This is a genomic window from Pseudonocardia sp. Ae331_Ps2, from assembly GCF_001932405.1.
In the GTDB taxonomy this organism is placed as follows: Bacteria; Actinomycetota; Actinomycetes; order Mycobacteriales; family Pseudonocardiaceae; genus Pseudonocardia.
In genome coordinates this window covers 5,972,042-6,025,791 of the sequence record NZ_MCIM01000001.1, presented here as the reverse complement: position 1 = coordinate 6,025,791, position 53,750 = coordinate 5,972,042, and the positions used below count along the sequence as shown (strand labels likewise).

The following is a 53,750-nucleotide window of genomic DNA, read 5'->3' as shown; positions in this document are numbered from 1 at the left end:
AGGTCGACCCCGGGGGTGAGGCCGAGCGCGCGGCACCGGTCGGTGGCGATCAGGGTGCCGTCGAGATTCACGTGGGTGTGCCCGGCTGTGCGGGCGGCGAGCAGGGCTCCGTGCAGGCCGGGTGCGGCCGCGGCGAGGACGTCGATGCCTTCGTGCAGGTAACGGTAGGCCGTTGCAGTGCTGATCGCGTTGTCACCGGCCAAACATCGGACCCGGGTAGCATCACAGAACCAGCGGATCACCAGCACTGCCTGGGCGAACGGGGTCAACGCCCGCCGCCGGGTGCCACGTCGACGGCGTTGAAGGACCAGGAGCCGCGCCAGATAGGCCACGGTGCGCTCCCCGATCGGGAGGACAGCGGTGTAGGTGACAGGATCAGACATGCAGGACCTCGGTGACGGTGTCGATCTGTGCTGGACCGAACCGATCTACCGGGGTCCTGCCCCGTTCCCGCTCATCTCACCACCCTCGGCGTGTCGCCACGACCTGCCACCCCGCTACTGAGAACACCTCACTAACCCGTGGAATGAACACCCCCGATCCGGGTGTGCCCTTTCCAGTTCGACGACGCACGGCGCGTCACGCATTCTTCGCCCGTTGTCCACCGGGCGAGAAGTCCGGTTGCTTTACGTGTTGGTTATCTGCTCTTGGAGGAGTTCCAGCCGGCCGGCGCCGTTGTCCGGCAGCAGTTCGGAGAGCCTCTCCTGCGGTTCGCCGGCCGTCGTCCGGTGAACGCGTCGTCCGGTGCGGCGGGCGTCGGACGACCGTTCGGCGCGACCGTGAAGAGCGTCTCCCGGTTCCGGTAAAGGAATGGTCAGGAATTGACCGGGAATGCGCGGGGGCGCCCGTCACCGGGCCCGGGCGCCCCCGCGGGGTCTCAGGCGTGGATGTCCGACGGGTGCGTGGCCAGCGGGGTCACCTGCATGGTCATGTAGGGGAACAGCGGCAGCCCCCAGAGGATCTCGTGGAGCTGCTCGTTGTCGCGCACCTCGAAGATCGACAGGTTGGCGTACTCGCCGACGCAGCGCCAGATGCTCACCCACTCACCCGAGCGCTGCCACTGCTGCGACCAGGCCTTCTCCCGTGCGAGCAGGTCGGCCTTCGCCTCGGCGTCCATGTCGGCGGGGAGGTCGACCTCCATCCGCACGGCGAAGCGGGCCATCAGGCGGGGTCCAGCGCGAAGTCGTAGGTGACCTCGTTGCCGGTGCCGTCGGCGGCCGGGCCGGGGCGCAGGATCAGCTCCGGCTTCACGGCCTGGGCGACGTCGTCGGCGACGTAGTCGCCGCCGTCGAAGTACAGCTGGGTGGTGACGAGCTGCTTGCCGGGCGCGGACACCTTGAGGTGCAGGTGCGCGGGGCGCCACGGGTGCCAGCCGGCCGCGGAGATGAACGCGCCGGTCGAGCCGTCGGTCGGGATCTGGTACGGCGCGGGCTGCATGGTGCGGAACGCGAAGTGCCCGTCGTCGCCGGTGTGGATGACCGCGCGCAGGTTCCACTCGGGGATGCCGGGGGCGAACTGGGAGTAGTAGCCCTCGTCGTCGGCGTGCCACAGGTCGACCGTCGCGCCGGCGATCGGGGCGCCGTCGAGGTCGGTGACGGTGCCCTGGAACAGCAGCGGGGTGCCCTTCTCGCCGGGCCGCATCGGCATCGCGGTCCCGGACTCGATGACCGGGGCACCCGGGACGTAGTAGGGGCCCTCGATGGTGCCGACGGCGCCGCGGCGGTCGGCGTTGGCGACCTCCTCCACGACGTGCTCGACGAACACGTCGAGGAACAGCGGCCACTCGCCGTCGGCGCCGACCTGGATCAGCCAGGCCTTGAGCGCGTCGTACTCGGCGTAGGTCACCTGGTGCTTGCGGATGACCTCGTGCAGGGCCTGCAGCGTGTCGGTGGCGATGGCGGACACCCGGGCCGGATCGGCGGCGGCGCCGGCGCGCTCCTTCTTCGCGAAGGTGGCGGTGGCGTTCGCGCCGGAGCCGGCGGCGGTGGCGGTCTCGGTCATGTCCTACTCCTGTGGTGGGGCGGGGTCGTTCGGTCTCGGCGTGCGGGTGGTCAGGTGTCGGTGCGGTAGTGGGCGAGCTTGTCGGGGTCGACGTCCACGCCGATCCCGGGCCCGCCGGGGACGCGCAGCTCGCCGCCGCTGATCCGCAGCGGCTCGGTGAGCAGGTCGTCGGTCATGTCGAGGAAGTTCGACAGCTCACCGGCGCGGGCGCTGGTCTGCCGGTGCGCCGCGCCGAAGACGACCGTGCAGGCCGTGCCGAGCTGCCCGTCGATCTGGTTGCCCATGACCACCTCGGTGCCGAGTCCCTCGCACAGGTGCAGCACCCGTTGCGAGCCGGTGAACCCGGTCCGCGCGGTCTTGATGCTGATCATGGTGGCGGCGCCGTCGAGCAGCTCGCGGGTCACCTCGCCGGGCCGGGTCGCGGACTCGTCGGCGACGGTCGGGACCGTGGTGCGAGCGGTGAGCCAGCGGCGTCCGAGCACCTGGTCGGCGGGCATGAGCTCCTCGGACAGGGTCAGGCCGAGGTCGGCCATCTCGTCCAGGGCCCGTGCGGCCTCGGACGCGGTCCAGCCGCGGTTGCCGTCGACGTAGAGCTCGACGTCGGGCCCCAGTGCCTCACGCAGCGCACGGCAGGCGCCGGTGTCGAGGGTGACGGGGCGGCGGCCGACCTTGACCTTGAAGGTGGTGACGCCGTGCTCGTCGCGCATCCGCAGGGCCTCGGCGACCATCACGTCGTCGGGGGCGAAGCCGACCATGTGCGAGACCCGCATCCGGTCGGTGTACCCGCCGAGCAGCTCGGAGACGCCGACACCGAGCCGGCGGCCGATGACGTCCCAGACGGCCATGTCGATCGCGGCCTTCGCGGTCGGGTTGCCGATCGTGCGGTCGAGGACGGCGTGGATCCGTTCCCGCTCGAAGACGCTCAGGCCCACGATCTCCGGGGCGAACACGGTGTCGACCACCGCGCGGATGGAGGCCTGGGTCTCTCCGTAGGTGTAGGGGCGGGGTGGGGCCTCGGCGACGCCGACGACGCCGTCCTCGGCGTGCACCCGGACCAGCACGTGGTCGGCGGTGTGCACCTCACCGGAGGCGAACCGCAGTGGTTTGCGGTAGGGCACGGCGAACGGGATCGCCTCGACGGCCACGATCTTCACTGCGGTCCTCCGGGGACGGTGGCAGGGCGGGGGTCCAGCTCGTGCGCGCGCTCGGCGAGCACGTCGAGCAGCCGGACGAGGGCGGGGGAGTCGTCGTCGGTGCGCCAGGCCAGGGCCAGGTCGACGCGCAGCTCGCGGTCCAGGTCGGCGTAGACGACGCCTTCGGTGCCCAGGGCGCGCACCGACTCGGGCAGCAGCGCGACCCCGGCACCGGCGGCGACGTGGGTGAGTAGGATCGGGGTGTCGCGGGCCTCGGTGCGGCGCCGCGGGAGGAAGCCGGAGTCCAGGCATCCCTGGGTGGCGACCGAGTCGACCACCGAGCCGGGGGCGCCGTAGGCGACGAAGTCGTCGCCCCGGAGCTCGGCCAGGGTGACCGTCCCCGCCCCGGCGAGCCGGTGGGTGGCGGGCAGCGCCGCGATCAGCCGCTCCTGGGCGATCGGGCGGACCGACATCTCCGGGCGCACCACCGGCGGACGCAGTACGGCCAGGTCGATGCGACGCTCGTCGAGCGCGTCCTCCTGGGCCGCGGTGAGCAGCCCGGGCAGGAACCGCAGCGAGACGCCCGGCATCCGGCGGGCGGCGACCCGGGCCAGCCGGGGCAGCAGCCGGTAGGCGGCGAGGTCGGTGGCACCGACCGTCACCACGCCCTCGGTGCCGGCGGCGACCTGCTCGACGCGGCGCCGCGCGTCCTCGACACCGGCCAGGATCCGCCGCGCGTCCTCCAGCAGCGACGCCCCCGCCGGCGTCAGGTCGACCCGGCGGGTGGTGCGCTCGAACAGGGTGGCGCCGACCTGGCTCTCGAGCTGGCGGATGGCCTGGGAGAGCGGGGACTGGGCCATGTGCAGCCGCTCGGCGGCGCGGCCGAAGTGCCGCGTCTCCGCGACCGCCACGAAGTAGCGGAGCTGCCGCAGATCCATGCCCGTCACCTCCCTCGGCCCGGCGCGTCGCCTCACGGTAGGCGTGCGACTCTGTAGACACAAAGACCGGACAGCGCCCGATTGAGAGCTTCGACAGCTGAATGATGGTCAGGCCGGGACGGGTCGGGTGTCGGCCCGCGCGTCGACGCCGTGGATCCAGGTGAGCCACGGGTCCAGCCCGGCCAGTCCCGCGTTGCGGGCGTCGGTCTCGGGGCCGTCGGGCAGGTGCAGCAGCCCGCTGGTGACCAGGGAGCTGCGCTGGATCGACCGGGTCCGTGCCCGGCGCAGCCGCTGGTAGCGGTCGAACGCCTCGGCGTGGTCGCCGTCGAGAGCGCCGGGGGCGGCGAGCAGGTCGGCGAGCACCGCGGCGTCCTCGATGGACTGGTTCGCGCCCTGGCCGTGGTGCGGCAGCATCGTGTGCACGGCGTCGCCGAGGAGGACGACGCGGCCGCGGGACCAGCGCGTCATCGGGGGCAGCGTGTAGAGCGGCCAGTGCGGGGACTGCGGCACCGCGGTCAGCATCTGCACCACGCCCGGCGCCCAGCCGGCGAAGGCCCGTTCCAGGGTCCCCGGGTCGGTCTCGGTCGGGCCGGCACCGCCGGTCCACGGCTCCGGTCCCTCCAGCACGGCGAAGAAGTTGATCTGCTCGGCGTGCGCGCCGATCGCGTAGTGCAGCACGTGCGCGTCCGGGCCCATCCAGAACTGGATCGCGCCGGGATCAGGCAGCAGCGGCGCGTCTGCGACGTCGACGATCCCGCGGAAGGCCGAGGTCCCGGTGTAGCGCGGTCGGGCATCGGGGTCGACGACCGACCGGACACGGGAGTGCACGCCGTCGGCGCCGACCACGACCGCGGCGCGCAGCTGCTCACCGGAGGCGAGGGTGACGGTGCCGTCCGGGTCGACCGCGGTGACCTCGCAGTCGAGGCGGACCATGCCCTCCGGGCAGGCACCGGCCAGGACACGCTGGAACTCCGCGCGGTGGATGCCCAGGTAGGGGGCGCCGAAGCGGCGCCGGTAGCTGCCGTCGATCCCGACCGGGAAGGCGGACACCCGCTCGTCGTCGCGCCAGCCGCGGTGGATGAGCTCGGTCGGTTGCGCCGCGACCTTCTCCAGCTCGCCCAGCAGACCCAGCTCGTCCAGCGGGCGCAGCCCGTTCGCCGACAGCGCCACGGCCGCACCGACCTCGCGCAGCTCGGCCGCGCGTTCGAGCACGGTGCCCCGGACGCCGCGGGCGTGCAGCGAGAGGGCCAGCGACAGGCCCCCGATCCCGGCACCGACGATCACCACTGATTCGTCCATGACTGTGATCCTGACACGGATACCGGGCCCTGATTCCTCTACGGATCGTCTCAGTCGGGACCGCTTTCGGCACGACCCCCTCGGCCCCTTCACCGGGGGTCCGGGGTCGGCCACGATCACTCGCCGAGGGGACCCGACCCCGTTCCGAACTCGACGAGGAGTGATCGATGTCCGAGACGTTCGTGCTGGTGACCGGCGCGTGGCACGGCGGCTGGGCCTGGCGCCCGGTCGCCGAGCGACTGCGTGCGGCAGGACACCGCGTGCTGACCCCCACCCTCCCCGGGCTCGCCGACGGCGACGACCCCACTGCCCTGCACCTGTCCGACACCGTCGACGCCGTGGTGGACCTGATCGAGTCCGCCGACCTGTCCGACGTGACGCTGGTCGGGCACAGCTGGGGCGGCTACGTGATCACCGGTGCGGCGCACCGGGTCGCGTCGCGGCTGCGGAAGCTCGTCTACTGGAGCGCGTTCGTCCCGGCCGCGGGCCGCTCGCTCTACGACGAGGTCCCGCCGGCCTACCGGGAGCTGTTCGACGCCCAGGCCGCGGCGTCGGGCAACAACACCGTCGCGCTCCCGCTGCCGGTGTGGCAGGAGGCCTTCATGAACGACGCGGGTGAGGAGGCGCAGAAGCTGGTGCACGAGCTGCTCGTGCCGCACCCGATGCAGTACTTCACCGAGACCGTGGAACCGCTCGACCCGGCGGCCCTGGGGGTGCCGGTGTCCTACGTGCTGTCCACCGACGACGTCGCGCTTCCACCCGGCGAGTACGGCTGGGACCGCTTCGCGGCCCGGCTCGGCGTCACGCCGGTGAGCGCGCCCGGCAGCCACGAAGGCTGCTTCACCGCCGCCGAGGGGCTCGCCGAGGCACTGCTGAAGGCCTGACCCCCGCGGCGCCTCGCGCACGGCGCCCCACGCGGGCGCCCTACACGAGGCGTGCGCACGAACGGCCCCTCGTACGAGACGTTCGTACGAGGGGCCGTTCGCGTGCGGCCGGGGTCAGCCGGTCGGGGACTCCTGCGCGCCGTCACCGGGCGCGGGGTCCTGGCCGAGCTGGTTCGGCGGGAACCGCAGCGGCGGGAGCCCCTGCAGCGGGGCCTGCGGGACGTTGCCCACCTCCGGCGGGAGCGGGGTGCCCTGCAGCGGGTTGCCCACCGGCTCGAGCGGGTCGACCGGCGCGAACGTCGCGGGCTTCGCCAGCCCACCGGAGTCGTTGCCGTCGAAGGACTCGGTCCGGTCGCAGCCGTCGAGCATGACGGTCAACGGGCCGTCGGTGTGCACGTCGAGGCGGGCGTCGCAGCCCACCCCGGCGCGCTCCGGGTCGACGGTCACGGTGCCGACCCCGGCCGAGCGGATCTCCAGCACGTTCTCGGCGTCGGCGTCCACCGGCGCGTCGAGGTGGCGGAACTCCCGCAGGTACGGGTTGACCGGCGAGAAGGTCCCCTCGACCTGCCCGACCTCCTGACCGGCCGCCGGGACCGGCGCCTCAGCACGGCCCTGCCCCCGGGTGACCACGTCGATCGCGCCCAGCTCGTGCGGGTCGCGGCTCTGGATGCCCGACAGCCAGTAGGCGTGGTCCCCGACGAGGCCGGCCTCCGGGTCGTCCATGAGGGGGTTGCGCACGTAGGTGACGTGCGGCGGGTCGACCGCGCGGGGCTCGTCGCCCATCCAGCGGGCGGCCAGGTCCCACATGCCGTTCTTGCACATCACGAGGTGCTCGGCGGCGAGGCCGACGTGGCTGATGAACTCGTAGTCGTAGTCCCCGGCCTTGTAGAGGTCGGCCCGCTCGCGGGTGATGGGGTAGGGGATGAAGTCGTCGTTGACCCCGGCCCACTCCATCACCGGCTGGTTGCGCCGGCTGGGCAGCAGCTCGGAGATCTTCGACCCGGGCTCGTGCTTGGTGACGGTGTCGACGCCGGCCTTGGCCAGCTCGTCGGCCACCCCGTTGACGCCCGGCAGCGAGGGGGCCACGTTCAGCCCGTCGCAGATGAAGGCCTTGTTGAACACGTCGGGGAAGGTCAGCGACAGCTTGTTCGCGGTGTAGGCGCCGGAGGAGAAGCCGCCCATCGCGGTGCGCTCGCGGTCGAGGTCGTAGTGGCGACGGGCGTCGGCCAGCGCCTCGAAGACGATCGCGCCGCCCTCGCCGTAGCCCCAGTTGTCGGCGCCGCGGAAGTCGACGTCGATCACCATCGTGGGGTCGCCCGGCCGGTCGGCGAACTGCCGGTAGAGGTCACGGTCGCCGGCGACGTCGTCGCCGGGGCGCAGCGCGTAGCCCTGGGTCCAGAGCAGCGAGGCGTAGCCGTGCGACGGCGCGGGGGCCTCGGGGACGTAGACCGTGTAGCGCTGCATGCGGCCCGGCAGGTCGGGGACGCAGTCGTCGCGGCAGGGGTAGCCGAACGACGCGCTCGGCCGCTGGTCGCCGGAGCCCTCGCCGGAGCCGGTGGCGATGCCGCCCTGCTGCAGGCCGGTGCCCGGTGCGGGCCCACCCGGGTCCGACGGCAGCCGTCGGCCCTGTTCCTTCTCCGAGTGCGAGGCGAACACGCGGGTCACGTAGCCGGAGGTGGGGACGCCGGACTCGTCGTCGGCACCGGCGCGGAGCTTGCCGAAGTCGACGTCGGCGAAGAACTCCGACAGGTCGCCGTTCGCGATCGCGCGCTTCTGGTCGTTGTTGCGGTAGGGCGCCTCGAAGGGCTCGTGGAAGCGGAACGCCGCGTCGAAGAACGCCGACGGCGTCGGGTCGCCGAGGACCGCGCCGCCGGGGTGGGACTCGTCCGCGGTGACCTGCGGGACGAGGTAGGCGTCGGCGTCGCGGTCCCACAGCCCGGCCGCGGCGGCGAGGCGCTGCGTCCCGTCGGCGGGGTCCCACGCGGAGTGCGGCACCCGGATCTCGACCTGGCGTCGCTCGAGGTCGACGTGCACCTCGGGCGCGTCCGGCAGGGTCCGCCCGGTGGCCGCGTCGACGATGTCGCCCTCGTTGCCGTGCACCGTCACGAACAGCTGGGCCGGCATGACGGTGTTCGCGCCGTGCGGGGCCTCGCGCGGGGTGTCCGAGCCGCCGAGGGCGAGGGTCAGGCCGAGCAGCCCCGGGTCGGTCATCGTGTTCATCGTGACCCGGAACGCGGTCGCGTCGTCCTGCGGCTTCGCGCGGACCTCGAGGATGTCCGCGGCGTTGCGCCGGTAGGCGGCGTTCTCGGGGTAGGTGTAGTTGCGCAGCAGGGTGTCGTTGGGCCAGCGGTACTGGTTGCCGCCGCCCTCGTCGTCGTAGACGCAGCCCTGGTGCACGTACTCGCCGTGGCGGTAGGCGCTGGTCATGCAGATGCCGATCGGGTCGGCGGACCAGATGCCGGTGTTCTGCAGCTGGGGCGCGTCGACGGCGGGGGCGCGCAGCAGGTCGGGACCCGCCGTGTCCGCCCGCGCGTCCGGCGCCGCGAGCGCCGACCCGGCACCGACCGCCGCACCGGCGAGCAGGTCGGCGACGACGAGCGCGACGGCGGCTCGCTTCGTCTTCTTCATCGGGGAGCCTTCCACCGGTGCCGCCCGGTCGCGCCTCGCTGCGCAACGGGGTTCGAGCGGCCCCGTTGCCCACCTCAACTGATCCACTGCGACCCCGGTGACGTGCGACGACCACTTATCGTTAGCCCGAATGGACTAGGACCGTCGGGATCTGGATGCGCACCTATGTTTCTCCTCGTGTAGAAAAACGGTGAGCTACCACGAGGAGCGGCCGTGCCGAAGCGGGTGGACCACGAGCAGCGCCGGGGCGAGATCGCCGACGCCGCCTGGCGGCTGATCGCCGAGCACGGCCCGGACGCGGTCACGCTGCGGGACGTCAGCGCGGCGCTGGAGGTCGCGCACGGGGCCCCCGGGCACTACTTCGCCGGCCGCGCCGCGATCGTGGAGTACGCCTTCCGGCGGGCGCTCGACGGCCTCGACGCCCGGGTGGCGCAGCGCACGGCCGGGCTGGCCGGGCTCCCGGCACTGCGGGTGTTCTGCGACGAGGTCACCGCGCACACCGGGACGCCGTTCGCCCGGGTCGCGGCGTCCGGGGCAGGGCCGGCCGCGGTCCTCGCCGAGGTGACCGCGCGGTGGCGGGTCCGGCTGGCGGCCCGGATCGACGAGGCGCGGCGGGCGGGCGAGATCGTCGCCCCGGCGCCGGACGGGGTGCTCGTGGAGCAGCTGCTGGCGCTGCTCCACGGGGTGCAGGCGCTGGCCGCGCCGGGGCCCGGCGGACCGGGGTCGGCGCTCGGGCCGGACGGGGCGGCGGCGACGCCGGGGACCGGTGCAAGGGGGACGTCGCCGGGGTCGGGTGGCGCGGGATCGGCGGCGCGCGAGGTGGTCGCGGCGTTCCTCGCGGGGCTCGGCGACGGCCCGGCCCGGATCGGGACCGCCGGGCCGGGCGGGGGTCCGCCGGGAGCCGGGGTGCGGTCGTCGGACCGGTCGCCGGTCGCGCAGGACCGAGCCGACGGCGGCGGGAACAGCAGCGGGAACAGCAGCGGGAACGACAGCGGGAATGACAGCGGGAACGGCGGCGGGGACGGGTTCCTCGCCTTCACCGACGTCGCCCTCGCCCGCACCGGCGAGCGCCTCCCCGGCACCGACCGCGCGGCCATGGCGCTGGTGCTGAACCTGCACCGGCTCACGAGCTCCCTGGTCTACGACCTCGAGTCGACCGTCCACCGCCCCGCGGGATGGAGCTGGTCGGCGTTCCGGCTGCTGTTCACACTCTGGGTCGCGGGCGGGCAGGAGGCGGGCCGGGCGGCGGAGCTGTGCGGGATGAGCCGGGCCGCGGTGTCCAGCCTGGCCAACACCCTCGCCGCCGGGGAGCTCGTCCGGCGCACGCCCGCCGCCGGGGACCGGCGGACCGTGCACCTGTCCCTGACCGACGCCGGTGCCGAGCGGCTGGTCGCCGCGTTCGGGACCCACAACCGTCGCGAGTCGGAGTGGGCGGCGCTGCTCGGCGCCGTCGACCTCGCGACGCTCAACACCCTGCTGGTCCGCCTCTCCCGGGCCGCGCACCGGGCGGACTGGATCAACCGGCGGACCTGAACCGCTCGGCGCGCGCCGCCGGATCGGCCCTGGCGCCGGGCCCCGCGGCCCTCTACGGTTCCGGACAAGTGCTTCAACCTTTGATCGTCGGGCAGGTCCGGCCGGTCACAGGTCCCGATGAGGGGACGCCACGGTCGCCGCCGGTGTCTCCCGGCTGCCGAGAGGACACCTGCCGTGGCCAAGCCCTTCGCCTCCTCCGCCGACACCGCTGCCAAGGAGCAGACCCTCGATGTGCTCGCGGACGGCGTCTACGCCCTCACCGCCGAGGGCGACCCGAACATCGGCGCGATCGAGGGGGAGGACTTCCTCGTCTGCTTCGAGGCCCTCGCCACCCCGGTCGCCGCGCGGAGGTGGCTCGCGATGCTGCGCGAGCACACCGACAAGCCGGTCCGCCACCTCGTGCTGTCGCACTACCACGCGGTCCGGGTGCTGGGCGCGAGCGCGTTCGACGCGCAGACCGTCGTCGCGCACGAGGCGACCGCGGCCCTGATCGCCGAGCGTGGCATGGAGGACTGGGCCTCGGAGTTCGCGCGGATGCCGCGGCTCGCCGAGGCCGCCGACTCCGTGCCCGGACTGACCTGGCCGACGCTGACCTTCGCCGACCGGCTCACCATCGACCTGGGCGGGGACCGCGGCGAGCTGGTGCTGCAGTTCCACGGTCGCGGCCACACCGAGGGCGACATCACCGCCTGGCTGCCGCGGCACCGGATCCTGTTCGCCGGTGACCTCGTCGAGGCCCGGGCCGCGCTCTACACCGGGGACGCGTTCCACCGCGACTGGGCGGGCGAGACCCTCGACCGGCTCGCCGCGCTCGGCGCCGAGCAGCTCGTCGGCGGGCGCGGCGCGGTCAGCCGCGGGCGCGCCGAGGTCGACGCCGCGATCGCCCAGACCCGTGGGTTCCTGCAGGTCATGATCCGGGAGGTCGGCGCGGTGCAGGGGCGCGGCGGCACGCTGAAGGAGGCGTTCGAGGCCACCCACGCCGCACTCGTCGACGACTACGGGCACTGGCCGATCTTCGAGCACTGCCTCCCGTTCGACGTCTCCCGGCTGTGGGACGAGCTGTCCGGTGTGGAGCGTCCGGTGATCTGGACCGCGGAGCGCGACCAGGAGGTCTGGGCGAGGTTGCAGGGCTGAGGAGCCGGAGAGGGGAGAGCAGCCGTGTCGAGGTCCGTCGTGTCGAGGTCCGCCGCGCCGACCTGGCCGTCGTCGCCGGTCCTGGTGCTCGGTGCCGGGCCGGTCGGGCAGACCGCCGCGCTGCTGCTGGCCCGCCACGGCGTCCCGACGGTCGTGCTGGACCGCCGCCCGGAGCGGGACCGGGTCGGATCGAAGGCGATCTGCCAGCAGCGCGACGTCCTCGACGTGTGGGAGTCCGTCGGCGCCGGCCGCCGGATCGCCGACGAGGGCGTCACCTGGACCACCGCGCGCACCTTCCACCGCGACACCGAGCTGTTCGCCCACACCGTCGCCGAGCCGGGGCGGCCCGCCTTCCCACCCTTCGTGAACCTCTCCCAGGCCCGCACCGAGGAGATCCTCGACGAGCGGATCGCCGACGAGACACTGGTGGACCTGCGCTGGGGACACGACGTCGTCGGTGTCGAGCAGACCGCCGACGGCGTCACGGTCACCGTCGACGACGGTGGCCGGGTCGCGGGGAGCTTCCTGGTCGTCTGTGCCGGCGCCCGCGGTGATGCGCTGCGGGAGCTGCTCGGGGTCACCTTCGAGGGCACCAGCTTCGACGACCGCTTCCTGATCTGCGACGTCCGCGCCGACCTCCCGGGGTGGGCGGCCGAGCGCCGCTTCCACTTCGACCCGGCCGCGAACCCTGGCCGCCAGGTGCTGGTCCACCCCTGCCCGGACTCGACGTACCGGATCGACTGGCAGGTCCCGGCCGGGTACGACCTCGACGCCGAGACCGCGTCCGGCGCGCTGGACGCCCGGATCCGGGCGGTCATCGGGGACGTCGACCACGAGGTGGTCTGGTCCTCGGTCTACCGGTTCCACTCGCGGGTGGTGGACCGGATGCGGTGCGGCCGGGTCCTGCTGGCGGGCGACGCCGCGCACCTGGTGTCCCCGTTCGGTGCCCGCGGCCTGAACTCCGGCGTCGCCGACGCGGAGAACGCCGCCTGGAAGATCGCCTGGGTCGGTCACGGCTGGGCACCGGAGGAGCTCCTGGAGAGCTACCACGCCGAGCGTCACGCGGCGGCACGGGAGAACGTGGCCGTGACCACCGCGACGATGGACTTCCTGGTCCCGCGCAGCGCCGAGCAGGTGCGTGCCCGCTCCGAGGTCCTCGCCGCGGCGGCGACCGACCCCGGGGCCAGGGCGCGGGTCGACTCCGGCCGGCTGTCCGAGCCGTTCTGGTACGTCGACTCCCCGCTGACCACCGCCGACGCCCGTCGTCCCTTCGCCGGGCGCCCCGCCCGCGGCGAGGTCCCGCCCGCGGGGCCCGGCGTGCTCGTCCCCGATGTCCCGGTCCGCACCCCGGCCGGCCCGGGACGGCTGCGCGCGCTCGCCCGCGACGGGTTCCTGCTGCTCACCGGGCCGCTGGCCGACGCGGACGCGGTCACCGCGGCGGCGTCCGCGGCGCCCGGCCCGGTCCGCGTGCTCGCCCTCGCGGAGCTGGACGGCGACCCCGACACCGACACCGACCCCGCCGTCACCGGGGGAGCCGCCGGTGCCGGAGCGGGAGCCGGCCCTGGATCCGCTGCCGACCCGGCCGGAGCGGGAGCCGGTGCCCCCGCGGGGGACGGAGCCGGCCCGACGGTGACCGCGGCCCTGGCCGCCCGGCCCGACGAGGTGTGGCTGCTCCGCCCGGACGCCCACGTCGCCGCCGTGCTCCCCGCCCCGACCCGCGACGACGTCGCGGCCGCCCTCGCCCGCGCGACCGCCCGCGGCACGACCGCGCGACCGACCCCGCCTCCGATGCCGCCCGGGCCACCGACGGGGCCGTCGTCCCCGCGGCCGGCGCCGGGGCGGGCGCCGAGGCGGGCACCGGGGCGGAGACCGACATCGACCGGACCGGAGGAGGGCCACGATGGCGTACTACAGGCGAGCCGGTGACGTCCCGCCGAAGCGGCACACCCAGCACCGACGCCTCGACGGCGGGCTGTACCGCGAGGAGCTGATGGGGGAGGAGGGCTTCTCCTCGGACTCCTCGCTGCTCTACCACGTGGGCGTCCCGTCGGCGATCGTCGACGCCACCCCCTGGGACCCGGGCGACCAGTCGCTGACCGAGAACCGGCCGCTCGTGCCGCGGCACCTGATGCTGCACGACCTCGAATCGCCGGACTGGAAGTCGGTCGACGTCGTCACCGGGCGCCGGCTGGTGCTCGGCAACGCCGACGTGCGGATCTCCTACGTCGTCGCGGGGGAGGTCAGCCCGCTCTACCGCAACGCCGTCGGCGACGAGGTCGTCTACCTGGAGTCGGGCTCGGCGACCGTCGAGACGGTGTTCGGTGCCCTGGAGGCAGGCCAGGGCGACTACGTGGTGCTCCCGCGGGCGACGACCCACCGGTGGGTGCCGACGGGGTCCGAGCCGCTGCGCGCCTACGCGATCGAGGCGTCGTCGCACATCACCCCGCCGGCGCGGTACCTGTCGCGTCACGGCCAGCTGCTCGAGCACGCCCCGTACTGCGAGCGCGACCTGCACGGTCCCACCGAGCCGCTGCTCGTCGAGGACACCGATGTCGAGGTGCTGGTGAAGCACCGCGGGGGGCCGCACGGGATCACCGGCACCCGCTACGTGGTGCCCACCCACCCGTTCGACGTCGTCGGCTGGGACGGCTGCCTGTACCCGTACACGTTCGACGTCGCCGACTTCGAGCCGATCACCGGGCGGGTGCACCAGCCGCCGCCGGTGCACCAGGTCTTCGAGGGCCAGAACTTCGTGATCTGCAACTTCGTGCCGCGCAAGGTCGACTACCACCCGCTGGCCGTGCCGGTGCCCTACTACCACGCCAATGTGGACTCCGACGAGGTCATGTTCTACTGCGGCGGCGACTACGAGGCCCGCAAGGGCTCCGGGATCGGGCAGGGCTCGATCTCGCTGCACCCGGGCGGGCACAGCCACGGCCCGCAGCCCGGCGCGGTCGAGCGGGCACTCGGGGCGGAGTCCTTCGACGAGCTCGCGGTCATGGTCGACACGTTCCGGCCGCTGGCCCTCGGCGAGGGCGGGCGGGCCTGTGAGGACCCGTCGTACGCGTGGAGCTGGGCGGGTCGCGGCCCCGGCAGCTGACGGGGCCGCCGGCTCACCGGGCGGGGACGAGCACCGGCACCAGCCGCACCAGCACCACCAGGGCGACGAGCTCGACCAGGGTCTGGGTGACGACGGCCAGCGGGGCGAGGGCGAGCGGGCCGGGCAGGGCGAGCGCGAGCGGCAGCACGACCAGGGAGTTGCGGGTCGTCGCCGAGAACACCGTCGCGCGGGTGGCGGGGACGTCCAGGCGCGCCACCCGGGCGGCGAGCAGGCCGACGACGACCGCCGCGACGGCGAACGCGGTGTAGAGCGGGACCAGCCGCAGCAGGGTGAGGGCCTGCGCGCCGACGTCGGCGATCTGCGACGCGACGACCAGGGCCAGGGTCGCCACCATGAGCGGCACCATCGCCCCGGCGGCGGCGCCCTCGACCCGGGCGACCCGCCCGTCCGGCCGTCGCCGGTGCAGCACCTGCACCAGCGCCGCCGCGGCCAGCGGCAGCAGGACCAGCACCACGAACGCCTCGGCGAACGGCCCGACCTCGACCACGGCGAGCGCCTCCGGCCCGGCGGCCAGCCACAGGTAGCCGGGCAGCAGCAGGAGCTGGGCCACCATGAGCAGCGGTGTCGCCGCGAGCAGCTGCGCCCGCGCGCCACCGGCGAGCCCGGTGAACACGACGACGTAGTCGACGCACGGGGTGAGCAGGACGAGCAGGACCCCCAGGAGCAGGCCGCGGTCGTCGGCGACGAACGAGGACAGCCCGAACGCGACCGGCGGGAGCAGCACGAAGTTCGCCACGAGCACGGTGACCAGGAAACGGGCGCCGGTGAACGCCCGAGCCAGGTCGACCAGCGGGACCGCGAGGAACGTCGCGAACAGCAGCAGCGCGAGCACCGGGGTGACCGAGGCCCCGAGCGCGGGCGCGGCCCACGGGACGGCGAGACCCAGGAGCGCCCCGGCGAGGATCGCGGCCAGGTACAGCGGGACCTGCTGACGGTCCCACCACGCGACGAGCCGGCTCAGTCGGTCCCCCCGGCCGAGCGGTACGCCGCCTGCGCGGCGGGGCCGAGGTCGGCGCCGTAGGAGACGTCGGGGGAGTCCCCGCCCTGCTGGTAGCCACCGGTGACGGCCAGGATCTCCGAGTCGTCCGGGCCGGTCAGCCACGGGCCGCCGCTGGCGCCCTGGTCCAGGCCGGGCTGGTCGAGCTGCCACTGGTCCTCGTCGAGCGTCCCGGCGGTGCCCGACACCGTCGTCGCGTCGTCGTCGCCGTCGTTGTAGCCGACCGCGGTCACCGGGGTGTCGTCGCCGTCGGTGCCCGGCGCGCCGAAGGCGATCCGGTAGGCGCCGGTGACCTGCTGGATCGGCGGTCCGTCCGGCCGTGAGACGGTCAGGAACGCGACGTCGGAGTCGGGATCGCCGCTCTCCAGCCAGCCCGGGGGGACCGCGGCGGCGGTGACGGTCCAGTAGCCGAAGGGGGCGGTGCCGTCGTCGTAGCCGGGGGCGAAGCTCATGCCCGTCCTGGCCGGCGTGCCGTCGCCGTCGGCGACGCAGTGCGCGGCGGTCACGACCAGGTCACCCGTGGCGGACTCGACCACCGAGCCGGAGCAGAAGTGGTCGCCGGGGTCGTCGGCCGGGCCGTCGAACAGGGCGCCGGTCGCGGGCCGCGCCACCGGCGTGCCGTCGGCACCGGTGACGACCGGGAGGGACGGTCCGGGCACGGCGGGCCCGGCGGGCGCGACCGTCGCCGGGCCTACCGGGGCCGGGGTACCGGCCGGGGCCGGCGCGGAGGTCGGCGGAGCCGGGGTGGCGGCGGAACCGGCCGCCGTGGCCGACGCCGCGGTCGCGACCTGGGGCGGCGGCGCGGGCGTCCACGACGGAACCGTGAGCACGAGGGCGGCGGACGCCGCGAGCGCGGCGGCCAGCAGTCCCGGCAGGCGCCACCGCGGGCGGGACCGGCCGTCACGGGGCCGGGGGTCGGTCCGCACGTCCACCTCCCTCGACTCACCTCCGCTGACCCGATCAACGGTAGAGGGCACCCCTGTGCCCCGTCGGGCGGACCGCTGTGGACGTGCTGTGAATCCGGCCCGGTCGGCGGCCCGCCCGTCTCCCGTCGTCCTGCGCGGATCTGAGCGGATCTGATACGTCTGTGTCCACCGGCCGCCCCGTCGGGGTGCGGTGGGCCGGCGACGAACGGAGTGGGATGGACGCGGACGTGATCGTCGTCGGGGCCGGGCTGGCCGGACTGGTCGCCACGCACGAGCTGACCCGGCGGGGCCGCCGGGTCGCCGTCGTCGACCAGGAGGGACCCGTCGACCTCGGTGGGCAGGCGTGGTGGTCCTTCGGCGGCATCTTCCTCGTCGACAGCCCCGAGCAGCGCCGCATGCGGGTGCACGACTCGGTCGAGCTGGCCTGGAGCGACTGGCAGGGCAGCGCCGGGTTCGACCGCCTCGACGACGAGGACACCCACGCCGCGCGCTGGGCCCGCGCCTACGTCGAGTTCGCCGCCGGGGAGAAGCGCTCCTACCTCACCGAGCTGGGCATCTCCTTCCTCCCCACGGTCGGCTGGGCCGAGCGCGGCGACCTCACCGCGACCGGCCACGGGAACTCCGTGCCCCGCTTCCACGTGAGCTGGGGGACCGGCACCGGCGTCGTCGGACCGTTCGTCGACTCCGCGCTGCGCGCCGCCGAGGCCGGGCTCGTGACCTTCCACCACCGACACCGCGTCGACGAGCTGGTCCGCACCGACGGCAACGTCACCGGCGTCCGCGGTGCCCTCCTCGCCCCGGACGACTCGCCGCGCGGGGCCCCCAGCAACCGCGACGTGACGGGGGAGTTCACGCTCTCCGCGCCCGCGGTGGTGCTGGCCACCGGGGGGATCGGCGCGAACCACGAGATGGTCCGCCGGTACTGGCCGGAGCGGATGGGCACGCCGCCGTCGTCGATGATCACCGGGGTGCCGGCCTACGTGGACGGTCGGATGCTCGACATCGCCGCCGACGCGGGCGTGCGGCTGGTCAACCGCGACCGCATGTGGCACTACACCGAGGGCGTCGTGAACTGGGACCCGGTCTGGCCCGGCCACGCCATCCGGATCCTGCCCGGTCCGTCGTCGATGTGGTTCGACGCGCTGGGCAGGCGGCTGCCCGCGCCGTACCTGCCCGGCTACGACACCCTCGGCACCCTGCGCCACCTGCGCACCACCCCGGACATCGCGCCCTACGACCACTCCTGGTTCGTGCTCACCCGCAAGATCATCGAGAAGGAGTTCGCGTTGTCGGGCTCGGAGCAGAACCCCGACATCACCTCCGGGCGCCGCGCGGCCTTCCTCCGCGAACGTCTGCTCAGCAGGGGCGCGCCCGGCCCGGTCCAGGCGTTCACGACCCACGGGGAGGACTTCGTCGTCGCCGACACCCTCGACGATCTCGTCGCGGGGATGAACGCCCGCACCGACGCCCCGCCGCTCGACCCGGCCCTGATCCGCGGCCAGATCGAGGCCCGCGACCGGCAGCTGGCGAACCCCTACAGCAAGGACGCCCAGGTCCAGGGCATCCACAACGCCCGCCGCTCGCTCGGCGACCGGATCGGGCGGGTCGCCGCGCCGCACCGGATCCTCGACCCCGCCGCCGGGCCGCTGATCGGGGTGAAGCTGCACGTGCTGACCCGCAAGACCCTCGGCGGGATCCAGACCGACCTGCAGTCCCGAGCCCTCGACACCCGCGGCGAGCCGATCCCCGGGCTCTACGCGGCGGGGGAGGCCGCCGGGTTCGGCGGGGGCGGGGTGCACGGGTACAACGCGCTGGAGGGCACGTTCCTCGGCGGCTGCATCTTCTCCGGCCGCGCCGCCGGACGCAGCCTCGCCGGGGCCCTCTGAACCCCGTCTCTCACTGAGCGAGACCCGCCTTCCCGGGCGGCGGTCGCGCGACGGATGCTCGGCTCCTCGACGACGAGGGGAGCAACGGTGACCGGTGCCGAGAACCGCACGGTCCGGGTGGCGGGCCGCCGGCGCGAGTCCGACGGCGTGGTGTCGCTGGAGCTGGTCGCCGCCGACGGCGGGCGGCTGCCGGACTGGACCCCCGGCGCGCACGTCGACCTCGTCCTCCCCGGCGGGCACACCCGCCAGTACTCGCTGTGCGGGGACCGGTGGGACGCCCACCGCTACCGCGTCGCCGTCCTGCGCGAGGCCGCCGGGCGCGGCGGCTCGGCCTGGGTCCACGACCGGCTCGCCGTCGGCGACGAGATCGGGCTCGGCGGGCCGCGCAACAACTTCGGGCTGGTCCCGGCCCCGCGCTACCTGTTCGTCGCGGGCGGTATCGGGATCACCCCGATCCTCCCGATGATCGCCACGGCGGACCTGCTCGGCGCCGACTGGGCGCTGCTCTACGGCGGCCGCACCCGCGGGTCGATGGCGTTCACCGCGGAGCTCGCGGCGCACGGGGACCGGGTCCGGACCGTCCCCCAGGACGAACAGGGGCTGCTCGACCTGCCCGGCTTCCTGGGCACGCCCGCGCCGGACACCCGGGTCTACGGCTGCGGACCCGCCCCGCTGCTCGCGGCGCTGGCACGGGCCACGGCCGGATGGCCGTCGCACACCGTGCGGACCGAGCGCTTCGTCCCGCGGGCGACCGGCGCCGTCCGCGACACCGCGTTCGAGGTCCACCTCGCCCGCCGCGGGACCGACGTGACCGTGCCACCCGGGCGCAGCGTCCTCGACGCGGTCGCCGACGCCGGCGTCGACGTGTTGTCCTCCTGCCGGCAGGGCACCTGCGGGACCTGCGAGACGACCGTCCTGGCCGGTGTCCCGGACCACCGCGACTCCGTCCTCGACGACGACGAGTGCGCCGCCGCCGACTGCATGCTCGTCTGCGTCTCGCGCTCGGTCGGCCCGCGCCTGGTCCTCGACCTCTAATGGGTCGTGTCTGAGCCGTACCCGCCCCGAACGGAAGGCAGCGCCCATGACGGCCGCGCTCGACCACCTGCCCACCACCGACGTCGACCCGTTCGCCCCCGAGGTCCTCACCGACCCGCTCCCGTTCCACGAGCAGCTGCGCGCGGCCGGCCCGCTGGTCCGGCTCACCCGCTACGACGTGCTCGCCCTCGGCCGCCACGCCGACGTCCGGGCCGCGCTCGTCGACTGGCAGTCCTTCCGGTCCGGGGCCGGGGTGGGGCTGGCGAACTTCCACACCGAGGCGCCGTGGCGGCCGCCGTCGCTGCTGCTGGAGGCCGACCCGCCGCACCACGACGCGCCGCGCCGGGTGCTGGGGAAGGTCCTCGGCCCCCGGGCGCTGCGCGTGCTGCGGGACCGCTGGGCCGCCGACGCCGCGGCGCTCGTCGACGAGGTGCTGGCCGGTGGGAACGAGTTCGACGCCGTCCCGGCGATCGCCGAGGCGTTCCCGCTGCGGGTGTTCCCCGACGCCGTCGGGCTGCCCGAGGCGGGCCGGGAGAACCTGCTGCCCTACGGCGACCTGCTGTTCAACGCGTTCGGGCCGCGCAACGCGCTGCTGGAGGAGAAGCTGCCGCGGCTCGGGGAGCTCTCGGCGTGGGTGAACGCGCAGTGCGCCAGGGAGGCACTGGCCGCCGACGGCTTCGGCGCCGACATCTGGGCCGCCGCCGACCGCGGTGACCTGACCCCCGAGCAGGCCCCGCTCGTCGTGCGGTCGCTGCTGTCGGCCGGGGTCGACACCACCGTCACCGGGCTCGCGGCGGTGCTGCACGCCGTCGCCACGCACCCGGAGCAGTGGGCGCGGCTGCGTGCCGACCCCGGGCTCGCCCGCGTCGCGTTCGACGAGGCCGTGCGCTGGGAGTCGCCGGTGCAGACCTTCTTCCGGACGACGGCGACCGACACCGAGATCGCCGGCGTGGGTGTCCCGGCCGGGCGCAAGGTGCTGATGTTCCTGGGGTCGGCGAACCGGGACCCGCGGTTCTGGGGACCCGACGCGGGCACCTTCGACCTGGGCCGCGACCCGTCCGGGCACGTCGGGTTCGGGATGGGCCTGCACCAGTGCGTCGGCCAGCACGTCGCCCGGCTGGAGGCCGAGTCGGTGCTGCGGGCGCTCGCCGCGCGGGTCGCGACCATCGAGCCCGCCGGTCCACCGCGCCGACGGCCCAACAACACCATGCGGGCCTGGGCGTCGATGCCGCTGCGGGTCACCCCCGCCTAGGTGCACACTCCACCCGTGGTCGCGGGCGAACCGGTACTGGCCCGGGCGGTGCGGATCCTGTCGGTGTTCGAGCCGGGGCGGCCCGAGCTGGGCGTCGCCGAGATCGCCCGGGCATCGGGGCTGCACGTCGCCACCGCGTCGCGGCTGGTCGGGCAGCTGGTCGAGCAGGGCCTGCTCACGCGGACCGGCTCCGGTCGGCTGCGGATCGGGATGCGGCTGTGGGAGCTGGGGCAGCGGGCGTCGCCGACGCTGACCCTGCGGGCCGCCGCGCTGCCGTTCCTCGGGGACCTGCACGCCGTCGTCGGGCACCACGTGCAGCTGGGCGTCCTCGACGGCGACGAGGTCATCTTCCTCGAACGCCTCTCCGCCCCCGGGGCGGTCGTCAACCTGACCCGGATCGCAGGGCGGCTGCCGCTGCACGTCTCGTCGTCCGGTCTGGTCCTGCTCGCCCACGCGCCGCCCGACCAGCAGGAACGCGTCCTCGCGGCACCCCTGGAACGACGGACGTCCGCCACGGTGACCGATCCGGCCCGGTTGCGGGTCCTGCTCGCCCGCGTCCGGCGTGACGGCCACGTCGTCACCGAGGGCCACGTGCACCCCGACGCGACCGGCGTCGCGGTCCCGGTGCGGGGCCGGGACGGGGCCGTCGTCGCGGCGCTGTCGACGGTGCAGCCGCGCGACGGCCGGGCTCGCACCCTCGTCCCGGCCCTGCGCGCCGCGGCCCACGGCATCGCCCGGGCGCACGCCGGGGGAGACCCCGCGCCGTGAGGGCGTTCAGCCCAGGAAGTCCTCGACCACCGCGTCGAACGCGGCGGGGTTCTCCAGGAACACGAAGTGCGAGTTCGCCTCGTCGGTCCCGAACACGTGCAGCCGCGCACCCGGGACGCGCTCGGCGATCCAGCGCTGCGACTCCGGGCTCACGTGGCTGCCCTCGCAGCCGACGACCAGCGTCGGGACGTCGATCCGGGGCAGTACGTCGCGCCAGTCCTGGGCGCAGTGGTCGAACAGCAGCGGCACTCCGGCGTGGGCGGGTGTGTGGGTGATCTCCCGGGCGACCAGGGACCAGACGTCCTCGGCGGGGGTGCCGGAGAACATCGAGCGGACGAACGCCTCCCGCACCTTCGGGCCCTCCGGTCCGGCGAGGTTCGCGGCCAGGTCGAGCAGGCCGCCGACGTCGAAGATCGCCCCCGACCCGGCCTGCTCGTCCACCGACATCCACGGCACCGCCGCGACGGCCGCCGGCTGGTCGACCAGCACCAGCCTGCGGATCCGGCCGGTGCCGTGGGTGTCGATGTGGCTCCACAGCACCGAGGCGCCCATCGACCAGCCGAGCAGGTCGGCGCGGTCGAGCCCGAGGTGGTCGAGCAGCTCGACGAGGTCCTGCGCGAGCCGGGCGATGCGGTAGCCGTGGTGGGGCTTGTCGGAGACGCCGTGCCCGCGCTGGTCGTAGGTGACCACGCGGCGGCCGGAGCCGAGTCCGGTGAGCTGGTGGGTGAACATCGCCTGGGTCTGTCCCCAGCCGTGCAGCATCACCAGCGGGACGCCGTCGCCGCCGGAGTCGCGGAAGTCGAGCGTCACACCGTCGGCGGTGGTGAAGGTGGGCATCGGTGTCCTCCTCGGGTCCGCGGAGAGTCTGGGGCGCTGTGGCTCCGGTCACCACCTCCGCCGGACGAGTGATCAGGCCGTTCCGTGCTCCGACTGTCGAAGGTGAGCCCGGGCCTCGATGACGTCGAGCGCGGTGAGCCCCAGGTGCAGCGCCAGCCGGGTCGCGCCGTCGGAGACGTCGAGGCCGGTGAGCCGGGTGACCCGGTCGAGCCGGTAGTAGAGCGAGGTGCGGTGGATGTGCAGGCGGGCGGCCGCGGCCGGGCCGTTGCCCGCCTCGTCGAGGTAGGCGCGGACGGTCGCGACCAGCCGCCCGTCGGGGTCGGCGGCGCGGAGCCGGTGCACCTCGGCCGGGAGGGTCTCCTCGGTCAGGTGGTCCGGCGGGACCGCGAGCAGCGGGCCGAGCGCCCCGAGCTCCGACCACCGGGCCACCGGGGGCCGCAGGCCCAGCTCCGCGGCCGTGCAGGCGGTCCGGGCCTGCGCGACCGACCCGGCGAGCAGTTCCGGCGCGGCGACCGGCCCGCCGATCCCGGCGACACAGCGGAACCGGCCGTGGGCCAGCTCCGCGACCCGGTCGACGACCCGGTGCACCCGCCCGGGAAGGTCCCCGGCGCCCGCCGCCGGGGGGTCGGCGAGCAGCACCGCGGTGCTGCCGGTGACCGCGGTGAGCCACCCGCACGGGTCGTCGGGGCGGCGCCCGGACAGGGCCGTCCGCAGGGCGATCCGGGCGTGCTCCCTGTCCTCACCGGCCCCGGGGACCGCGACGACGGCGGCGACCGCGCCCGGCCGTGGGGCCCGGCCCGTCCCGGCGAGCGCGGCGGCGGCCCGGGACCGGGCCGCCGGGTCGTCGCCGACGAGGTCGAGCACCCGGCGGTCGTCCTCGTGGGCCGCGTCGGCGGTGCGCGCCAGGTCCAGCAGCGGCAACGCGAGCCGGTCGGCGACCTCGGTGATCCGTCCGAGCTCGCCGGTGGTGAGCGAGCCGTCGGCGTCCATCACCATGAGCAGCGCCAGCAGCCTGCCCTCCCAGCGCACCGGGACGCAGACCCGGGCGTGCATGCCCAGCTCCTCGCTGGCCGGGATGATCCCGGCGCGGGTCCAGGTCAGGACCCCCTGGGACAGCACGTAGCCGCGGATCCGCGGCTCGGCGCCGCGGTTGAGCACGGCCGCGACGCGGGTCTCGTCGGCGTCGCCGTAGTGCGCGCTGGCGTAGAGGACCTGCACGGCGGGGTCGTCGACGACGACCGACCGGGACAGCTCGTCGGCGAGCCGGTCGATCAGCGTCGTCGCCGCGTCGCCGAGCACGCCGCGATCCTACAGACGGAGCACTCGGCGGCGGGGGTGCTCGTCGGCGGTCGGTGTCCGCGCTCCCCGTCGCGGGCGCAGGGTGACGGGGGACGGCGAGGCGAGGAGGGTCCGGTGCGGGAGCTGGAGGGCCGGGTGGCCGTGGTGTTCGGCGCGGGGTCCGCGGGGCGGGGGCTGAGCAACGGGGAGGCGGCGGCGCTGGCCTACGCCGACGCCGGCGCGGTGGTCGCCGCGGTCGACCGCGACGCCGCGGAGGCGGCCCGGGTGGCCGCGGCGATCACCGGCGCGGGTGGCACGGCGCTGGCCGTGACCGCCGACGTCACCGACGACGGCGCCGTCGCCCGCGCCGTCGCCCGGATCGGCGACACCCTCGGTGTGCCGCACGTGCTGCACAACAACGTCGGTGCCGTGGTGCCCGGCGAGGTCACCGGGCTGGACCTCGCCGACTGGAACCGGGGGCTCGCGATCAACCTGACCAGCGCCTACCTGACCTGCCGGCACACGCTGCCGCACCTGCGCGCCGCCGGCCGCGGGGCGATCGTGAACGTGTCGTCGCTGGCCGCCATCCGCGACACCGGCTACGTCTACCCGGTCTACAGCGCGGCGAAGGCCGGCCTGGACCAGCTCACGGTGTCGCTGGCGCTGACGTACGCACGCGAGGGGATCCGCGCCAACGCGGTCCTTCCCGGGCTGATCGACACCCCGATGGTGCGCGAGCAGGTCGTCGACGACCCCGATGCGCTGGCCGCCCGGCACGAGGCCAGCCCGACCGGCCGCATGGGGTCGCCACACGACGTCGCGCAGGCCGCGGTGTTCCTCGCCTCCGACCGCGCCGCCTACGTCAACGGCGTCTGCCTGCCCGTGGACGGCGGGCTGTCCGCGCGGTCACGGTGAGATCCGGGATCAGGCCCCGGCGCCCGCGCCGACCGGCACCGGGCGCAGGGTCAGCGGCAGCAGGTCGCGGACCTCGGTGCGCAGGGTGTCCAGCGCGTGCGGGTCGTCGCCGGTGAGGAACCCCAGCAGGGCCTGCTGGAACACGCCGTCGACCATCCCGTAGGCGGCGTGCGGGCTGAGCGCGACCGTGGTGCCGGCGAGCTCGGCGTACCGGGTGACGACCCGCCACACCATGTCCTCCAGGGTGCGGTCGATCTGCCCGACGGCCTCGCGCAGGTTCGGCTCGAACATGCTCTGGGCGCGCAGGTCGTACCAGAGGCGGTGCATCGGGGCCTCGTCGACGATCGTCTGGCACAAGGTGTCCGCGAACGCGGTGACCAGGCCGTCCGCGGTCGTCGCGTCGGCGACGGCGCCGTCGTAGCGGGTCACGCACACCGCCTTGTACTGCCGCACGCAGTAGACGATCAGCTCCAGCTTGTCGGCGAAGTAGTAGTGCACGACGCCGTGGCTGTACGGGGAGTTCTGGGCGATCTCGCGCAGCGACGCCCGCGCGTAACCGAGCTCGCCGAGGGTCTGCAGGGCAGAGTCCGCCAGTGCGCGACGGCGCGCGTCGTGCTTGTCGACCGGGTTCGCCCGTGCCACGCGGCCCCCTCCCGTCGTCCGCCAGGGGGCCACTGTAACCGACCGGCGCGCCTCCGACGCCGGTGTTCTGGACGCCCGACCGACAATGTCTTGACAACTGGTCAGAGATCGCGGCAGCCTGTGGCCCACATCACCGATCGACACTGGAGTCGCCGTGACGCAGATCGACCTGACCGGACGCACCGTGCTCGTGACCGGGGGAGCACAGGGACTGGGCGAGGGGATGGCCCGCGCGCTGGCCGACTCCGGTGGCCGGGTCGTCGTCGCCGACCTGCAGGACGAGGCGGGCGGCACGCTCGCGAAGTCCCTCGGCGAGCAGCACGGGTTCGTGCACCTGGACGTCACCGACGACGCCTCCTGGACCAGCGCCGTCGCCGAGACGGTGGAGCGGTTCGGCGGACTCGACGTCGTCGTCAACAACGCGGGCGTCGAGGTCACCCAGCTGCTCGCCGACACCGAGCCCGACGACGTCCGCCGGATGCTCGAGGTCAACCTGCTCGGCACGATGCTCGGCATCAAGCACGCCTTCCGCGCCATGCGCCCGGGTGGCGCGGCCGGCCGCGGCGGGGCCGTGATCAACGTGGCCTCGGTGGCCGCGACCATCGCTTTCCCCGCCATCGGCGGCTACTCCGCGACCAAGTCCGGCGTCGACCGGCTCACCCGGGTCGCGGCGATGGAGTCGGGCAAGCTCGGCTACGGGGTGCGGGTCAACTGCGTGTACCCCGGGCTCGTCCCGACCGCGATGGGGCAGAAGCTCGCGGTCGAGACCGCCGGGCTCGGGCTGTTCGAGAGCCCGGAGGCCGCCGTCGGCGCGGTGGTCGAGCTGACCCCGTCGGGTCGGCTCGGCGAGGTCGCCGACATCGCCGACGTGGTCGCATTCCTGGCGTCGGACGCCGCCCGGTTCGTCAACGGTGCCGGCCTGCCGGTCGACGGCGGCATGGGCATGTGACCCGCCGGGGTCCTCGCCGCCCGGGAGCGCCGGGCCCGGGCGGCGAGGCCCCCGCGGAGTGCGTCGGGGCGCCGGTCCGGCGGAGGAGCGGACCGCACCCTGGACACCCGGTGTCGACGACGGCTACGGTGACGTTCCGGGCTCGTCGATCCGACGACCGGATCTGCTCGATGCCTCTCACGGGCGACACCCTCTCGGGGGCCGTCGCCGTTCGGCCGTCCGGTACAGCTCCGTGCTCCGACGGCACCACGGGTCGACCCTCCTCGTAGTGGGGGACCGACCCCACCTCCCCCTGGCGGACACATGACCGCGCCCACGCCATCCCGTCGTCTCCTCGCCGTCCCGGCGCCCGACACCGTCACCACCGACCCGCAGGTCCACGTCGGACCCGGCGGCGCCGCGACCGTCGTCATCGGCGTGTCCGGCGAGATCGACCTCGCGACCGGCCCCTCGGTCGAGGCGCGGGTGCTCGCCGCGGTGGACTCCGCGCCCGGTGGCCGGGTCGTCCTGGACCTGAACGCGGTGGGGTTCCTCGGGCTGCGTGGTGTGGCGATGCTGCGTGCGGCCGCGGACCGCGCCCGGGCCACGGGCGCCTCCCTGGTGGTGGTGCTGGACCCGGCCGCGCCGGCGGCACGCGCGCTGCGGCTGGTCCCGGGCCCCGGTCTCACCGTGGTCGCGGTCGATGTGCCGGTCGCCGACGCGTCCTGACCCCGGCGCGTGGGCGGCAGCGTTGTCGTCGCGCGGGCCGGCGGGCCGCGCGGTCATCGGGGCAGCGGTGGCGCGGCGGGCGCGTCGAACCAGGGCTCGTCCGGGATCGACGGGTCCGGGGTCTCGCGCAGCGCCGGGTCCGGGACGCCGTCGGTGGCCTGCGCCGGGCGGGTCGCGCCGAGGTAGTCGTCGCCGCGCCACCGGTACCAGGAGGTCTGCACCGGCATCCCGAACGTCGGCGCGCTCACCATCCGGTCCTGCCCGACGAACAGACCGACGTGCTGGACCTTGTCGACGGTGCCGTAGAAGACCAGGTCACCCGGGTGCAGCGCGGCCCCGGCGGGCACCTGCGGGCCGCGGCGGTACTGGGCGTGCGCGGTCCGCGGCAGGACGACACCGGCCTTGCCGTAGGCGAAGGCGGTCAGCCCGGAGCAGTCGAATCCGCGGTCGCCGTTCTCCGGCCCGTTGCCGCCCCAGACGAACGGCAGCCCCACCTGGCGCAGGGCGACCTCGACCGCGGTCGCCGCCCGCTGCTCGGGCGTCCCCGGCGGCCCGGCCGCGGCGACACCGCCGGTGACGAGCAGCAGGACCACGGCCAGGAGCGTCGTCGCGAACGGGGACCGGAGCGGCACGGTGTTCATCCCGGTCGGTTCCTCCCGGTCGCCCGCGGTCGGCGGGTGCGACGCGGTCACCGGGCGGTGACCTGCGTCGAACCTAGGGACGGGACCGGGGCGACCGGTAGCGGAAGCGATCGAGCGGGTGAACGGGGCGACCCGGTCGGTGCCGCCACGGGATGCGCCGTCTCGGGACGCGCGCTCGGGGCTGGCCGGAGGGGCGGGTCAGCCGCCGAGGCCGGGGATGCCCGGCATCTGCGGGAGCACCGGCGTCGAGGCGAACAGGTCGAGGTACATCCCGCCGGAGACCAGCAGGCCCAGGACGCCGAGCACGAGGCCGCCGAGTGCGACCGGCCGGACCCAGGCGCCCGCGGCGGGCCGGGCGGCCGGGCCGAGGACCAGGACGAGCCCGACGAGCACCGCGACCAGCGCGACGACACCGTTGACCAGGGCGGCGACGTCCCAGGGCGCGCCGTAGAAGGACTCGATGGTGTCGCCGGGGCTGCCGGTCGCGGCCTGGATCTGCCCGACGAGCGACTCGCGCTCGCGCAGCATGTCGCCGACCGAGGTGCCGGTGAGCGAGGCGAGGCCGAGCCCCGCGGCGACGACGGCGCCGGCTCCGGCGAGCCCACCACCGGAGGTCGTCCCGGAGGTCGTCGCCGAGGTCGTCCCGGTGGTCGCCTCGGAGGTGGGGGTGGCCGCCGCGGTGTCGGCCGGGGTGTCGGACCCGGTCGGCGCGGGCGTCGCCGCGGTGGACGAGTCGCCCGTGGCCGCGCCGGTGTCGGTCGTGTCGGTCGCCTCCGTGCTCCCGGCGGCGGTCGGTGCGCTCCCGGCCGGGGTCGCGGGGGCGTCGGTGGCGGGGGAGTCGGCTCCGGTGCCGCCGGTCGTGTCGGTCGTGCCGGTCGTGGTCGTCCGGTCCGTCGCGACGGAGCCGGACGCGTCGTCGGTCTCCGGGGTACCGGTCGCGGTGCCGCTGTCCGTGGACCTGCTCGTGTCGGAAGCCATGGGCCGCACCGTACGCGAGGTCATGATCGTCGTGGCGGCCCCCCACCTGGGCGGATGCGTCGTCGGTCCGTTCCGTCGGGACCGTCACCGGATGGGGGCGGTGACCGGTCGCTCCCCGTGTGGTCTAGGAACCGCCGTAGGGCGGCTCACCGGTCTCCGGGACGAGCACCGGGGTGTTCTCGTCGAGGGTCTCGCCGCGGAAGAACGGCCGCAGCCGCACCGCGCAGGCCAGCATCAGCGGCACACCGAGCGCGATCATGCCGACGCCGATCACGAACACCCCGCCGACCGGGCCGAAGGAGGTCTCGCCGTAGCCGGGGTCGAGCATGTCGATCGAGCTCTGCACGAACGCCCACACCATGACCACCCCGCCGAGCAGCGGCAGCAGGCCGCGCATCAGCAGGTCGCGTGGTGAGCGCAGCAGGGTGCGCCGGAAGTACCAGACGCAGGCGAAGGCGGTGATGCCGTAGTAGAACGCCACGGCCAGGCCGAGCGAGGCGACGGTGTCGAGCAGCGCGTCCGAGCTGACCAGGCCCAGCACGAGGTAGAAGACCACCGCGGACAGGCCCATGACGACGGTGGCGAACCCGGGCGTCGCGTAGCGGGGGTGGACGCTGCCGAAGCGAGGCGGGACCGCCCCGTAGACGGCCATCGCCAGCGCGCCGCGCGCGGTGGGCAGGATCGTGGTCTGGGTCGACGACGCCGCCGACACCGCGACGGTCAGCAGCAGCACCGCGGTGAGCGCCGTGCCGCCCATCGGCGCGCCGAGCAGGGTGAGCACGTCCTCGGAGTGCTCGGGGTTCGCCAGGCCGATCCCGGTCGCGCCGAACCCGGCGTAGGACTGCAGCGCGACGGCAACGACGACGTAGATCGCCAGCAGGATCACCGTGGCCAGCAGCGCGGCCCGGCCCGGGGTGCTCGTCGAGCCGCGGGTCTCCTCGCCGACGGCCAGACAGGCGTCCCAGCCCCAGTAGACGAAGATGCACAGGATCAGTGCCTGCGCCGCGGCCGAGCCGGAGATCCCGGTCGGGTCGGACCAGCTCCAGCTGGGCAGCACGGCCTGCGGGCCGGCGTCGCCGGAGTACACCAGCCACAGCGCACCGGCGGCCAGCACGGCGAGCACCACGATCTGGAAGACGATCAGCGCGTTCTGGAACCGCTCGGACAGCACGATCCCGCGGTGGCTGATCCAGGTCATGACCAGGATGAACAGCACCCCGACACCGACCTTGACCAGGGTGTTGTCCGCGGCGGCGTCGAACCCGAGCGCGCGCAGGGTGTAGACGGCGGCGATCTCGGCGACGTTGGCCAGCACGATGATCGCCGACACCGCGACGCCCCAGCCGCCCATCCAGCCGACCCACGGCCCGAAGGCCTTGGTGCCCCAGGTGAACGTGGTCCCGCAGTCGGGGACCGCGCGGTTCAGCTCGCGGTAGGCGACGGCGACGAACAGCATCGGCACGAACGCGACGAGGAACATCGCGGGCGCCTTCTCGCCGACGGCGAGGACGACGTAGCCGAGCGTCGCGGCCAGGCTGTAGGCGGGCGCGGTGGCGCCGAGCCCGATGACGGTGTTGCCCCACAGGCCCAGCGCTCCGGTCCGGAGCCCCTTCGGGCCGGCCTCCACGAGGGGAGGCGGTGCGGCGGCGGTCAACCGCCGATCTCGGCGGTGAGGATGGTGGGCACGGTCGTTCCCCGTCTCGTCTGCGCCCGCCCGGGTCGGCGGCGGCACACAGGATGCGGCACGGGCGCACCTGAACGGAAACGCCGGTGTCGTGTCTCACGCCCCGGACCGGCCACCGGACCGGTCACCGGGTGGGCCGGCCGATCCGCCGGGGGTTCAGCACTGCCGGTGCGGCGTGCCCCGGACGCTGAACCAGTAGGCGCCCGCCTCGGCGCCGGAGATCTCGGTGCGGACCTCGGCGGTGGCCGGGCGGCCGAAGCGGCGCCGGATCGCCTTGCGGGCCGTCTTCTCGATGCGGGCGGCGAGCCGCTCCGGCTCGGAGTGCCCGGCCATGGTCAGCACGGCGACGAAGGCGTACCGGGCCGGTCCGCGACGTGGCCAAGGCCCGGTGCCGTCGGCCAGGGACAGCTCGACGGTCATCGGACGCTTGCGGTGCGTGTGCAGGGCACGGGTCAGCTCGGCCTCCACGACGTCCGCCTCGACGCCCGCGGGCGCCTCGATGCGGACGATGGCCATGACGGCGCTCGCCGCGGACCCACCTGTCACCACGGTCACGGTCATGTGCTCCTTCCGGGTGCGCACCGCCCCCACGAAGGCGCGCATCACGGACATTCATGCCCTGTCCACCCGGTTGTAAACAAGGACTTGACCGAAAAAGGTGCGTCAGGATCACGAGAACTGCTCATGGCGCCACCCGAACGGATCAGTGCGGTGTAGTCCTGGTCACTGCTGGACGTGCGGCACGGGTCAGGCGTTCGAGGATCTCCAGGACGTGTTCGTAGTCGCGGCCGGTGGCCCGGCTCATGCCGAGCTCGCAGGTGCGGTTGCAGGAGGCGTGGGCGTCGGCGTCGACCCCGGCGAGCTCCCATGCCTGCCCGGCGGTGGCCGCCGCGGTCAGCTCCGGGTGCAGCATCCCGCGGTCCCCGGCGAAGCCGCAGCAGCTCCACGAGTCGGGGACGACGACGTCGTCGGCGACAGCCGCGGCCAGGCGTCGCAGCGGGTCGAGCAGGCCGAGCTGGGTGGCCGAGCAGGTCGGGTGCAGGACGAGCCGGGCCAGCCGGGCGGGCACGGTGAGCGCGGGCAGGATCCGTTCGGCGGTGAACGCGACGGCGTCGAGGACATGCAGGCCGCGGTAGCGTTCCGGCCCGGACGCGACCATCACCCGCAGGCCCTCGGTGCACGACGACGCGTCGGACACCACCGGGACCGCCCCGCCGCGGCTCGTCGTCCACAGCGCGGGGAGGACCCGCTCGGCCATCGCGGCGAACCCGTCGTGCAGCCCCTTGGACTTCCACGGCGTGCCGCAGCACAGCGACCCCAGGCCGGCGGGTGCGCTCGCCCGCAGCCCCGCCCGTCCGCAGAGGCGGGAGAACGCCTCGCCCGCGCCGGGGCCCGCCGAGCCGAACATGGCACCGGTGCAGGAGGAGAACAGGACGAGGTCGGCGTCGGTGGACACCAGACCGCCGGGGACCCGGCGCCCGCCGCCGCGGGGCAGGTCGGGGCTCCACTGCGGCACCTGCTCGGGGTCGGCGACCCGGCGCAGCGCCGCCGAGACGGGTGCGGCGCCGGGCACGGCCCGCGCGACCGTGAGGGCCAGCCCGGCGGCCCGGGTGGTGGCGCCCCAGTGCTTCGCGGCGAGGGTCCAGCCCGCGCCGGCGGGGCCGTGGTCGCGTTCGCCGCGCAGCCGTCGCACCAGGTCACCGGTGTTGATCAGGACGGGGCAGGCGGTGCCGCACATGCCGTCGACGGCGCAGGTGTCGACGCCGTCGTAGGCGTAGTCGGCCTCCAGCTCGGCGAGCAGGGCGTCGTCGCCCGCGGCCCGGGCGGCGGCCATCTCGCGGCGCAGCACGATCCGCTGCCGCGGGGTGGTGGTCAGGTCGCGGCTGGGACAGACCGGCTCGCAGAACCCGCACTCCACGCAGCGGTCCACCTCGGACTCGACGGCCGGGTTGGTCTTGAGACCTGCCAGGTGCGCGGTGGGGTCGTCGTCGAGGACGACGCCGGGGGAGAGGACCCGCTGCGGGTCGCACAGCCGTTTGATCTCCTGCATGACCTCGTAGAGCTCGTCGCCGTACTGGCGGCGGACGAACGGCGACATCATGCGGCCGGTGCCGTGCTCGGCCTTGAGCGTCCCGCCGTGGGCCAGCACGAGGTCGACCATGTCGTCGGTGAACCGGCCGAAGCGGTCCCGGCCGCCCGCCGTGCCGGAGTCGTCGAGGGTCTCGGTCAGCATGAAGTGGACGTTGCCGTCCTTGGCGTGCCCGAAGATCACGGCGTGGTCGTAGTCGTGCTCCGCGAACAGCGCGATCAGGCCCTCGCAGGTCGCGAGCAGGTCCGGGACGGGTACGGCGACGTCCTCCAGCAGCGCCGCGGTGCCCGGCGGGCGGGCGCCCGCGACCTTGGCGTAGAGCGCCTTGCGCAGCTTCCACAGACCGGCCTTCGCGACCGGGTCCGCCGACAGCTCCCGCGGGCCCCGCAGTGGCAGCCCGGAGATCAGGCCGGAGGCGTCCCCGGCGAGCTGGGTGACCTCGTCGGCGGTGTGCCCGCGGTACTCCACGAGGAACGCGGCGTGCTCGTCGACGGTCAGTGCGCGCAGCCGCGGGTCGGCGTCGGTGTCGCCCTGCCCGACCCGCAGCGACGTCGCGTCCAGCAGCTCGATCGTCGCGGCGCCGGAGTCCACCAGGCCGGGCAGGGCCCGGTTGGCGGCGGCGAGGTCGTCGAACACCAGCAGCCCGGTACGGGTGTGGGCGAGCACCGGCACGGTGCGCATGGTGATCGAGGCGAGGAACGCGAGCGTCCCCTCGGAGCCGACGAGCAGCCGGGCCAGGATCTGCACCGGGTCGTGGTGGTCGAGGAAGGAGTTCAGGCCGTAGCCCATGGTGTTCTTCAGCGCGAACTGGCGCTCGATCTCGGTGCGCAGCGCGGTGTCGCCGCGGAGCCGGTCGCGCAGCCGGGCCAGGCCCGCCCACAGCCGCGGCTCGCGGGCGCGCAGCTCGTCGTCGGCGCCGGGTGCGCCGGTGTCCAGGGTGGTGCCCGACGGCAGGACGAGCTCGACCGAGTCGAGCAGCGCGTAGCTGTTCGCGGCGGTGCCGCAGGCCATGCCGGAGGAGTTGTTCGCGACGACCCCGCCCAGGGTGCAGGCGACCTCGCTGGCCGGGTCCGGGCCGAGCATCCGGCCGTACCGGGCGAGCCGGGTGTTGACCGAGCGCACCGTCGCGCCGGGCCCGACGCGCACCCGCTCGCCGCCGTCCAGGATCTCGACGTCGCGGAAGTGCCGGCGGACGTCCACGAGGATCCCGTCGGTGACCCCCTGCCCGGACAGGCTCGTCCCGCCCGAGCGGAACGTCACCGGCACCCCGCCCGCCGCGCGGAACAGCGCGGCGACCTCGGCAGCGCTCGACACCGTCACCACCGCGGCCGGGGTACGGGCGAAGTGCGACGCGTCGTGCGCCATCCGGAGCCGGTCGATCGCCCGGGTGGCGACGGCGGCCGGCCGGACCGCGGCGGCGAGCCGGTCGTGCAGGGCGAGCAGGGCCGGGCGGCCTGCCGGGTCGGTGGGCGATGTCTCCGCGGGCGATCCGGTGAGGGTCACGGTGGTGCTCCTGGCGTGTGGTGGGACGCGCGTGCACCCACCCTGCACCAGGCTCAGCCCCGTGCCGAGGGGAAGTCGGGGGGACGCTTCTCGCGCAGCGCGGCGGCGCCCTCCACCACGTCGGGGCCCATGAAGGTCAGCATCTCGTAGGCGGCGGACTGCTCGAAGGCCGGTCCCGCGCTGCGCAGCCACGAGTTCAACGCCCGCTTGGTGAGCCGGATGGCCTGCTGGGAGCCGGTGCCCAGGGCGTGCGCGACCCGCAGCGCCTCGTCGAGGACCTGGTCGCGCGGCACCGCCTTCGCGACCATCCCCAGCCGCTCGGCCTCGGCGCCGGTGACCATCTCGCCGGTCAGCAGGTAGTAGCGGGCCTTCGCCATCCCGGCCAGCAGCGGCCAGATGATCGCGGCGTGGTCCCCGGCGGCGACGCCGAGCTTCACGTGGCCGTCGCCCAGCTTCGCGTCCTCGGCGGCGATCGCGATGTCGGCGAGCAGCGCGACGACCACCCCGGCGCCGACGGCGACGCCGTTGATCGCCGACACGACCGGCTTCTCGCAGTCGATGATGTTCCAGACCAGGTCGGACATCTCCCGGAGCATGTGGGAGACGCGTTCGTGGTCGCCGGCCATCCGCTCGACCATGCCGAGGTCGCCGCCCGCGGAGAACGCCTTCCCGGCCCCGGTGATCACCGCGACCCGGGTGGCGGCGTCGGCGGACACGTCCCGCCAGACCCGCGCGAGCTCGCCGTGCAGGACCTCGTCGGCGGCGTTGTACTTCGCCGGGTTGTCGATGGTGATGAGCAGGACGCCGTCGTCGCGGCGCTCGAACCGCAGCTGGGTGTAGGTGCTCGGATCGAGGGTCATGGGGGTCCTCCGGGGGCTGCGGGCAGAGCGTGTCGAGGGGTCGAGGGCGTGCGCGACCCCGGCCACGACGACGTCGCCCGCCCCGTGGCCACTCTGCACCGGCGGGCCCGAGCCCGTCGGGCCGCTCAGCGCACGACGCGCAGCGGGCCGGAGGGCCGGTCGAAGACGATCGGGAGAGTGTCCTCGCGCGGGTCCGGGGTCCGGGGGAGGACCTCGGTCGGGGGCTCGGCGTCCTCGGGCGGACGGCGCATCCGGGGGAGGACGCCGGTCGGCGGGTCGGGCTCCCCGGTCGGCTCCGCAGCGCGCTCCGCGGCGTCGGCGGCGCGGCAGTCGGCGAGCAGCTCCCGCACGTCGTCGGTCACCGCGTGCCCGTCGCCGAGCGCCCGCTCGGCGACCTCGAGCGTCGCGGCGAGCAGGCCGGCCGCGCCGCGCAGGTCGCCGGTGTCGGCACGCGCGATCGCCACCGCGGCGCGGGAGGCGATCGTGCAGGGATGGGTCTCACCGAGCACCCGTGTCCGCCGGGTGACCACGTCCTCGTGCCGGCGGACCGCCTCCTGGGCGTCGCCGGTCTCCCGGTGGGCCGCGGCCACGGCGTCGGCGGCCGCGAGTGAGGCCGGATGGTCCGGGCCGAGCAGTGCCTCGCGGGCGGCGAGGTTGCGGGTGGCGAGCTCCAGCCCGCCGGTGCGGTCGTAGCCGAGCAGCAGCGCGACGGCGAGGGTCCCCTCGGCGACGAGCGTGTCGGGGTCGTCCGGACCCAGGTCGCGACGGGCGGCGGTGAGGACCTGGTGGGCGCGACGGGTGGCGTCCAGCAGCGCGGGCATGTCGCCCCGACGTCCCGCGGTGCGCACGTCGGTCGCGGCGCTGTCGTGACGGGCGCGCAGGTCCTCGCGCAGGGGGACGGTCGTCGTCGACCGTCCGGCACCGCGGTGCCGGACGGTCACCCTCCGCTCGGTCATGAACAACCCGACCCCCCCGTACTCCGCGAACGAGCCATGATCACTCGAACGGCCCACTCGCCAGTAACGGAGCGTACTCGTTATCGGGATCAACGCGCACCCCGGAGGGGTGTTCGAGGAAAAGACTCGTTCTTTCGTCACTGTGTGTGACAGCGAGCGCGCGGACCGTCCGTGGGGTCACTCGGCCGTGCGGTCGGCGATCCCGAACGGGTGCACGGTCGTCGCGGCACCTGGAGTGCGGTGTCCGTGGGCTCGACAATCGCGTGAACGCCGTGCGGAGAGGGGACCTCGTGTCGAGGCAGGGGGACGCCGACCACACCGATGGTGAGGTCGCGGACGACGCAGGGGCGGTGCGGCGTCCAGACACCGGCGCCGACCCCGTCGCCGGTGACCGAGTGGACCGGCCGGTGCGCCGGCCCTTCCGCCCGCCGCCTCCACGGCCCCCGCTGCGGCCGACGTCGCCCTTCCTGGGGGTGGCGCCGCTCGTCGCCCCGCCCGCGGACGAGCCCGGTCCTCCGGGCATCGAGGCGTTCGGGGCCGGCGTGACGCCGCCCCGTGCGGTGCCGGAGGCCGCCGCACCGTCCTCCGACGACCCCGCGACCGCGGGTCCGGTGCTCACCGCCGAGGTGCCCACCGCGACGGGCGCTGCGCCGGATTCCGGCACGTCCGACCGTGATCGGGAGAGCACCGCAGAAGCCGGCCCGGCCTCCGCTGCGCCCGCCTCCGTCGAAGCAACCTCTGCTGCGTCGACCCCGGCTGCGTCGACCCCGGCTGCGTCGACCCCGGCTGCGTCGACCCCTGCTGGGGCGACGGTTGCTGGGGCGACGGTTGCTGGGGCGACGGTTGCTGGGGCGGCGGCCGCTGCGTCGACGGCTGCCGCGGGACCGGGATCCACGGCGCCCGCTGCCGCTGCGCCGGGCATCGCCGGGCCGAACGTGCCCGGAGCGACGCCCGTCCCACCGCCCGACGGCGCCCGCTCGCTGCCACCGCCGACCGGCCCTCACCCGACCCTGCCCGGTGTCCCCGCGGTCGGGCCGCGCGCGACGCCCCGGCTCACGGCAGCGGTACTGGTCGGATCCCTGCTGGCGGCCGCGGGCGCGGTCGCGCTGGTGTCGGAGCAGAGCGACGGCGCAGGCTGGCCCGGCGCGACCGACCCGACGGCGGTGACCCGCCCGGACGGGGTGACCGCGGGTCTCCCCGGGGGGCCGGGACCCCTGGTCCCGATGCCCGGGGTCTCCTCCGGTGACGGGGCGCCTGACCGGGCCGCCTCGCCGGAGCGGTACCGGGCCGACCCGGATCCCGACCGCGCGTCCCGCCCGGACCCGGCCGCGGGCCCGGACGAGCGGCGGGCCGGTCCCGCGACACAGCTCCCGGCATCGAGCGCGGCACAGCGCCCGGCACCGGGCGGCGGCCGCGCACCGGCGGCACCCGTCGCTCCGCCGGCTCCGGGCGGACCGGCGGCGGGCGGCCGGGTGGCACCGGCTGCCCCGGCTCCGGGCGGAGCGGCGGCTCCGGGCGGGCCCGGTCCGGCCGCTCCGGGCGCGCCCGCCGGGGGGACGACCCCGGGGGCACCCGGCACCCCACCCGGCGGCACGAGCCCGGCCGGGCCCGGCACGCCCGGCGCCGGCACGACCCCGTCGGGCTCCGGCGGCACTGGCACGGGACAGCCCTCCGGTACCGGAGCCGCACCGGCCCCGGCGCCCCCGGCGGGAGCCGGGCCCGCGTCGGGCCCGGGACCGGGAGCAGGGACGGGATCCGGCACGGGGACCGGGAACGGGGTCCCGGACGCGACCGGCCCCGGATCCGGCCCTGGCACCGGCGGCCCGTCGACCGGACACCCGCCGGCGGTCGGCAGCGCGGGTGGCGGTTCTCCGAGTGGCGGCACCGCGAGCGGCGGCACCGCGGGTGGTGGGGCCGCGGGTGGTGGGGCCGCACCGACGGCCCCGGCCGGCCCCGGGGCCTGACCCGCCCGGGACCGACGGACGTGGCGGCGGCGGGCGACTCAGCCCGCCGCCAGGATCTGCTCCCGCAGGATGTCGGCGTGCCCGCAGTGGTGGGCCAGCTCCCGCAGCACCTGCAGCAGCAGCCAGCGGACCGTGATCGGGTACCCGCGTCCGGTCACGGTATCGTCGAGCGCCAGCCCGGCCACCGCGCCGCGGGAACGCTCGCACACCCGCAGGTAGTGGTCCCGGACCGAGCCGATGGTCTCGTCGTCACGGGGCAGGAACGACTCCTCCACGGTCTCGGGGATGCCGAGCTCCGCGCGCGTCGCGCCGTGGACCCCGATGCCGAACCACACCGTCTCCATGAACGCGGCGTGCCGGACCAGCCCCAGCAGCGTCGTCGCCGACGGGACCAGCCGCCGTCGCGCCTGCTCCTCGGTCAGCCCGTCGAGAAGGCCGGCGATCAGCGTCCGGTACTCCTCGACGAACGCCGTCAGCTGGGTCCGCTCGTCGCCGACCATTACCGCGAAGGGATTGCTCATGGGAGCGACCGTACGACCGTGGTCGGACGGCGCAGATCGTTCCCCGCTCCGACGCGCCCGGCCGGCCCGGGCCCGCACCGTTGCAGCATGAGCACGACAGACCGGATTCCCGGCCCACCGCAGGTGCCACCCGCCCGACCGGACAGCGGGTCGTGGCCGCGCGGCCGGCACCGGGCCGGGCGGACCCGGGTGGCCGGCCTCGACGCCGCCCGCGGTCTCGCGGTCCTCGGCATGATCGTCGCGCACGTCGCCGTCGCCGCGGGGTCGAGCTGGCTGGTGCAGGCGGTCACCGGGCGCGCCGCGGTGCTGTTCGCGGTGCTCGGCGGGGTGTCGCTGACCCTGATGGCCGCGCCCGTCCTCGCCGCGCCGACCGCGCGGAACCGGGCGTGGCTGCGCCGCCGGATCGCGGTGCGGGGACTGCTGCTGGTGGTCCTCGGGCTGCTCCTGGCCGAGATCAGCAGTGGACCGATGGTCATCCTCGTCGTCTACGGGGTGCTGTTCTGGCTGCTCCTGCCGGTGCTGTTCGCGCCGGCCCGGGCGCTCGCGGTCGCCGCCGCGGTCTGGGCCGTCGCCGGGCCACTGCTGTCCTGGGTGCTGCGTGCCCGGTTCGGGTCCACCCCCGACGCCGGCGGCCGGACGGTGCTCGGCGCGACCGTGCAGCTGTCCGACCTCATCTCGCCCGCCGGCCTGCTCCACGCGCTCGACACGGTGCTGCTCAGCGGCGCCTACCCCGTCCTGACCTGGATGCCGTTCCTGCTGCTCGGGATGGCGCTCGGCCGGCTCGACCTGCGCACCGCGGGCACCCGGCTGGTCGCCGGCGGGGCCGCCGGCGCGGTGCTCGGCTACGGCGGGTCCTGGCTGGCGCTGGACGTCCTGGGTGGGCGCGACGCGCTCCTGGCATCGGTCGCGCCCGTCGCCGACCGGCTCGGCGTCCCGGCCCAGCTCGCGTTGCAGCTGCTCGGCGGCACCGCCCTGGGCACGGTCGCCACCACCACACCCGCCTGGCTGCTCGCCGCGACCCCGCACAGCGGCAGCCCGTTCGACGTCGTCGGGGCGGCCGGGGTCGCCGTCGCGGTGCTCGGCCTGTGCCTGCTCGCCGCGCGGTACGGGGGACGGCTGCTCGACCCGCTCACCGCGACCGGCGCGCTCCCGCTGACCCTGTACGCCGGGCACATCGCGCTGCTCGCCGCACTCGGCGGGTGGCCGCAGGACGCGCCGTGGGCGGCGACGGCGCTGGTCGCGGGCCTGGCGGTGGTCACAGCGTGGACCTGGCGCCGGCTCGTCGGGCGCGGTCCGCTGGAGGCACTGGTGCACGGCGTCTCCGTCCGCGCCGCCGGGTCTCCGCCCACGGTCGGAGACCGGGGATCGGACCCCGCTCCGATGCCTCGCGCGGCCGCCCCGCGCGAGGCTGGGGACATGGACAGCGCGACGGCGGGCCGGGCGGCCGACACGATCGGGTATCGGACATCATCGACCACGGGGCCTGCGCGGCCGGCGCGACAGGTGCCACAGGCCCGTCCCGGCCGGGAGGAGACGCGATGAGCACCGCGACACGGCTGCGGGACGCCGTGCGCCGGCTGCCCGCGCTGCGCTCGTCGCCCTCGGAGGCCCCGACCCTCGTCGAACGTGCGGTGGCACTCGGCCGGCGCATCCCCGTCGTCGTCGACGCCGTGCTGGCCGCCCTGCTCATCTGGGTCGCGGTCAGCTGGACACTGGAGGGCAAGGGCGTCCGCTCGGACATGCGGATCGAGGCGCTGGTCGTCTCCGTGCTGGCGTCGCTGCCCGTCCCGCTGCGCCGGGTGTACCCGATGCCGGCCGCGATCGCGACCGCGGTCGTCGCGCTGGTCTGTACCTTCGGGCTGCCCGGCACGATGGCCGCGTTCCTGCTGCCGTCGCTGGTCATGGGGTACTCGGCCGTGGCCTACGGGCCCCGCTGGGCGGGCTGGCTGGCGCTGGTCGTGCTCATGGTGGGGGTGCTCGGACCGTTCGTGGCCCGCGGTCCGGCGTTCCTGTTCGCCTCCCCGGACATGACGCCGCTGGTGGCGCTGGCCCTGATCGGGGCGATGGCGACGGTCCCGCTGCTGGTGTGGCTGCTCGGGTCGCTGCGCCGCGCCGCCCACCGCCGGACCCTCGACCTGCGCGAACGCAACCGGCTGCTGGAGGAGAGCCGCCGCCAGGAGGTCCGCCTCGAGCTGCTGGCCGAGCGGTCGCGGATCTCCCGCGAGGTGCACGACGTCGTCGCCCACTCGCTGTCCGGGATCATCGCCCAGGCCGACGGCGGCCAGTTCGCCGCGCAGCGCGACCCGGCGAAGGCCGTCGAGGTGCTCGCCGGCATCGCGACGACCGGCCGTTCCGCGCTGTCCGACGTCCGCGGTCTGCTGTCGATGCTGCGCGACACCGGCCCGGACGACGGCACCGACACCGACCCGGCGCGTCCGCAGCCCGGCGTCGGCGACGTCCCCGCACTCGTCGAGCAGGTCCGCACCGGCGGGCTGCCGGTGGACCTGCGGACCGTCGGCACCCAGCGGGAGCTCCCGACCGGGCCCGGCCTGACCGTCTACCGGATCGTGCAGGAGTCGCTGACCAACGTCATCAAGCACGCGGGGACCGGCGTGCCCACCCACGTCGAGCTGCGGTGGACCCCCGACGAGCTGACCGTGCGCGTCCACGACGAGGGCGCCCGCGGCCCCGTCCCCACCCCGCCGCGCGGCGGGCACGGCCTGACCGGCATGCGGGAGCGCGCCGCTCTGCACGGCGGCTCGGTCGAGGCCGGACCGCGCGCCGACGGCGGCTGGACGGTCCGGCTGCGTCTGCCCCTCACACCCCCGGCCCGAGGAGAACGGTGAACCCCGTACGACTGATGCTCGTCGACGACCAGGAGCTGGTCCGCACCGGCTTCGCGATGGTGCTCGACTCCTGCGACGACCTCGCCGTCGTCGCCCAGGCCGGCGACGGCGAGGCCGCACTCGCCGAGCTGGACCGCACCGAGGTCGACGTCGTGCTGATGGACGTGCGGATGCCCCGCCTCGACGGCATCGCCGCAACCCGCCGGGTCGTCGCCGAGCACCCCGGGGTGCGGGTCCTGGTGCTGACCACCTTCGACCTCGACGAGTCCGTCACCGAGGCCATCGCCGCCGGTGCCAGCGGCTTCCTGCTCAAGGACGTGTCCCCGCAGGACCTCATCGAGGCCGTCCGCACCGTGCACCGCGGCGACTCGGTCGTCGACCCCGTCTCCACCCGGCGGCTGCTGCGCGCCACCCGGCCGCTGCTCACCGCGCCTGAGCCGGCCGCCGCGGAGCCGTCGGTGGACGCCGTCGCCGCGCTCGCCGAGCTGACCCCGCGGGAGCGGGAGGTGCTCGTCCTCGTCGGCAACGGCCGGTCGAACGCCGAGATCCGGGCCGACCTCGTCGTCTCCGAGGCGACGGTGAAGACCCACATCGGGCACCTGCTCGCCAAAACGCAGTCGCGTGACCGCGTCCAGCTCGTCGCGCTGGCGTTCCGGGCGGGTCTGGTCAGCTGAGCCCCGGCCGCCCCGCTCAGAAGCCCGGGTGGTCGCGCAGGTTGACCTGGTCGCAGGTCAGCGCGAACGCGTCGACCTCCTCCGGCGACGGCGGTGTCGCCCGTGCGGCGAACTCCGCCAGCCCCCGGAAGTAGCGTTCCCGCGGCGCGCCGGGCACGAACAGGATGAGGAACCGCGCGTCGCTGTCCGGGCCGGTGCGGAACGCGTGCACGCCCCGGTGCGGGACGTGCACCAGGTCACCCGGTCCGGCCTCGGTCCAGGTCTCGCCGGTCATGATCCGCAGCGCGCCGTCGAGGACGTAGAAGCTCTCGGTGAACCCGGTGTGCAGGTGCGGCAGCGCACCGGGGGAGTCCGCCGGGATCCACGACTCGAACAGGCCGAACCCGCCACCGACCTCCGTGCCGGGCGCGGCGAACCGGGTCCACGAGCCGGTCGGGGAGGTCACGGCGCGCTCGGTGGTCGCGGCGGGGCGCCACACCGCGCCGGGCTCGGGAAAGCTCACGCACCGAACGTAGCGGACCGATGACCGGGCGTCCCGGCGCTGTGGCCGGTCACCGCCCGCGCGGGGCCGTGGGGGAGCGCCGGGGCGGCGAGCGCCCCTCGGTATCGTCACCGACGCTGCCGGAGGCGTCCGGCCGTGGCCGGAGCGGAGAGGTGGGGTGAGGCACGTGCGCGTCCTCGCCCCGCTGACGTTGCTGGTCCTGGCCCTGGTGCTCTGCGCGGGACCCGCCGTCGCCACCGCCTCGGGCGGCCACGGCGCCGCGCCGGCGGTCGTCGTCGGCTCGGACTGCTCGCAGCACCCGCTCACGCTGCTGCACCCGGGGGACTGCGAGCAGGCCCCCCGCCGCGACGACGACGTGCCGGTCCCCACGCTGGTCCCGGTCGCCGTCGTCTCCGTCCTGCCCTCCGGGCACGCGGGCGTCGCGCCACCCACCGCACCGGAACGGACCCTGTGCGCGCCGTCGCCGGTGGAGCACCTCTGCGTGGACCGCAACTGAGGCGTGCGGTCACCCCGCCACCGTGTCCCCGCACCCGTTCCGACCCGGCCACCGTGCCGGGCCCCGTGGAGGAAGACTCCCGATGACCCGCAACGTGAAGATCTCCCTGGCCGCCCTCGGCGCGTTCGCGCTGATCGTGGCCGCCCTGCTGTTCGCGACGCGCCCCGACACCCCGGAGACCGGCGCCGCCGCCGGCACGCCCGACAGCCTCGTCACCGCCGACGCCGCCCGCCTCAACGACGCCCCGAACGCCTCGGCCACCCTGGTCGAGTTCGCCGACTTCCAGTGCCCCGCCTGCGGCCAGGTCCAGCCGATCATGGACCAGCTGGTGGCGCAGTACGGCGACCGCGTGCAGTTCGTGTTCCGCAACTTCCCGCTGCCGATGCACCAGAACGCCGAGGCGGCGGCACTCGCCGGTGAGGCCGCCCGCGCCCAGGGCGCGTTCCACCCGATGTACGAGCGGCTGTTCCAGACCCAGCGCGACTGGTCCGAGTCCCCGGACGCGGCGACGGTGTTCCGCGGCTACGCCCAGGACCTCGGCCTCGACCTGAACGCCTACGACGCCGCGATCGCCGACCCGGCGACCGCCGCGAAGATCCAGGCCGACAAGGACGCCGGGACCGCCGCGGGCGTCGAGGGCACCCCGACGATCTTCGTCAACGGCGAGAAGGTGCAGCTCCGCTCGGTGCAGGACATCACCGACGCCCTCGACGCCGCGGTGAACCGATGAGCGTCCCGGCGGCGCCCTCCGCGGCACGGACCGAGGAGTTCTCCCGCGTCACCCCCGATACCTCGGCCGTGCCGGGGCCGGTGCCGCGGTTCCTACCGTGGCTGCTCGTCGTCGGCGGCGTGCTGGGGCTGGTCTCGGCGTTCACACTGACCGTCGAGCGCATCGAACTGCTGATGGACCCGAGCTACACGCCGTCGTGCAGCATCAACCCGGTGCTGTCCTGCGGGTCGGTCATGACGACCCCGCAGGCGGCGTTCTTCGGGTTCCCGAACCCGCTGCTCGGGATCGGGGCGTTCGCGGTCGTGGTGACGACGGGTGTGGCCCTGCTGGCCGGGGCCCGCTTCCCGCGCTGGTGGTGGGTGGGGCTGACCGTCGGGTCCGCGCTCGGCGTCGTGTTCGTGCACTACCTGATCGTCCAGAGCCTGTACCGGATCGGCGCGCTCTGCCCGTACTGCATGGTCGTGTGGGTCGTGACGATCCCGATCTTCTGGTACTCGCTGCTCGCGACCCTGGACGCCCTCGGCGGCGGCGCGCGTGCGCTGCACGCCCGGATCGCCGGCTACCACGCGGTGCCGGTCGTGCTGTGGTTCCTGGTGATCGCGGCGCTGATCCTGCAGCGCTTCTGGACCTACTGGTCCTCGCTGCTCTGACCGAGCCGCTCCGAGCCGCTCCTGAGCTGCTCTGGGTTGCTCTGGGTTGCTCCGAACCGGTCCGCGGGGCCGGGGACGCACGTCCCCGGCCCCGCGACGGTCAGCGCTCCCGGCGGAGGTCCGCGGCGTCGATCCCCAGCACGTGACGCAGGTACAGCGGCCGGATCGCGGCCACGCAGGCCAGGAACGGCAGCACGACGGCCGCCAGCAGCGGCCACACCGCGGGCGGCGGCGCCGCCATCCCGAACAGGGGGGCGAGCGGGGTGTAGGGCACCGCGAGCCCGGCGAGCACGACGGCGCACACCGTCGCCACCACCGGCCGCGACGCGCGTCCCGCCCTGGTCCGCAGCAGGAGCAGCACCAGGACCTGGGACAGCATGCCCTCGGAGAACCAGACGGCCTGGAACACCGCCTGCTCCTGCGGGGTGTCCAGCCCCAGGAAGCGCCACACCGCCCAGAACGTGACCAGGTCGAACGCCGAGGCCAGCGGCCCCAGGACCGCCATGAACCAGAGCATCCCGCGGGTGTCCCAGCGCCGGGGCCGCGCCGTCCACCCCGGCTCCACCCGGTCGAACGACAGCGAGAGCGCGGCCACGCCGAACAGCACGCCCTGCAGCAGCAGCTGCGCGGGCAGCAGCGGCAGGAACGGCAGCACCGCCGAGGCGACCAGCACCGACAGCGTGTTGCCGACGTTCAGCGCGGCGGTCACGGTCAGGTAGCGGGTGGCGCGGCCCAGGGTCCGCCTGCCCTCCTCGACCGCGGAGACGACGACGTCGGGGCTGCGGTCGGCCAGCACGATGTCCGCGGCCGCCCGCGCGGCGGGCACCGCCCCGTCGACGCCGATCCCGACGTCGGCGATCCGCAGCGCGCCGACGTCGTTGAGGCCGTCGCCGAGGAACCCGACGGTGTGCCCGCGGGCCTGCAGCGCGCCCACGACCCGCTCCTTCTGCAGCGGTCCGAGCCGGGTGAACAAGGTGGTGCGCTCCACCGCGCGGGCCAGCGCGACGTCGTTGAGCCCGTCCAGCGCGGCGCCGTCGAGGACTCCGGTCACGGCGATCCCGGCCCGCGCGCACACCTGCTCGGCGACCGCGGTGTCGTCGCCGGTCAGGACCTTCACCGCGACACCCTGCTCGGCGAAGCGCTCCACCGCACGGGCCGCGGACTCCCGCACCGGGTCGACCATCCCGACGAAGCCCAGCAGCAGCAGGTCGCGCTCGGGGTCGTCGTCGTCACCGGCGCCGAGCGGCCGCAGCAGGGGCGTCCGCCGGGTGGCGACGGCGACGACCCGCAGCCCGGTCGCGCGGTGCCCGGCCACCGCGTCGGCGGCCGCGGCCCGCAGCGACGCGGTCAGCTCGACGGGCCCGCCCGCGCGCGCGACCCGGGTGCAGCGGGGGAGCACCGTGTCCGGGTCACCGCGCACGATCACCAGCTCACCGGGGTCGTGCGCGTCGCGCAGCACCACCGCGGAGCGGCGACGGGAGTGGTCGAACGGCAGCTCCTCGACCCGGGTGAGCAGGCCGTGGGCCAGCAGCGCCGACCCGTCCCGGTCGGCGGCGGCCATGGCGTCGTCGAGGCCGTCGCGCGGGGTGGTCTGGAAACGCACCGCGACCGCCGCCGCGTCCGCCGGGGCGGGTTCGGGACGGCCGTCGACGTCGATGGAGTGGGTGAACACCACCCGGTCCTCGGTGAGCGTGCCGGTCTTGTCCAGGCAGGCGACGTCGATCGACCCGAGGTCGTGGATGGCCTCCGGGCGGGTCACCAGCACCCCGGACTCGCGCAGTCGGGTGGTGCCGCGCAGCAGCGTGGTCCCGACGATCAGCGGCAGCAGCTCGGGGGCCAGCCCCACCGTGACGACGACGGCGAACAGCAACGCCTGCCGCACGTCGCCGGACACCTCGACGTTCACCAGCAGCACCAGCGGCGCCGCGAGCAGCATGCAGCGCACCAGTGCCCGGCGCACCGACCGCAGGCCCCGGTCCACCTCCGACTCCGGCCGGGGACGGCGGCCGCGCCCGGCGAGCTCCTCGGTGTGGGTGTGCGCGCCGGTGGCCAGCACGACCGCCGTCGCGGTGCCGCGCACCACGGTGCTCCCGGCGAACAGCAGCGCCGGGTGCGCGGTGACCGGCCCGTCGTCGGACCCGGCCCGCGACGGCCGTCGCCGCGGCGCCGGGCGCGACCCCCGTGACGACGGCCCCCGTGACGACGGCGGGGCCTTCGCCACCGGCAGCAGCTCCCCGGACAGCGACGACTGGTCGACCAGCAGGTCCCGGGCGCGCAGCAGCCGCGCGTCGGCCGGGACGGGGTCGCCCGCGCCGAGCAGCACGACGTCGCCGGGCACCAGGTCCTCCGGCGGCACCTCGCTGTCCCGCGGTGTCGTCCCGGGGGCCGGGCGGCGGCGGACCGTCACCGTGGTCGCGGCGTGCGCCCGCAGCTCCCGCGAGAGCCGGTCGCTGCGGACGGCGTGCCACAGGCGCAGCACGACGCCGAGCGCGGCGACCACGAGCACCAGCGTCGCGCTGCCGGGGCTGCCGGCGACGGCGAGCAGCACCCCGAGCACCGTCATCAGGCCGGAGAACGGCCCGGCGAGCGCGCGGCGGGCACGGGCGGTCGCGCCCGTGCGTCGGACGGCGTCGGCGGCGTTGTCGCCGTGGACGTGCAGCCGCAGCGCGGCGGTGTCCTCACAGAGTCCGCGGCGCGAGGACTCCAGGCCCCGGAACAGCGCGAACGCGTCGGCGTCCGCCCAGTGCCGCAGCGCGGGCTCGCCGGGCGTGGCGGGCGGACCGGCGGGTGCGGGTGGTGGCCGCGCCGCGGCACCGTCGCGTCCGATCGTCCGGTCCAACGGTGCTCCTCCGGTCCCCGGCACCGCGTCCGGCACCGCCCGGTACGGTAACAGTTGCGTAAGTGACGCAACTGTCTGGAGGTCCGGTGGAGACCGCCCCCGAGGGCCCGCAGCCCCTCGACCCCGAGCTGCTGGCCGACGCGGCCGCGGCGTTCGGGATGCTCGCCGCGACCTCGCGGCTGCAGATCGTCTGGCTGCTCGCCGACGGCCCGCGTGACGTCGGCACGCTCGCCGCGGTCCTCGGCCAGCCGGTGGCGGCGGTGAGCCAGCACCTGGCGAAGCTCAAGCTCGCCGGGCTGGTCCGGGCCCGTCGCGAGGGCCGCCACCAGATCTACGTCATCGCCGACGCCGGCATGGTCGAGGTGGTCCGCACCGTGGTGGCCGCGCAGGACCGCCGTCGCGGGCCGGACGCCGTCCGCGACCGGGGGAGCGCGTGACGCCGCCGGGTCCGGTGCCCCCGGGCCGTCCGCGTCCGGACCGTGCCGGCACGCCCCGTCCGCCCGGCGCCCCGACGGCCCGGCGCGACACCCGGGCGCCGCAGGGGTGGCCCCGCTCCGGCGGACCCGCCGGACCCCGGTCGTCACCGGCGGTCCCCGGCGGTGCGTCGGCCGGTCCGCGGTCCCGGCCCACCGACCCCGGTGCCCGTCCCACCACGCCGATGCGCCCGGTCGCCCCCTGGCCCCGCGCCGAGCAGCGCACCCCCGCCCCGCGGTGGCACCGCGTCCGCGGCCTCGTCGCGGCGCTGTCGGTCGCGGTCTTCCTCGCCACCGGCGCCGGCTGGGCGATGGTCGGCGGCACCAGCGGCCTGACCACCGCCGACGTCACCGGCCCGCACGTCGCCGACGGCGCGACCGACATCCTGCTGGTCGGCAGCGACTCCCGGGTCGACGCCCGCGGCAACCCGCTCCCGCGCGAGGTCCTGGACGCCCTGGACGCCGGCGACGCCGACGGCCAGGACAACACCGACACCCTGATGCTGGTCCGGATCCCGGACGACCCCGACCTCGGCGCGTCCGCGGTGTCGATCCCGCGCGACTCCTGGGTCGACGTCCCCGGCCTCGGCATGCACAAGATCAACTCGGCGCTGGCGCGCGGCGCGGCGATGGCTCGGCCGGACCTGGTCCACCAGGGCCTGAGCGGGCCGGACCTGGAGCGGGCGGCCAACGCCGCGGGCAGCAGGCTGCTCGTGCGCACCGTCGAGGAGCTCACCGGCGTCTCGATCGACCACTACGCCCAGGTCAACCTCGCCGGGTTCGCCGACATCACCCGCGCGCTCGGCGGCGTCCCGGTGTGCCTCAAGGCCCCGGTGCACGACAGCTACTCGGGCGCCGACTTCGCCGCGGGCCCGCAGACCGTGCAGGGCGCCCGGGCGCTCCAGTTCGTCCGCCAACGCCACGGCCTGCCCGAGGGGGACCTCGACCGGGTCCGCCGCCAGCAGGCGTTCCTCGCGGGGCTGACCCACCGGCTGCTGTCGGCGGGCACCCTCACCGACCCGACGGCCGTCGCCGACCTGATGCAGGCGATCAACGGGGCCGTCGTGCTCGACCAGGGCTGGGACCTCACCTCGATGCTCGCCCACGCCTCGCAGCTGCGCGGGGACCGGGTCACCTTCCGCACCATCCCCACCGGCCGGGCCGACTACCGGACCGGCAGCGAGGGTGTCGCGGTGAAGGTCGACCCGGCCCAGGTCACCGCGTTCTTCGCCGGGCTGACCGCGCCCGGGGCGCCGGCCGACCCCGGGGCCGGCGACGACGCGGACACCGCCGCGCCGACACCGTCGTCCCCGGCCCCGGCCACCACGGAGAGCAGGACCGGACGGGCCGCGGCGCCCCGGGGTGACCCGACCCCGGCCGCCGACACCCAGCCCGAGTTGACCGCCGACGGGGTGCCCTGCGTCGACTGACGCGGCCCCGTCACCCCGGCCGAGGAGCCTCCCATCATCACCGAGATCATCGACTTCCTGACCTCCGTCCCGTTGTGGGTGGTGGTGCTCGTCGCGGGGCTGGTCACCCTCGGCGAGACCACGATCGGCGTCGGGCTCGTCCTGCCCGGCGAGACCGTGCTCATCGGCGCCGCGATGGCCGTCCCGGACGTCCCGGCCGCGGTGCTGGTCACCGCGGTGGTCGCGGTCGCCGCGGCCTGCGGCGACTTGATCGGCTACGCGATCGGCCGCCGTTTCGGCCCGCGCCTGCGCGAGTCCCGGATCATCGGCCGGATGGGCCGCGACGCCTGGGACGACGCCGCCCGCACCCTGCTCCGCTGGGGTCCGTGGGCGGTGCTCTGCGCCCGGTTCCTGCCGGTGGTGCGGACGATGACCCCGGCCGCGGCGGGCGCGTCCGGACTGCCGCTGCGGCGCTTCCTGCCCGCCGTCGTCGTCGGGGCGACCGTCTGGTCGGCCGTGCACGTGACCGCGGGCTTCCTGCTGCGCGAGGCCGCCGAGCAGTTCGAGAAGGCCTTCGGGATCGCCGGCTGGGTGGTCCTCGCGTTCGTGGTCGTCGCCGGCGTCGTCGGGTGGCGGGTGCGGCGTCGTCGTGCGCAGGCCCGCCGGGCCGCCGCCCGCGAGACCGTCGCCGTGCTCGCCGACGACCGCCGCGACGCCGCCTGAGACCGGACGGGCGCGCCCTCAGCGCCGGATCGGCGGGTTCCGGTCGCGCCGGGCCAGCAGCACGGCGGCCCCCGCCGCGACGACGACGAGTCCGGCCAGCAGCAGCGACCAGCCCAGGATCGACGGCGCGTTCGGATCGGTCGAGATCACCGAGGCGTTGATCTGGGAGACCTCACCGGGGACGAACTCCCAGGTGACGGTGCCGCCGTCGGTCTCGCCGTCGGACTCGACGACCTCGCCAGGGAAGCTCATCGCGAGCCGCACGTCGGCCCGGTCCACCGGCATCGTGGTCAGGTCGGCCCGGCCCTGCACGGCGATCCGCTCCCCGACCCGGCGCAGCTCCAGGTTCGCCCGGCCCGACGCGTTCCCGCCGAGCAGGTTCAGCTGCGAGACCTGCGCGAAGGTGAGGTTCTCGAAGGCCGCGCGGGTGCCGACGAAGCCGTCCTGGTCGTACGGCGACAGCTCGACCTCGTCCGTGAGGTCGGCCGGGACCGCCAGCTGCGGGCCGCGACCGTCCGGCGCGCCCGCGGGCGTCGCGACGACGATCGTGCCGTCGACGGTGTCGTCCGGCTGGACGGCGAGGGCCACCTGGACCCGGGCACAGCCGGTCAGCGCGAGCAGGGCCAGCACCGCGAGCAGCACGAGCGCACGCGTCCGGGATCGACGGCGTGCGGGTGGCGCGGTGTGGTGCGACGGCATGGCGTCATCGTGCCACCCGGGTACGACGGTCCCGGTGTCACTCGGGGGCGTGTGTCGGGTGATCCGTGGGGAGCAGGGGAAGCTCGCGCCCGAGGACGGCGAAGGGGCGCGGGTCGCCGGTGAACAGGTGCTCGCGCAGCACGTCGACGAACCCGGCGCGACGGTAGAGCCGCCAGGCCCGGCCGGGCCTGGCGCGGCCGTACTCGGGGGTGGACAGCAGCATCCGGCTCCGGGCGGCGTCGCGGGCCAGCGCCCGCAGCAGCGCCTCACCGATGCCCGAGCCCTGGGCCTGCGGGTGGACGTGCAGCTCGGTCAGCTCGAAGTAGTCGGTCAGCCAGTCGGCGCTCACGGCGTCCGGCTCCCCGCGCCGGGCCCGCAGTCCGCGGCGGACCTCCTCGAACCACCACTGCCCGGGGCCGCCCCAGTAGCCGTAGCCGATGCCGGTGAGCCGGTCCTGCTCGTCGAGCCAGCCGACCGAGCGCCAGCCCGGCCGGTAGGAGTGCTCGAGCCACAGCGAGCGGCGCTGGCGTGCGGTCGACCGCGGGTAGCCCATCGCGGTGACGTAGACGTCGATCGCCTCGCCCAGCCGGTCGGCGAACTCGCTGCGGCCGAGACCGACCAGACGCGCCCGCGACGGCGCGGCGGTCACCGCGACCACCGGCCCCGGTGGTGACCGCACGCCCGCGCGGGGGCGGGGTCGGTGTCCGGGTGCATGTCCCCATCACACCACGCCCGGCCGGTTGCGGCGGGTCCGGACCGGGTGCCCCGCCACGGAGCCGGTGGGTGAGTGGCGCCACCCGGGCACCCGACTTGACGCGACGATCGAACACGCGTTCTACTGTCGTATGTCGAACGCGCGTTCGATGCCGGGGCGTCCGGTGGGCGGAGTGGGGGAAGCACCCCGTCGCCGGGCGTCCCGGAGACCGATTCCGGTGGTGGGAACCGAGGCCCGGCCACCGGGTGGAGGGCGTGGTGATGCCAGTGGGCGGCTTCTCGCGTTTGTTCCGGTCCCGCCAGCCGGCGGCGATCGACGTGCGCTGGCAGAACGGTGAGCCGGTCGAGTTCTCCCGGCGTCCGTCGCGCCGCGGGGAACATTTTCTGGTCACCGGGGTTCGAGACCAGTGGATCGAGGAGTCCCCGTGGCCGTTCCCGTCGCCGATGCCGGTGGGCGGGGACCGGCTGAGCTGTTGGCGGGTGCTCGCCCGGTCGGTGCAGGACCCGCAGGAGCCGCCGCGTGAGGTGGTGCTGCGGATGCGGTCCGGTCCGGGCGTGTGGGACCTGGTGAAGGTCGACTGAGTGGTGCGGGAGGTGCGGGAGGTGCACGTGCGGAGCAGGACGATGGAACTGGACCTGGCGCTGCCGGCGCCGCGGTCCGCCGGGACACGACGGCCGGGCGACGCCCCGGTGTCCGTCGCCCCACCGGCGCGGCGGTCCGCCCGGGTGCGGCCGGTCGCCGACGGGCTGTGGCCGCTGGACTGCGGCGCGGCACGGGGCTCGGGGCGGGGCTCGGCACGGGCCGCTGCCGACCGTACGGAGTCCGCGTCCGGGGCGGCGCCGTCCCGGCGGGGGAGCGGCCGGACCGGTACGGACCCGGCGGGGGCCGGGTGCACCGGACGGCCGGGTCGGCCCGGATCGACCGGAGCCGCCGGCCGGTCCGGGCAGGTGATCCCCCTGCCGGGCACGTCCGCGCCGGCGGGCGGCGGCGCCGCCCGACCGACCGGAGGTCCGGGACGACCGACCGTGGGCAGCACCGTCGTGCCCGGAGGCCCCGCACGACCGGACGGGGGCCCTGCACGACCGGCCGGCGAGACCGCGCGGCCGGCGGCGCCGCTCGGGTCGCCCGCGCCCGCTCCGCCGTCGCGGGACGCGCTCGGGCTGCTGCGCCAGGCTGCCGAGCAGCTCGCCGAGGCGCACCGGGAGACCGAGCCGCTGCGTCGCTACCCGGCGGCCTACCTCGCCGCGCTCCGTGCCGGGGCGGCGGTGCTGGCCATGCGGGCCCGGCCCAGGACCCGCCGGGGAGCCCCGCGCGACGTCTGGCGGCTCCTCGCCGAGGTCGCCCCGGAGCTGGAGGAGTGGGCGGCGTTCTTCGCCGGCTGCTCGCGGCTGCGGATCGAGGCCGAGGCCGGGATCGGGCGGCACGTCGACCGGCGGGCCGCCGACGACCTGCTGCGCCAGGCCGAGCAGTTCGTGACCCGGGTACAGCTGCTGCTGCCCCGGTGAGGCCCCCGCCGGAGCGGCGGACGGCGCCGGGGCAGGTCGGGCCGCCGGGATCGGGCGCGGCGAGCAGATCCGGGAGGAGGTCGGTCAGGCCGAGGCGGCGGGGCGCGAGGCACTGCGCAGCACCCGGCCCAGCAGCGCGGTGAACACCGCGGAGATCTCCCGGGCGCCCGGGGTGTCCCAGGCCTGGATCGGCAGGCAGGCGCCCTGGGCCTGCTGGACCGCCGAGCGGTCGGGCAGGACGCTGTTGAACACCAGGGGGCCGAACAGCTCGCGCAGCTCGGAGATCCGGAACTCGTGCTCGGTGTTGCGCGGCCGCACCCGGTTGACCAGCACGCCCAACGGCTGCAGGCGGTCGTTGGACCGCTCGCGCTCGGTCTGGACCGCGTCGAACGCGCGCTGCACGCCGGACACCGAGAACATCGTCGGGTCGGTCACCAGGATCGCCCGGTCCGCGGCCGACAGCGCGCTGCGGGTCAGCTGCCCCAGCGACGGCGGGCAGTCCACGATCACCAGCCGGTAGCGCTCCTCGGCGGGCTCGGAGCCGCCGGAGTCGTCGGTGATCAGCTCGCCCGCCAGCCGCTGCAGGGCGCGGTCGAGCCGGTACAGCTGCGCCGCCCCCGGGTCGGGGTGGTTGTGCCGCTCGGTCTGCTCCGCACCGACCAGCACGTCGAGGCCCTCGCCCCACGCCGACGGCGCGATGGCCCGCTCGACGACCGCGCGGCGCGGCTCGTCCAGCACGTCGGCGACGGTGGCCGTGGTCGGCTCCGGGTCGAGCGCGGTGGTGGCATTGGCCTGCGGGTCGAGATCCACCACGAGGGTGGAGACGCCGTGACGCTGCGCCGCGCCGGCCAGACCCAGTGCGACCGTGGTCTTGCCGACGCCACCCTTGAGACTGAGCGTGGCGACGACCTGCACTCACCCAACCTACCGTGCGGTCCGGCACGGTCGCCGGGCGGAGTCCACATGATCGTCGGCGCCCCGCCGTGGGTGTCGTGGCGGGCGGGCGGGCCGGGCACCGGCAGGGGCCACTAGTCTCGGCGCCGTGGGATCGCCGACACGCGAGCAGGCCGGAGCAGCGCGCGGGGCTGCCGTGTTCCGGGTGCTGGACAGGGAGATCGACCGTGTCCGCCGGGACACCGGGGCCGCGCCCCGGGTGCTCGACGTCGGCGGGGGCAGCGGCACCTGGGCGGTGCCGCTGGCGATCGCCGGCTGTGCGGTGACCGTCGTCGACACCAGCCCCAACGCGCTGGCGACGCTGGCCCGACGCGCCGGGGAGGCCGGGGTCACCGACCGGGTCACCCCGGTGAACGGCGACGTCGACACCCTCGCCGAGGTCGCCCCGGCCGACGGCGCCGACCTCGTGCTGGGTCACGGGCTGCTCGAGGTCGTCGACGGCCCGGACCGGGTGCTCGCCGCGCTCGCCGCGGCC

The 53,750-nt window shown here is 75.5% G+C and carries 48 protein-coding genes and 1 pseudogene (1 of these 49 cut by a window edge); 24 read left to right on the top strand and 25 right to left on the bottom strand.

All coding sequences use genetic code 11. The features are described from left to right. The 6 genes and pseudogenes from Ae331Ps2_RS33695 to Ae331Ps2_RS28125 all read right to left on the bottom strand — a co-directional run. A pseudogene (locus tag Ae331Ps2_RS33695) lies at positions 1–311 on the bottom strand (IS5/IS1182 family transposase); the annotation flags it as partial. 566 nt (positions 312–877) lie between these two features. Beyond that, positions 878–1,162 carry a muconolactone Delta-isomerase family protein gene (locus Ae331Ps2_RS28145; RefSeq protein ID WP_020628467.1) on the bottom strand — a complete coding sequence of 95 codons (285 nt, stop codon included), beginning with the start codon at positions 1,160–1,162 and terminating at the stop codon, positions 878–880. Then, positions 1,162–2,001, bottom strand: a complete 840-nt coding sequence (gene catA, locus Ae331Ps2_RS28140) for a catechol 1,2-dioxygenase (RefSeq protein WP_075305603.1) — start codon at positions 1,999–2,001, stop codon at positions 1,162–1,164. Before catA ends, Ae331Ps2_RS28145 begins: the two co-directional genes overlap by 1 nt. A 50-nt stretch (positions 2,002–2,051) precedes the next feature. Further along, positions 2,052–3,155, bottom strand: a complete 1,104-nt coding sequence (locus Ae331Ps2_RS28135) for a mandelate racemase/muconate lactonizing enzyme family protein (protein WP_020628465.1) — start codon at positions 3,153–3,155, stop codon at positions 2,052–2,054. Then, positions 3,152–4,072, bottom strand: a complete 921-nt coding sequence (locus tag Ae331Ps2_RS28130) for a LysR family transcriptional regulator (RefSeq protein ID WP_020628464.1) — start codon at positions 4,070–4,072, stop codon at positions 3,152–3,154. Before Ae331Ps2_RS28130 ends, Ae331Ps2_RS28135 begins: the two co-directional genes overlap by 4 nt. A gap of 108 nt (positions 4,073–4,180) precedes the next feature. Continuing rightward, entirely contained in the window at positions 4,181–5,371 is a 1,191-nt protein-coding gene (locus Ae331Ps2_RS28125) for an FAD-dependent monooxygenase (protein WP_075305604.1), read from the bottom strand. Positions 5,372–5,538: 167 nt separating this feature from the next. Between Ae331Ps2_RS28125 and Ae331Ps2_RS28120 the strand changes: the two genes are divergently transcribed. Continuing rightward, positions 5,539–6,255, top strand: coding sequence for an alpha/beta fold hydrolase (locus Ae331Ps2_RS28120; RefSeq protein ID WP_020628462.1), 717 nt, complete (start codon positions 5,539–5,541; stop codon positions 6,253–6,255). A gap of 114 nt (positions 6,256–6,369) precedes the next feature. Here the strand turns inward: Ae331Ps2_RS28120 and Ae331Ps2_RS28115 are convergent, their stop codons facing one another. Beyond that, on the bottom strand, positions 6,370–8,883 hold the full coding sequence (locus tag Ae331Ps2_RS28115) for a hypothetical protein (protein WP_075305605.1): 2,514 nt from the start codon (positions 8,881–8,883) through the stop codon (positions 6,370–6,372). Between the two features lie 213 nt (positions 8,884–9,096). Between Ae331Ps2_RS28115 and Ae331Ps2_RS31540 the strand changes: the two genes are divergently transcribed. The 4 genes from Ae331Ps2_RS31540 (at position 9,097) to Ae331Ps2_RS28085 (ending at position 14,650) form a co-directional block, all read left to right on the top strand. Then, positions 9,097–10,416 carry a MarR family transcriptional regulator gene (locus Ae331Ps2_RS31540; protein ID WP_139318671.1) on the top strand — a complete coding sequence of 440 codons (1,320 nt, stop codon included), beginning with the start codon at positions 9,097–9,099 and terminating at the stop codon, positions 10,414–10,416. A 174-nt stretch (positions 10,417–10,590) separates the two neighbouring features. Next, complete coding sequence (locus Ae331Ps2_RS28100; RefSeq protein WP_198932153.1) at positions 10,591–11,550, top strand: MBL fold metallo-hydrolase; 960 nt, start codon at positions 10,591–10,593, stop codon at positions 11,548–11,550. A 39-nt stretch (positions 11,551–11,589) separates the two neighbouring features. Then, entirely contained in the window at positions 11,590–13,476 is a 1,887-nt protein-coding gene (locus Ae331Ps2_RS28095) for an FAD-dependent monooxygenase (protein ID WP_083696394.1), read from the top strand. Beyond that, positions 13,451–14,650, top strand: coding sequence for a homogentisate 1,2-dioxygenase (locus Ae331Ps2_RS28085; RefSeq protein WP_075305607.1), 1,200 nt, complete (start codon positions 13,451–13,453; stop codon positions 14,648–14,650). The genes Ae331Ps2_RS28095 and Ae331Ps2_RS28085 overlap by 26 nt, the downstream gene beginning before the upstream one ends. A gap of 13 nt (positions 14,651–14,663) precedes the next feature. Here Ae331Ps2_RS28085 and Ae331Ps2_RS28080 read toward each other — a convergent pair whose 3' ends face one another. Continuing rightward, a complete protein-coding gene (locus tag Ae331Ps2_RS28080; RefSeq protein WP_233147489.1) occupies positions 14,664–15,503 on the bottom strand; it encodes an arsenic resistance protein in 840 nt (279 codons plus the stop codon). Positions 15,504–15,628: 125 nt separating this feature from the next. Further along, positions 15,629–16,594, bottom strand: a complete 966-nt coding sequence (locus tag Ae331Ps2_RS28075; protein WP_139319293.1) for a serine protease — start codon at positions 16,592–16,594, stop codon at positions 15,629–15,631. A gap of 215 nt (positions 16,595–16,809) precedes the next feature. Here Ae331Ps2_RS28075 and Ae331Ps2_RS28070 point away from each other — a divergent pair, with 215 nt between their 5' ends. Genes Ae331Ps2_RS28070 through Ae331Ps2_RS28055 form a run of 4 tightly spaced genes read left to right on the top strand, consistent with a single transcriptional unit; the run spans position 16,810 to position 21,535 of the window. Then, positions 16,810–18,480: an FAD-binding dehydrogenase gene (locus Ae331Ps2_RS28070; protein ID WP_075311545.1), complete on the top strand. Its 1,671-nt coding sequence runs from the start codon at positions 16,810–16,812 to the stop codon at positions 18,478–18,480. A 54-nt stretch (positions 18,481–18,534) separates the two neighbouring features. Next, a complete protein-coding gene (locus Ae331Ps2_RS28065) occupies positions 18,535–19,515 on the top strand; it encodes a PDR/VanB family oxidoreductase (RefSeq protein WP_075305608.1) in 981 nt (326 codons plus the stop codon). A 46-nt stretch (positions 19,516–19,561) separates the two neighbouring features. Then, positions 19,562–20,767: a cytochrome P450 gene (locus Ae331Ps2_RS28060; RefSeq protein ID WP_075305609.1), complete on the top strand. Its 1,206-nt coding sequence runs from the start codon at positions 19,562–19,564 to the stop codon at positions 20,765–20,767. Positions 20,768–20,782: 15 nt separating this feature from the next. Continuing rightward, positions 20,783–21,535 carry an IclR family transcriptional regulator gene (locus Ae331Ps2_RS28055; RefSeq protein WP_075305610.1) on the top strand — a complete coding sequence of 251 codons (753 nt, stop codon included), beginning with the start codon at positions 20,783–20,785 and terminating at the stop codon, positions 21,533–21,535. A 6-nt stretch (positions 21,536–21,541) separates the two neighbouring features. On the opposite strand, the gene Ae331Ps2_RS28050 is transcribed toward Ae331Ps2_RS28055, so the two are convergent. Together Ae331Ps2_RS28050 and Ae331Ps2_RS28045 are read right to left on the bottom strand one after the other, a co-directional pair. Next, positions 21,542–22,372 (bottom strand): alpha/beta fold hydrolase, encoded by an 831-nt coding sequence (locus tag Ae331Ps2_RS28050; RefSeq protein WP_075305611.1) that lies wholly within the window; start codon positions 22,370–22,372, stop codon positions 21,542–21,544. 72 nt (positions 22,373–22,444) lie between these two features. Next, positions 22,445–23,671: a CdaR family transcriptional regulator gene (locus Ae331Ps2_RS28045; protein ID WP_075305612.1), complete on the bottom strand. Its 1,227-nt coding sequence runs from the start codon at positions 23,669–23,671 to the stop codon at positions 22,445–22,447. 114 nt (positions 23,672–23,785) lie between these two features. On the opposite strand from Ae331Ps2_RS28045, the gene Ae331Ps2_RS28040 reads away from it, so the two are divergent. Beyond that, positions 23,786–24,565 (top strand): SDR family NAD(P)-dependent oxidoreductase, encoded by a 780-nt coding sequence (locus Ae331Ps2_RS28040; RefSeq protein ID WP_075311547.1) that lies wholly within the window; start codon positions 23,786–23,788, stop codon positions 24,563–24,565. Positions 24,566–24,574: 9 nt separating this feature from the next. On the opposite strand, the gene Ae331Ps2_RS28035 is transcribed toward Ae331Ps2_RS28040, so the two are convergent. Beyond that, positions 24,575–25,207 carry a TetR/AcrR family transcriptional regulator gene (locus Ae331Ps2_RS28035; RefSeq protein ID WP_083696111.1) on the bottom strand — a complete coding sequence of 211 codons (633 nt, stop codon included), beginning with the start codon at positions 25,205–25,207 and terminating at the stop codon, positions 24,575–24,577. A 154-nt stretch (positions 25,208–25,361) separates the two neighbouring features. Between Ae331Ps2_RS28035 and Ae331Ps2_RS28030 the strand changes: the two genes are divergently transcribed. Together Ae331Ps2_RS28030 and Ae331Ps2_RS28025 are read left to right on the top strand one after the other, a co-directional pair. Beyond that, positions 25,362–26,156, top strand: coding sequence for an SDR family NAD(P)-dependent oxidoreductase (locus Ae331Ps2_RS28030; protein WP_020627269.1), 795 nt, complete (start codon positions 25,362–25,364; stop codon positions 26,154–26,156). Between the two features lie 303 nt (positions 26,157–26,459). Beyond that, on the top strand, positions 26,460–26,864 hold the full coding sequence (locus tag Ae331Ps2_RS28025; RefSeq protein ID WP_075305614.1) for an STAS domain-containing protein: 405 nt from the start codon (positions 26,460–26,462) through the stop codon (positions 26,862–26,864). Positions 26,865–26,917: 53 nt separating this feature from the next. On the opposite strand, the gene Ae331Ps2_RS34405 is transcribed toward Ae331Ps2_RS28025, so the two are convergent. The 8 genes from Ae331Ps2_RS34405 to Ae331Ps2_RS27980 form a co-directional block, all read right to left on the bottom strand. Continuing rightward, a complete protein-coding gene (locus Ae331Ps2_RS34405; RefSeq protein WP_075305615.1) occupies positions 26,918–27,556 on the bottom strand; it encodes a C40 family peptidase in 639 nt (212 codons plus the stop codon). A 147-nt stretch (positions 27,557–27,703) separates the two neighbouring features. Beyond that, the gene (locus Ae331Ps2_RS28015) at positions 27,704–28,483 is read right to left on the bottom strand and encodes a hypothetical protein (protein WP_139318673.1); all 780 of its coding nucleotides are present in this window, start codon (positions 28,481–28,483) and stop codon (positions 27,704–27,706) included. A gap of 124 nt (positions 28,484–28,607) precedes the next feature. Further along, complete coding sequence (locus Ae331Ps2_RS28010; protein ID WP_249265548.1) at positions 28,608–30,110, bottom strand: APC family permease; 1,503 nt, start codon at positions 30,108–30,110, stop codon at positions 28,608–28,610. Positions 30,111–30,323: 213 nt separating this feature from the next. Further along, positions 30,324–30,722: a hypothetical protein gene (locus Ae331Ps2_RS28005; protein WP_139318674.1), complete on the bottom strand. Its 399-nt coding sequence runs from the start codon at positions 30,720–30,722 to the stop codon at positions 30,324–30,326. 148 nt (positions 30,723–30,870) lie between these two features. Then, positions 30,871–33,759, bottom strand: coding sequence for an FAD-binding and (Fe-S)-binding domain-containing protein (locus Ae331Ps2_RS28000; RefSeq protein ID WP_233147491.1), 2,889 nt, complete (start codon positions 33,757–33,759; stop codon positions 30,871–30,873). Between the two features lie 53 nt (positions 33,760–33,812). After that, the gene (locus Ae331Ps2_RS27995; protein ID WP_060712599.1) at positions 33,813–34,619 is read right to left on the bottom strand and encodes an enoyl-CoA hydratase/isomerase family protein; all 807 of its coding nucleotides are present in this window, start codon (positions 34,617–34,619) and stop codon (positions 33,813–33,815) included. Between the two features lie 125 nt (positions 34,620–34,744). Continuing rightward, entirely contained in the window at positions 34,745–35,575 is an 831-nt protein-coding gene (locus Ae331Ps2_RS27990; RefSeq protein WP_075550109.1) for a tetratricopeptide repeat protein, read from the bottom strand. A gap of 2,002 nt (positions 35,576–37,577) precedes the next feature. Further along, the gene (locus tag Ae331Ps2_RS27980) at positions 37,578–38,060 is read right to left on the bottom strand and encodes a DinB family protein (RefSeq protein WP_075305618.1); all 483 of its coding nucleotides are present in this window, start codon (positions 38,058–38,060) and stop codon (positions 37,578–37,580) included. 87 nt (positions 38,061–38,147) lie between these two features. Here Ae331Ps2_RS27980 and Ae331Ps2_RS27975 point away from each other — a divergent pair, with 87 nt between their 5' ends. Genes Ae331Ps2_RS27975 through Ae331Ps2_RS27965 form a run of 3 tightly spaced genes read left to right on the top strand, consistent with a single transcriptional unit; the run spans position 38,148 to position 41,580 of the window. Beyond that, on the top strand, positions 38,148–39,602 hold the full coding sequence (locus Ae331Ps2_RS27975; RefSeq protein WP_139318676.1) for a heparan-alpha-glucosaminide N-acetyltransferase domain-containing protein: 1,455 nt from the start codon (positions 38,148–38,150) through the stop codon (positions 39,600–39,602). Next, positions 39,599–40,906 (top strand): sensor histidine kinase, encoded by a 1,308-nt coding sequence (locus Ae331Ps2_RS27970; protein WP_083696109.1) that lies wholly within the window; start codon positions 39,599–39,601, stop codon positions 40,904–40,906. Before Ae331Ps2_RS27975 ends, Ae331Ps2_RS27970 begins: the two co-directional genes overlap by 4 nt. Beyond that, positions 40,903–41,580 carry a response regulator transcription factor gene (locus tag Ae331Ps2_RS27965; protein WP_233147492.1) on the top strand — a complete coding sequence of 226 codons (678 nt, stop codon included), beginning with the start codon at positions 40,903–40,905 and terminating at the stop codon, positions 41,578–41,580. The genes Ae331Ps2_RS27970 and Ae331Ps2_RS27965 overlap by 4 nt, the downstream gene beginning before the upstream one ends. A 16-nt stretch (positions 41,581–41,596) precedes the next feature. Here the strand turns inward: Ae331Ps2_RS27965 and Ae331Ps2_RS32265 are convergent, their stop codons facing one another. Continuing rightward, the gene (locus Ae331Ps2_RS32265) at positions 41,597–42,082 is read right to left on the bottom strand and encodes a cupin domain-containing protein (RefSeq protein WP_075305620.1); all 486 of its coding nucleotides are present in this window, start codon (positions 42,080–42,082) and stop codon (positions 41,597–41,599) included. 157 nt (positions 42,083–42,239) lie between these two features. Here Ae331Ps2_RS32265 and Ae331Ps2_RS32260 point away from each other — a divergent pair, with 157 nt between their 5' ends. The 3 genes from Ae331Ps2_RS32260 (at position 42,240) to Ae331Ps2_RS27945 (ending at position 43,958) form a co-directional block, all read left to right on the top strand. Further along, a complete protein-coding gene (locus tag Ae331Ps2_RS32260) occupies positions 42,240–42,578 on the top strand; it encodes a hypothetical protein (RefSeq protein WP_158071477.1) in 339 nt (112 codons plus the stop codon). An 82-nt stretch (positions 42,579–42,660) separates the two neighbouring features. Then, entirely contained in the window at positions 42,661–43,308 is a 648-nt protein-coding gene (locus Ae331Ps2_RS27950) for a thioredoxin domain-containing protein (protein WP_020626884.1), read from the top strand. Next, the gene (locus Ae331Ps2_RS27945; protein WP_083696105.1) at positions 43,305–43,958 is read left to right on the top strand and encodes a vitamin K epoxide reductase family protein; all 654 of its coding nucleotides are present in this window, start codon (positions 43,305–43,307) and stop codon (positions 43,956–43,958) included. Before Ae331Ps2_RS27950 ends, Ae331Ps2_RS27945 begins: the two co-directional genes overlap by 4 nt. A gap of 100 nt (positions 43,959–44,058) precedes the next feature. Here Ae331Ps2_RS27945 and mgtA read toward each other — a convergent pair whose 3' ends face one another. Then, a complete protein-coding gene (mgtA, locus tag Ae331Ps2_RS27940) occupies positions 44,059–46,797 on the bottom strand; it encodes a magnesium-translocating P-type ATPase (protein ID WP_249265292.1) in 2,739 nt (912 codons plus the stop codon). An 86-nt stretch (positions 46,798–46,883) separates the two neighbouring features. Here mgtA and Ae331Ps2_RS27935 point away from each other — a divergent pair, with 86 nt between their 5' ends. The 3 genes from Ae331Ps2_RS27935 to Ae331Ps2_RS27925 all read left to right on the top strand — a co-directional run bounded on the left by Ae331Ps2_RS27935 (position 46,884) and on the right by Ae331Ps2_RS27925 (position 49,402). Continuing rightward, on the top strand, positions 46,884–47,234 hold the full coding sequence (locus Ae331Ps2_RS27935) for a helix-turn-helix transcriptional regulator (RefSeq protein ID WP_020627231.1): 351 nt from the start codon (positions 46,884–46,886) through the stop codon (positions 47,232–47,234). A 221-nt stretch (positions 47,235–47,455) separates the two neighbouring features. Further along, positions 47,456–48,700 (top strand): LCP family protein, encoded by a 1,245-nt coding sequence (locus Ae331Ps2_RS27930; RefSeq protein WP_083696389.1) that lies wholly within the window; start codon positions 47,456–47,458, stop codon positions 48,698–48,700. A gap of 81 nt (positions 48,701–48,781) precedes the next feature. Continuing rightward, positions 48,782–49,402, top strand: a complete 621-nt coding sequence (locus tag Ae331Ps2_RS27925) for a DedA family protein (RefSeq protein WP_139318678.1) — start codon at positions 48,782–48,784, stop codon at positions 49,400–49,402. An 18-nt stretch (positions 49,403–49,420) separates the two neighbouring features. Here the strand turns inward: Ae331Ps2_RS27925 and Ae331Ps2_RS27920 are convergent, their stop codons facing one another. Both Ae331Ps2_RS27920 and Ae331Ps2_RS27915 read right to left on the bottom strand, forming a co-directional pair. Beyond that, entirely contained in the window at positions 49,421–50,101 is a 681-nt protein-coding gene (locus tag Ae331Ps2_RS27920) for a DUF3153 domain-containing protein (protein WP_043281087.1), read from the bottom strand. A 37-nt stretch (positions 50,102–50,138) separates the two neighbouring features. After that, positions 50,139–50,750 (bottom strand): N-acetyltransferase, encoded by a 612-nt coding sequence (locus Ae331Ps2_RS27915; protein WP_075311555.1) that lies wholly within the window; start codon positions 50,748–50,750, stop codon positions 50,139–50,141. Positions 50,751–51,076: 326 nt separating this feature from the next. Between Ae331Ps2_RS27915 and Ae331Ps2_RS27910 the strand changes: the two genes are divergently transcribed. Together Ae331Ps2_RS27910 and Ae331Ps2_RS33685 are read left to right on the top strand one after the other, a co-directional pair. Next, positions 51,077–51,397, top strand: a complete 321-nt coding sequence (locus Ae331Ps2_RS27910; RefSeq protein ID WP_051050348.1) for a hypothetical protein — start codon at positions 51,077–51,079, stop codon at positions 51,395–51,397. A gap of 444 nt (positions 51,398–51,841) precedes the next feature. Next, positions 51,842–52,321: an SAV_6107 family HEPN domain-containing protein gene (locus tag Ae331Ps2_RS33685; protein WP_233147494.1), complete on the top strand. Its 480-nt coding sequence runs from the start codon at positions 51,842–51,844 to the stop codon at positions 52,319–52,321. A gap of 84 nt (positions 52,322–52,405) precedes the next feature. Here Ae331Ps2_RS33685 and Ae331Ps2_RS27900 read toward each other — a convergent pair whose 3' ends face one another. Then, on the bottom strand, positions 52,406–53,236 hold the full coding sequence (locus Ae331Ps2_RS27900; protein ID WP_020623749.1) for a ParA family protein: 831 nt from the start codon (positions 53,234–53,236) through the stop codon (positions 52,406–52,408). Between the two features lie 127 nt (positions 53,237–53,363). On the opposite strand from Ae331Ps2_RS27900, the gene Ae331Ps2_RS27895 reads away from it, so the two are divergent. After that, positions 53,364–53,750, top strand: the 5' portion of a protein-coding gene (locus tag Ae331Ps2_RS27895) for a bifunctional 2-polyprenyl-6-hydroxyphenol methylase/3-demethylubiquinol 3-O-methyltransferase UbiG (RefSeq protein ID WP_233147495.1). It continues 372 nt past the right edge of the window; 387 of the gene's 759 nt are visible here — the first part of the coding sequence; the start codon lies at positions 53,364–53,366; its stop codon lies beyond the right edge, outside the window.

Coding starts and splice junctions, on each gene's coding strand:
- Ae331Ps2_RS28145 (WP_020628467.1), bottom strand. CDS start 1,162: ATGGCCCGCTTCGCCGTGCGGATGGAGGTCGACCTCCCCGCCGACATG.
- catA (WP_075305603.1), bottom strand. CDS start 2,001: ATGACCGAGACCGCCACCGCCGCCGGCTCCGGCGCGAACGCCACCGCC.
- Ae331Ps2_RS28130 (WP_020628464.1), bottom strand. CDS start 4,072: ATGGATCTGCGGCAGCTCCGCTACTTCGTGGCGGTCGCGGAGACGCGG.
- Ae331Ps2_RS28125 (WP_075305604.1), bottom strand. CDS start 5,371: ATGGACGAATCAGTGGTGATCGTCGGTGCCGGGATCGGGGGCCTGTCG.
- Ae331Ps2_RS28120 (WP_020628462.1), top strand. CDS start 5,539: ATGTCCGAGACGTTCGTGCTGGTGACCGGCGCGTGGCACGGCGGCTGG.
- Ae331Ps2_RS28115 (WP_075305605.1), bottom strand. CDS start 8,883: ATGAAGAAGACGAAGCGAGCCGCCGTCGCGCTCGTCGTCGCCGACCTG.
- Ae331Ps2_RS28085 (WP_075305607.1), top strand. CDS start 13,451: ATGGCGTACTACAGGCGAGCCGGTGACGTCCCGCCGAAGCGGCACACC.
- Ae331Ps2_RS28070 (WP_075311545.1), top strand. CDS start 16,810: ATGGACGCGGACGTGATCGTCGTCGGGGCCGGGCTGGCCGGACTGGTC.
- Ae331Ps2_RS28065 (WP_075305608.1), top strand. CDS start 18,535: ATGCTCGGCTCCTCGACGACGAGGGGAGCAACGGTGACCGGTGCCGAG.
- Ae331Ps2_RS28060 (WP_075305609.1), top strand. CDS start 19,562: ATGACGGCCGCGCTCGACCACCTGCCCACCACCGACGTCGACCCGTTC.
- Ae331Ps2_RS28050 (WP_075305611.1), bottom strand. CDS start 22,372: ATGCCCACCTTCACCACCGCCGACGGTGTGACGCTCGACTTCCGCGAC.
- Ae331Ps2_RS28025 (WP_075305614.1), top strand. CDS start 26,460: ATGACCGCGCCCACGCCATCCCGTCGTCTCCTCGCCGTCCCGGCGCCC.
- Ae331Ps2_RS28015 (WP_139318673.1), bottom strand. CDS start 28,483: ATGGCTTCCGACACGAGCAGGTCCACGGACAGCGGCACCGCGACCGGT.
- Ae331Ps2_RS27995 (WP_060712599.1), bottom strand. CDS start 34,619: ATGACCCTCGATCCGAGCACCTACACCCAGCTGCGGTTCGAGCGCCGC.
- Ae331Ps2_RS27990 (WP_075550109.1), bottom strand. CDS start 35,575: ATGACCGAGCGGAGGGTGACCGTCCGGCACCGCGGTGCCGGACGGTCG.
- Ae331Ps2_RS27980 (WP_075305618.1), bottom strand. CDS start 38,060: ATGAGCAATCCCTTCGCGGTAATGGTCGGCGACGAGCGGACCCAGCTG.
- Ae331Ps2_RS27975 (WP_139318676.1), top strand. CDS start 38,148: ATGAGCACGACAGACCGGATTCCCGGCCCACCGCAGGTGCCACCCGCC.
- Ae331Ps2_RS27970 (WP_083696109.1), top strand. CDS start 39,599: ATGAGCACCGCGACACGGCTGCGGGACGCCGTGCGCCGGCTGCCCGCG.
- Ae331Ps2_RS27950 (WP_020626884.1), top strand. CDS start 42,661: ATGACCCGCAACGTGAAGATCTCCCTGGCCGCCCTCGGCGCGTTCGCG.
- Ae331Ps2_RS27945 (WP_083696105.1), top strand. CDS start 43,305: ATGAGCGTCCCGGCGGCGCCCTCCGCGGCACGGACCGAGGAGTTCTCC.
- Ae331Ps2_RS27930 (WP_083696389.1), top strand. CDS start 47,456: ATGCGCCCGGTCGCCCCCTGGCCCCGCGCCGAGCAGCGCACCCCCGCC.
- Ae331Ps2_RS27920 (WP_043281087.1), bottom strand. CDS start 50,101: ATGCCGTCGCACCACACCGCGCCACCCGCACGCCGTCGATCCCGGACG.
- Ae331Ps2_RS27910 (WP_051050348.1), top strand. CDS start 51,077: ATGCCAGTGGGCGGCTTCTCGCGTTTGTTCCGGTCCCGCCAGCCGGCG.